Source organism: Curtobacterium sp. 314Chir4.1, assembly GCF_900215175.1.
Taxonomy (GTDB): domain Bacteria; phylum Actinomycetota; class Actinomycetes; order Actinomycetales; family Microbacteriaceae; genus Curtobacterium; species Curtobacterium pusillum_A.
Window position 1 is genome coordinate 1 of the sequence record NZ_OCMI01000006.1, and the last position, 57,671, is coordinate 57,671.

The window sequence follows — 57,671 nt, forward strand, 5'->3', positions numbered from 1 at the left end:
AGGGCTGGGAGGACACCGACGCGTTCCTCACGGAGCTGATCCCCACGCTGCGCTGACGCGCGGGGCGCGCTGGGCTGCGCCGGCGCGCTGGGCTGGCTGGGCTGGCTGGGCTGGCTGGGCTGGCTGGGCTGGCTGGGCTGGCTGGGCTGGCTGGGCTGGCTGGGCTGGCTGGGCGGCGAGACGCCGCCGCAGCCACGAGACACCGCGCGCGCCACGAGACGCCGCCGGATCCGGCGGCGTCTCGCAACGTCCGATGCGTCTCGCTGCCGGCACGGCGTCTCACCCGCTCGAGACGCACGCCTGTCGGCCTGGAGGCACGGCCCGACCCCGCCACGCGCCTCCAGTCCGCCCTGCGCGCACCCGACGACCGCGTCTCGTCTCACCGAGACGAGACACCGCACACGCGGCGAGACGCCGCCGGGCGCGCGAGACGCCGCCGATTCCGGCGGTGTCTCGCGCCAGATGCGGTGCCCCGCGGGGCTGGCCACGTCTCGTCTCACCGAGACGAGACGCCGCACGCGCGGCGAGACGCCGCACGCGCGGCGAGGCGCCGCGTGCCGCGCCGTCAGGGGATGCTGCGGACCGCCTCGACGAACGCCCGGATCTTCGCGGGGTCCTTGACGCCGCGCTCGGACTCCACCCCGCTCGAGACGTCCACGCCGTCCGGGTCGAGCGACTCGATCGCCGCCACGACGTTCGCGGGCGTGAGACCACCGGCGAGGATCCACGCCTCGTCCACCTTGCCGTCGATCGACGCGGGGTCGATGAGCCGCCCGCTGCCCGGCACCGCTGCGTCGAGGAGCAGGAGGTCGTGGTCGTACGAGGCGCGCTGCTCGGTGGACTCGCGGAGGTAGTCCTCGGCCGCGACGGCCCGGATCGTGAAGAAGCCGGCGTCACGCGCACGGGCGAAGTCGGTCGCGGACTCGCCGCCGTGCAGCTGGAGCGTGGTCAGTCCGACCTCGGACGCGATGCCCACGATCTCGTCGATCTCCTGGTCGCGGAACACCCCGACGGCGTCGATGCCGTCCGGCACCCGCTCGACGAGCCGCTTCGCGAGGTCAGCCGTCACGGTCCGGGGGCTCCCGGCGGCGAAGACGAACCCGACCGCGTCCGCACCCGCGTCGATGGCGGCGTCCACGGTCTCGGGCGTCGACAGTCCGCAGATCTTGATCCAGCGCTGGTCGGTCATGCTGACCATCCTGCCAGGGACTGCCGACCCGGGGACCGTCAGTGCTGGTCGGGGAACGTCAGTGCAGCATGCCCGCCACGTAGGACGCACCACAGGCGAGCAGCACGCCGACCGCCGCGAAGGACCCGACGAGCACGTTCCGTCGCCGCCAGCGCCGCACCACGACGAACGTGCCGCGCTTGGCGTGCCGGTGGGCGGCACGGTGCAGGCGGTGGTCCCGCTTGTGCTTCACCCGCTGCGGGCCGAGCGGCACCGGGCCGGTGATCTGCGTCGAACCCCCGCGCAGGGCGTTCGCGATCGCCACCGCGGTCGGCCGCCGGTCGGGGTCGCGCGCGGTCATCTTGGCGAGCAGGTCCCGCCACTCGGGGGCGATGCCCTCGGGGATCTCCGGGTCGTGCCGGAGTCGTGCGAGCGCTGCCTCGATGAGCGTGCCGGAATACTCCTGCTTGCCGGTGAGGGCTTCGAGCAGGACGAGCCCGAGCGAGTACACGTCGGTGGCGAAGCCGATCGGCTCCCCGGCGACCTGTTCGGGGCTGAGGTAGGCGGCGGTGCCGATGATCGTGCCGTCGTTCGTCAGGCGGGAGCCGTCGACGAAGTGCGCGACGCCGAAGTCGGTCAGCTTGACGGTGCGGGCGAACCCGGACGAGCCCTCGTCGCTGATGAGGATGTTCGCCGGCTTGACGTCGCGGTGCACGATGCCGCGCGAGTGCACGTACGCCAGGGCGTCGGCGAGCTGGGCACCGAGGTCGGCCACCTCGTAGTTGTGCAGGGCACCCTCGGCCAACCGCCGCAGGAGCGTCGTGTCGGCGATGAGCTCCATCACGATGAAGCGGTGCGGGCCGTCCTCGAAGTCGTGGGTGCCGGCGTCGTACAGCGGGATGAGCCCGGGGTGCGACAGCATGCTGAGGAGTCGGATCTCACGTTCCTGGCGGACCCGGTCGGCCGTGGTCATCGCCTCCGGTGTCGCGAAGAGCTTCACGGCGACGGCGCGGTAGGTGTGCTCGTCCCGTGCTTCGTAGACGGACCCCATGCCACCGGTGCCGATCAGCTTCACGAGGCGGTAGCGGCCCGCAAGGACCGTTTCCGCACGGGTGCCGTTCAGCAGCGTCATGGTTGATGTCGTTCCGTCCGAGAGCCCGGTGATCCGTGGCAGTTGCCAACGAGGTGACTCACCCAGTACGGTACGCGGCCGCACCAGATTCCGCGTGGACGTTATGACATCGTGATGGGCCTGCTTCCCTGTGTTCATGCGGATGCATCGGGGTACAGTCCGACCTCCACGAAGGTGAGCGATCACGCAAGGAGGACACCATGGCGCTGTCGAACGGCGACACCGTGCACTGGAACACGTCGCAGGGGAAGACCACCGGCACGCTCGTGCGGAAGCGGGTGTCCGAGTTCGAGTTCGACGGGCAGACGTTCAAGCCGACCGACGACGACCCGTACTGGATCGTGGAGTCGGAGAAGACGGGCAAGCGTGCCGCCCACAAGGAGTCGGCGCTGACGAAGGCGTGACGCTCAGTCCTCGGCGGGTTCGGCGCGACGACGACCGCGGCCGGGGGCGCCCGCACGGTCGGCTCGCTCGGCACGCGCCCGACGGACCCGGCGCACCACGAACGTGACGACCACCGCGGCGATCGCGACGTAGAGCACCCGGTCGATCCACTCGGTGTACTGCTCGACCTTGCCGTACTGCGTCCCGAAGGCCGCGCCGAGGAACACGAGTGCGCTGTTCCAGATCCCGCTCGCGATGATCGTGAACACCGAGAAGGTGCCGAGGTGCATCCGGTCCGCACCGGCGGGCAGCGAGATGAGACTGCGGACGATCGGCACGAACCGCCCGAAGAACACCGCGCTCTTGCCGTGGCGGTGGAACCAGTCCGCGGCCTTGCGGAAGTCGTCCTCGTCGACGAGGGGCAGCCTGCCGAGCCACCGGGTGGTCCGTTCGAAGCCGATCACGGCACCGAGCCAGTACAGCACCAGGGCACCGAGGTAGGAGCCGAGGGTCGCGAGGACCAGGACGAGCACGAGGTTCATCCGGCCCGCTCCGGCGAGGAACCCGGCCAACGGCAGGATCACCTCGGAGGGGATCGGCGGGAACACCGTCTCGACGAAGAGCATGAGCGCGACGCCCCACTCCCCCATGGTGTCGATGAGCTGGAGCACGAGCCCCGAGAGTCCACCCATGTCGGTGGAGGGGTCGCCGGCGGCTGTCACGGTCGTGGCCGGCGCGGCCAGGGCAGTCGTCATGCGCCCATGGTCCCTGAACGCCCTGTCAGGACCCGGCGCGGTGGCTGAACGTCAGCCGAGTCCCATGTGCGAGGTCCGGACGTGGGTCAGCGACCGGGCGAGGGCACCGCGGGCGACGGCGTCGCGACCGACCGTCGACGGGACGATCTCGACCGGGTGCCGGAGCTGCGGCGCCACGACCTCGGTGAGGGCGTCGCAGAACACCGCCGCCGCGGGCAGGACCTCGCCACCGACCACGACGACCTCGGGGTCGATCGTCGCGATGAGCTGCACGACACCGGGGGCGACGTCCTCGGCGAGCGCGCGCACGACGGCCACCGCGTCCGCGTCCCCGCGCCCGGCCGACGCCATGACGGACTCGAGGTCACTGCCGGGGGCGATCCGTGCCTCCAGTCGGGCCGGGGCGCCGGGCCAACCGGTCACGGCCAGGCCGCCGGTCTCACCGGCCGCCCCGCGCGCACCGCGCGCCAGGGCCCCGTCGACCAGGAAGGCCGCACCGATCTGGCGACCCATCACGAGGTACAGGCCGTCCTGCACGCCGCGGAACCGACCCCACATCGCCTCGGCGGTGGCGGCGAGCTTCGCGTCGTTGTCGAAGAACGTGGCGGAGTCGGGGAACAGGTCACCGATCCGGCCGGGCACCCGGCGTTCGACCCACTGCGGGACGGCGACCGTGTAGTCGATCTCGCCCGAGCGGTCGACGACGGCCGGCACGCCGAACGTGGCGGCGAGCAGCCTGGACGGGTCCGTGCCCTCGACGAGTCGGCGGACGACGTCCTGCACGCTGTCCCAGGCCTGCTCGGCCGAGGCGAGGTCGGTGTAGACCTCCTCGACCCGGGCGAGCTGCTGGCCACGCAGGTCGGACCGGAGCCCGACGATGCCGTGCAGGCCCAGGTCGACGCCGAGCACCGACCCCGCTGCCGCGTCGGCACGGAAGCGCTTCGCCCGGCGTCCGGCCTTGTTCGGCGTCGCGATCGCCTCGGCCTCGGTGACCCAGCCCTCCTCGACGAGGTCGGCGAGGGCGGCCTCGACGGTGGGGCGGGAGAGGCCGACGGTCCGGCTGAGCTCCGTGACGGTGTGCGAGCCGTCGTCACGGAAGAGCTCGGCGAGGATGGCTCGCGAGTTGATGAGCCTGAGCATCCCCGGAGTGCTGCCGACGACACCGTTCGGAAGCGTTGACACGGTCTCGTCCACGGCCATAGCCTCCATATTACGAAAGATCATTGAGGAATGGTGGACTCCGACATGCTCATCCCACGACCGCGCCGCACCGAGCCCGGTACCGGCGCCTTCGCGATCACCCCGTCGACCCGCATCGCCGCGGACGCAGCGACCGAGTCGGTCCGACTGTACCTGCAGCAGACGCTCCGGGGCTCGACCGGCCTGCCGGTGCGCGACGCAGCGGACGGCACCGGGGCGGCGGCCGACGTCATCGCGCTGCGCGTGGCCGAGGACGACACCCTCCCAGTCGGTCCGGCCGGCGACCGTTCGGAGTCCTTCCGACTCGTGGTCACCGCCGACGGTGTCGAGATCACCGGCGGCAGTCCGGCCGGCGTCTTCTACGGTGTCCAGGCGCTCCTTCAGTCCCTGCCCGCCGACGTCTACCGGAAGGGCCGTGTCGGCACCGGCCCCTGGACGATCCCCGCGGTCACGGTGGAGGACGCCCCCGCCTTCGCCTGGCGCGGCGTCATGCTCGACGTCGCCCGGCACTTCCGCACCAAGCACGAGGTCATGCGGGTCATCGACCAGCTGGCCGCCCACCGCCTCAACCGCCTGCACTTCCACCTCACCGAGGACCAGGGCTGGCGCATCGAGATCCGGAAGTACCCGCGCCTGACCGAGGTCGGATCGTGGCGGACGGAGTCGCAGGTCGGTGCGCACGTGCCAGGTCCCGACGGTTCGCTGGCGGTGGCGGGCAAGGACGGCCGGCCGCACGGCGGCTACTACACGCAGGACGACATCCGCGAGATCGTCGCCTACGCCGCCGACCGGTTCGTCACCGTCGTACCCGAGATCGAGACGCCCGGACACGTCCGTGCCGCCCTCGCCGCGTACCCGGAGCTCGGCGTGTCCGGGCAGCCGATCGACGTCTGGACCGAGTGGGGCATCGCGGAGGACGTCCTCAACGCCGAGGACAGCACCGTCGACTTCTTCAAGGACGTCCTCGACGAGGTCATCGCGCTCTTCCCCTCCGAGTACATCGGGGTCGGCGGCGACGAGTGCCCGAAGGTGCAGTGGGAGAACGACCCCCGCACGCAGGAGCGCATCCGCGAACTCGGGCTCGAGGACGAAGAGCAGCTGCAGGCCTGGATCATCGGGCAGCTCGCTGCGCACGTCGAGTCGCACGGTCGGCGGGCGTTCGGCTGGGACGAGATCCTCGAGGGCGGCACACTCGCGCCGTCCGCGACGGTGGTGTCCTGGCGCGGCCTGACCGGCGCCCGGACCGCGGCCAAGCGCGGCCACGACGTCATCTCCTCCCCGGACGACCAGGTGTACCTCGACTACCGGCAGAGCGACCTCGAGACCGAGCCGATCCCGGTGTCGATCGTGCTCACCGTCGACGACGTCTTCGCGTTCGACCCGGTGCCCGCCGACCTGACGGACGCCGAGCGCGCCCACGTGATCGGCGGCCAGGGCAACATGTGGACCGAGCACGTCGACACCGCCCGGAAGCTCGACTACCAGCTCTTCCCCCGTGTCGCCGCCCTCGCCGAGGCGCTCTGGTCGGCCGACGTCACCGGCCCGCGCGACGTCGCCGAGTTCCGCGGGCGGCTCGCCGAGCACGTCGCGCGGCTCGAGGCGATGGGGATCGAGTACCGGCACGAGGCCGGGCCGTTCCCGTGGGAGCAGCGTCCGGGCGTGCCCGGGCGGCCGCACTCGCGCGAGGAGCGTGCGGCCTACATCGACGCGGTGACGGCGAACATCGCCGAGTAGCGGCCGCGCACGCGTGGCGGCCGCGCCTGCGTCGAGGGAGCAGGAATCGTCGCGTCGGGACAGGCGACCCGACGATTTCTGCTCACTCGACGGGGTGGTCGCGACCACAGACGGACGGGAGGCACGGTGCCAGCTGGCACCGCGCCTCCCGTCCGTCAGGTGGCGACGTCGACTACACGGCGACTGCCACGCGGTCGCTCGCGGTCTCCGACACGGCGGCGTCCGCCGCCGGAGCCTTCCGCACCCACTTCTTCAGCCCGACCAGCACGAGCGCCGAGACGACCGTGCCCGCCAGGATCGCCACGATGAACATCGCGACGTCCCCGATGGCGAAGAACACGAAGATCCCGCCGTGCGGAGCCCGCGAGGTCACGCCGGCCGCCATCGAGATCGCACCCGTGACCGCAGCGCCGACCATCGACGCCGGGATGACGCGCAGCGGGTCGGCGGCTGCGAACGGGATCGCACCCTCGGAGATGAACGACGCGCCGAGCAGCCAGGCGGCCTTGCCGTTCTCGCGCTCCGGCTTCGTGAAGCCCTTGCGGTACAGGACGGTCGAGGCGAGCGCCAGGGCGAGCGGCGGGACCATGCCGGCGGCCATGACCGCGGCCATGATCTCGAACGGGACGACGTTCGTGGCCGACCCGGCACCGAGGCCGGCGACGGCGAACGCGTACGCCACCTTGTTCACCGGACCGCCGAGGTCGAACGCCATCATCAGGCCGAGGATGATGCCGAGCAGGATCGCGGAGGCACCGGACAGCGAGTTGAGGAACTCGGTCAGCTGGGTCATCAGCCAGGCGATCGGCCCACCGAGCACGAGCAGCATGAGGCCGGAGGCGATGATCGAGGCGAACAGCGGGATGATCACGACGGGCATCAGGCCACGCAGCCAGCGCCAGGTCGGGATCCGGCCGATCCAGTACGCGGCGGCACCGGCGATGAGGCCACCGATCAGGCCACCGAGGAACCCGGCGTTCATGAAGACCGCGATGGAACCGGCGACGAAGCCGGGCGCGATGCCGGGTCGGTCGGCCATCGCGTACGCGATGTACCCGGCGAGCGCTGCGACGAGGAAGCCGAGGGAGATCCCGCCGATCTGGAACGCGGCGGCGCCGAGGTAGTAGCCGAGGCCCTCCGGCGGCAGGTTGAGCAGCGTGTAGTTCGTGAGCGTGAACACCGCGTTGTTCTGCCCGGAGTCACCGTGCTGCAGCGCGATGCCGTACCCGGCGAGGAGGAAGCCGAGCGCGATGAGGAGCCCGCCGCCGGCGACGAACGGGATCATGTAGCTGACGCCCGTGAGCAGCCAGCGCTTGAGTGCCTGCCCGAAGTGCTCGTTCTTCGTGCTCGTCTCCGTCGTGGCGGCGCCGCCCTGGACGCGTGCGGCGTTCGGGTCGTCGGCGGCACGGAGCGCCTCGGCGATCATCGTGTCGGGCTCGTCCACGCCGCGCTTCACGGGTCCTGAGACGAGGGGCTTGCCGGCGAAGCGGCCGCGGTCGCGGACGTCGACGTCGACCGCGAACACGACGGCGTCGGCGCGGGCGATCAGAGCAGGGTCGAGCGGCTCGACCTGCGAGGAGCCCTGGGTCTCGACGTGCATCTCGGCACCGGCCCGCTGGGCCGCGGCGACGAGGGCGTCGGCAGCCATGTAGGTGTGCGCGATGCCGGTCGGGCAGGCGGTGACGCCGACGATGAGCTTGCGGTGCGCGGACGCGCCCGATCCGTCGGACGCGTCCGTCGCGCCGGTCGCGGTGGTCGCGCCCGTCCCGGTCGTCGGACTGGAGGCACTGCTCGCGTTCCCGACGCCGGCCTCGGCGACCTCGCCGCTCACCTCGCGATCCACCAGGTCGACGATCTCCTGCGGGGTCGAGGCGGCGCGGAGGGCGGCGGTGAAGTCGTCGCGGATCAGTGCACGGGCGAGGGTCGACAGGACCGTGAGGTGGTCCTTGTCGGCACCCTCGGGCACCGCGATCATGAAGACGATGTCCGCGTCGCCGTCCGGGGCGCCGAACGACACCTTCCGGGCGAGGCGGCTCATCGCGAGGGTGGGCTCGGACACCGATGCGGACCGGGCGTGCGGGATGGCGATGCCACCGGGTACCCCGGTGCCGACGCTCGCCTCGCGCGTGATGGCGTCCTCGGCGAGGACGGCACCGTCCGCCGCACGACCGGTCGCGGCGACGCGGTCGGCGAGCACGCGGATGACGTCGTTCGACGTGGCGCCGAGGTCCTCGTCGAGGCCGACGAGTTGGACGCTGATGAGGCGTGGACTCGTGTTGACGGACATGGGTTGCTCCTTTGCAAGGGCGCCGTGCGGCGCAGGACGTGCAGTGTTCGGGGTGGGGGGAGTCAGGCCAGTTCGGTCGCCGCGTGCTGCTGCAGCGCCCGGACCGTGATGGCCTCGGGGTCGGTGTGGTCGAGGGCGGGCACGTCGCTGCCGGGCAGTGCCGCTGCGGCGGCTCCGGTGGCGACGGCCTGGGCGAGGCACTGCTCGGGCGACTGCCCGGCGACCTCGGCGAGCAGGTAGCCGGCGAGCGAGGAGTCCCCCGCGCCGACGGTCGAGCGGGCGACGATCCGCGGTGCGGCCGCGGCGTGGCTGCCGGACTCGGTGACGAGGACCGCGCCGGCGCTGCCGAGGGTCAGGAGCACCGTGCCGACGTTCCTGTCACGGAGTCGCTGGGCGGCCTCGGCTGCGGCGTCGACGTCGCGCTCGAACTCGTCGGGGTCCCCACCGACGACCTCGGCGAGCTCCTCGGCGTTCGGCTTCACCAGGTCGATCCGCTCGCCGGACTGCAGCAGCGCGGTGAACGGCACGCCGGACGAGTCGACCGCGATCCGGACGTCGTCGCCGTGGCGCGCCCGGACGGCACGCACCAGGACCGCGAGCGCGTCGTCGGGCAGCCCCGGCGGCAGGGATCCGGCGAACACGACCCACCGGGCGGCCGGGCCGGTGGCGGTCGCCCCGGTGGTGTCCGCGACGAGGGCGGCGAGGTCGTCGAGGCGGCCGGCGAGCGACGGGCCGGGCTCGTTGAGCTTCGTCGTCGTGCCGGTCGGCTCGGTGACGGTCACGTTCGAGCGGAGCGGGGCACCGATCGGCAGTGCCGCCGTCGGGATGCCGCGGGTCGCGAGGCCGAGCAGCACCGGGTCGAGCTCGTCGCCGGGCAGGACGGCCACGGTGTCGCCACCGCTCGCGACGACGACGCGGGAGACGTTGACGCCCTTGCCGCCGGGCTCGGCCGTGCTCCGGGTCGCGCGCTGGACGGCGCCGCGCTGGAGTTCCCCGGCGAGCTCGATGGTGCGGTCGAGGCTGGGGTTCGGGGTGACCGTGACGATGCGGGTGCTCGTCACGGTGCCGGGGTTCGCGCGTTGCTCGCTCATGCGACGACCACCTCGACGTCGGCGTCGGTCAGGGCCCCGGCGAGGTCGGCGGGCGGCTCCTGGTCGGTGACGACGGTGTCGATCTCGTCGAGCCGGGCGAACCGCATCAGTGCTTCGACACCGTGTTTGGCGGCGTCCGCGAGCACGACCGCACGACGGGCGGCCAGGACGTACGCGCCCTTGACGGCAGCCTCGTACTCGTCGGGGGTGCTCAGACCGAAACCGGCGGACAGGCCGTTCGTGCCGACGAAGGCGATGTCGGGCCGCAGGGCACCGATCTGCTCGACGGTGGCGGTGCCGACCGCGGCGCTCGTGACCCCGCGGACGCGGCCGCCGAGCAGGTGCAGCTCGACGTGCTCACTGTGCTGCAGGGTCGCGGCGATCGGGACGGAGTTCGTGATGACCGTGACGGTCGCACCGGCGGCGGCCGGCTCCCAGCGGGCGAGCTCGGCGGCGACGGCAGCGCAGGTGGTGCCGGCGTCGATGGCGATCGAGCCGGTGAAGGTCGACGGCACCAGACGCATCGCGGCCCGGGCGATCGCGGACTTCGCGGAGTTGTGCTGCCCCTCGCGCTCGGCGACGGTGAGTTCGACGACGCTGGAGCGGCCGATCGGCACGGCTCCGCCGTGGACCCGGCGAAGGACCCCGGCTGACTCGAGGGCGTCGAGGTCACGCCGGACCGTCTCCGTCGTGACGTCGAAGTGCTCGGCCAGATCGGCGACGGAGACCCGGCCGGCGTCCTGCAGCGCTGCTGCGATCGCGTCGTGCCGCTCGGTTGCGTACATGCCCGAACTCCTTCGTTCCCGTGGATTTCGAGAACTGTACGTCCGAAGTCCACACGAACGCAACCGTTTCGCGCCGAAACCAACACGAACACAGGCGCACCCACCCCCGCGAGCCCACCCCCGCGAGGTCGCACGATGTGTCGCCCCGTCGGCCTCCATGCGGCAGGTCGTGCGACCTCCGCGACCGACGCGCGGCGTGTTGTGCGACCCCGAACACGCCGTGACCGCCCCGCACACCCCGCCGGACACGACGACGCCCCGACCCGCCGGAGCGGATCGGGGCGTTCGGTGTCGGAGGGTCAGCCTTTGACGGCCCCCGCGGTCATGCCGCTGACCAGTCGCCGCTGCACGATCAGGAAGAACACCACGACCGGGATCGAGAACAGCACCGACGCCGCCATCAGTCCGCCGAAGTCGGTCCCCTTGTTCGTGGAGAACCCGGCGAGCCACACGGGCAGCGTGTACATCCCCTGGTCCTTGAGCATCACGTACGCGGTCAGGTAGTCGTTCCACGCCGCGATGAACGCGAACACACTCGTCGCGATGACACCAGGCATCACCAGCGGGAACAGCACGCTCCACAGGATCCGGAACGTACCGGCACCGTCGACCTTCGCCGCTTCCTCGATCTCGACCGGGACGGCGACGAAGAACCCCCGCATGACCCAGATCGAGAAGGGCAGCACGCTCGCGACGTACGCCAGGATCAGCCCGATGTAGCTGTTGAGCAGCCCGAGGGTCTGGAACGACAGGAACAGCGGGATGAGCAGGGCCCCGGACGGGATCATCTGGACGAAGAGGATCGCCACCAGGATCGCCCGCCGCCCCCGGAACCGGAACCGCGAGAGCGCCGCGGACGCCAGGAACCCGACGACGATCGACAGCAGCACGGCGGCCACCACGACGATCGCGGAGTTCCGCAGGTAGACCAGGAACCCGTCCTGCGTGAGCGCCCGCGTGAAGTTCTCGAGCGTCGGCCGGAGCGGCAGCCAGATCGGGGTGAGCGTCGTGACCTCGTCGGCTGGCTTGAACGCGGTGTTCACCATCCAGTAGATCGGGAACACCCAGATGAGGCAGAACACGACGGCGAGCACGTTGACGAGCACGCGCGCCTTGCGCTTCCGACGGCGTGCGGCCGGGGCGGGAGCCGGCACGGACGCGGACGTCGTCGGGGTGACGGTCGGTGCGGTCACAGGTCTTCCTCCCCGCTCCGGACGAGCCGGCGGATGTAGTAGCTCGTCAGCGCCCCGAGGATCAGCGTCGAGATCACGGCGATCGCGGCGCCCTGCCCGTACGCGTTCGAGACGAACGACTTCACGAACGTCCAGATGCCGAGGGTGAGCGTGGTGTCCTCGGGACCACCCTTGGTGAGCAGCCAGATCTGGTTGAAGACGTTGAAGTCCCAGATCACCGACAGGATCGTCACGAGCAGCAGCGTCGGGACGAGTGCCGGCAGCGTGATCGCCCGGTACATCGACCACGCCGAAGCGCCGTCGAGTGCTCCGGCTTCGTAGTACTCCGGCGCGATCTGCGACTGCGCGGCGTAGAGCGTCAGCGCGACGAACGGCACCGCCTGCCAGATGACGAGGGTCAGCACGATGGTGAGGGCCTGGCCGGGGCTCGACGCCCAGTTGTCCTGCGTGTGGTCGCCGAACACCCCGAGCTGCGTGATCAGCCAGTTGAGCACGCCGTAGAACGGCTGGAAGAGCCACTGCCACACCAGGCTCGACGCGACGTTCGGCATCGCCCACGCCAGCACGAGCACCACGCTGACCACGGTGCGCATCACGACGCCGAGTCGCGTGAGCATCTGCGAGACCGCCATGCCGATGCCGATCGTCCCGACGACCATGGCGCCGGTGACGAGCACGGTCCGGAGGATGACCGGCCAGAAGCTCGCGTCGGTGAGGACGTTCGTGTAGTTCGAGAAGCCGGCGAACCCGGCCTGCCCGGTGAAGATCGCCCGGAGGCCGTAGTCCTGGAACGAGATCACCAGGAGGCGGACCAACGGGTAGACGACGAGCGCGAGGAGCAGCAGCGCGGCCGGGGCGAGCAGCACGAGCGGCGCGCGCGACGACGTCACCGACCGACGGCCAGGGCCCCGCCCGGAGCCCCGCCCGCCCCGCGGCACCGATCGCCGCCCGCCACCGACACCCCGTCCGGCGGGACCGTGCCGGGTCCCCGGCTCGGCCTGCGCCGAACCGGGGACCCGCTCTGCAGTGGAGGTCATCGACTACTGCTGCGCGTTGAGCGCGGTCGTGAGGTGCTCCGTGAAGCCCTTCGCGGCGTCCTCCGGCGACTTCCGACCCGTGGCGACGTCCGCGAACATCGTCTGGAACGTCGAGTCACCCTCGATCGTCGCCCACCCCGGTGCCGCCGGCGTCGGACGGCTCGTGGACGCCGCCGCGAAGTACGGCTTGTGGAGTTCGTCCACGTCACCGGCCACGGCGTCGAGCAGCTGCGTCGAGTTCGGCTCCCACCCGTCGACCCCGAAGACCTGGTCCTGCTGGAACTTCTTCGAGGTGAGGATCTTCATGTAGTACAGCGCCAGGTCCTGGTTCGCCGACTTCGACGGGATGCCGAGGTCGGACCCGCCGAGGAAGACGGGCTGGGTCTTGCCCTCGGTCTGGGACGGCATCGCGAACGTGCCGATCTGGTCCTTCAGCTCGGGCTTCGCCGTGGTGATCGAGCCGATCTCCCACGCCGAACCGAGGATCGCCGAGGTGTTGCCCTGGGCGAAGACGTCCGACTCGGCCGGCTTGTCCGTGTTGATGTCCTGCGTGGACTTCGCCGAGTAGGTGTTCTGGAAGTCCTTCCAGGCGGTCAGGCCCTTGACGGCGTCGGCCGAGTCGATCGCACCCTTCCACTTGCCGTCCTGCTCGGTCGCGATCTGCCCACCGGCGTCCCACACCCACTGCAGACCGCCGTACCAGTACTGCCCGGGCATGTAGAACGCCGAGAAGTCCGCCTGCGGGTTCTTCGCCTTGACCTTGTCGAGGTCGGCGGTGAGCTCGTCGTACGACTTCGGGACGTCGGTGACGCCGGCGTCGGCCCAGGTCTTCTTGTTGTAGATCACCGCGCGGTTGCCGGCGAAGAGCGGGGCGCCGTAGAGCTTGCCGTCGACGGTGGCCGGGCCCTCGAGCCCGGAGAGCCACGTCTGCCCGTCGGCCAGTTCCTTCTTGTACGGCGAGAGGTCCATCAGACCACCCGTCGCGGCGTAGACGGGCACCTGCGTGTTGCCGAGGTCCACGACGTCGGGCGCGTCCTTCTGAGCGAGCGCCGTGGTGAGCTTCGTCGTGATGCCGTCCCACTGCTGGAGCTGCAGCTTCACCTTGGCCCCGGTGGCCTTCGTGAACTGCTTCTCGGCGACGTCGAGGATCTTCGGGCTGAGGTCGCCGTTCATGATCCAGACGGTGATGGTCTTGCCCTTGCCATCGGGTGTGCCGATGGACTTCGTGCCGCCGTCGGAAGCACCGTTGCTTCCGGCGGAGCACCCGGTGAGGGCGAGCGCGCCTGCGAGGGCGAGCGCACCGAGTGCGGCGAAACGCGTGCGTGTCACGTTGACTCCCTTTGTCCGACCTTTATGAAAGGACGTTGCGTAATGGACAGTGAAGCCCCATCGCGCAGGGTTGTCAACCATGAAGTGCGAGCCGGTGGACACTCGTGATCCGCGTGTTTCCGGGGGATCACGGATGGTGAACGGATCGGTTGCGACCCTTGACATGACTGGTCATGACCAGGCATGATTCCGCCCTCGAAATCGGGTCACGACGCAACCGCCTGGAGGCGCGGTGCCGGTCCGCGAGACCGGCACCGCGCCTCTCCCCACCGGCACGGCCGCCGTGCCGCTGGCGCGTCACGCCGGAACCGGCGGCGGGGCCCCGGCGGTCACCCCCACTGCGCCTGCGCACCGCAACGACGACTGCGCACGCTCCACCGCGCGCAGTCGTCGCCACGGCGCGCACCTACACGGCGGCCAGCGCCGACGTCGGCGGGATGCGCGCTGCGCGCGCCGCCGGGTACAGCCCGGACACGCCACCGATCACGACGGTCGCGCCGAGGCCTCCGGCCACGGCCCAGACGGGGATCGCGACCGGCCACCCCTGCCCGAGTGCGAACACGATCGTCACACCGAGTCCGATCACCACCCCGGCCACCCCACCGAGGAACGACAACAGCAGCGACTCGACCAGGAACTGATCACGGATGTTCCGCCGCCGGGCACCGAGCGCGCGACGCACCCCGACCTCCGCCCGCCGTTCGAGCACCGTGATCACCATCGTGTTCGCGACGCCGATGCCACCGACGAGCAGTGCCACCCCGCCGATGCCGACGAGCAGCCCCGTGAAGGACTCGTCCGTGGCGTCCTTCGCGGCGAGTGCGTCCGACGGTCGGGTGACACCGACGTCCTGCGGCGAACCCGGCCGGATCGCGCCGGCCAGGACGTCCCGCGACTCCTCGACCCGCGACGGGTCCACACGCGTGTAGACCGCGGTCGGTGCTCCGTCGAAGCCGAGGTCGGCCGCGAGTCCGCGGGGCACGAACACCTGGTTGTCGAGGTCGTCGGCGAGCTGGATCCTGCCGAGGATCCCGACGACCTGCACCCACTGGCCACCCATCCACACGCGGGAGTCCGGGCGGACCCGGTCGATGCCCAGGGCCTCGGCGGCGTCCGCGCCGAGGACGACCTGGGGCGGCGCATCCGCGGACGAGTCCAGCCACCGACCGGACGTGAGCTTGCCGCCGAGCACCTTCGGGACGTCGCCCCACGCGGCCATCACGCCGATGCCCTTCGTCTCCGGCGTCGGCACGAACTCGTTCCGGTACACCGCGGCGTCCGACACGGTCCCGACCGCGGCAGCACGCTGCACGGCGTCCTGCCGGAGCACCGACTCGAGCGCCGTCGAGGGCAAGGGCTCCGGATCCATGATCGCCTGCGGCTGCGTTGCCGTGAGCACGTTCGTGCCGAGGGCGTCGAGCACCTGGTCGACCTTCGCCTTGCTCGACGACGAGATGCCGACGACAGCGATCATCGCGGCGATGCCGATCGCGATCCCGAGCGCGGACAGGACGACGCGGCCCGGACGGGTCCGGAGCCCGAAGACGCCGAGCCGGAGCAGGTCGGCGGGACCGACTCGCCCCCGGCCGGTCACCGTGCACCCCGGATCGCGAGCGCGAGCGAAGCGGCGTCGACGTCGCCGTCGCTGCCGGACGTGGTCGAGTCGTCCTCCACGACACCGTCCCGCATCCGGACCCGACGCGGCAGCGACGCGGCGAGCGCGAGGTCGTGCGTGATGACCAGGACGGTCGTCCCGCTCTGGTTCAGTTCGCGGAGCAGGTCGAGGATCGCAGCGCCCGAAGCGGAGTCCAGTGCCCCGGTCGGCTCGTCGGCGAGCAGGATCGTCGGGTCGCCGACGATCGCCCGCGCGATCGCCACACGCTGCTTCTCGCCACCGGACAGTTGGTTCGGCCGGTGGTCGACGCGCCCGCCGAGGCCGACCCGCTCGAGCGCTGCGACGGCACGCCGGTGCCGTTCACGACGCCCGGTCCCCGCGTAGAGCAGGCCGTCCGCGACGTTCTCCGCCGCGGTGGCACCGGCCTGCAGGTGGAAGTGCTGGAACACGAAGCCGACGTGGTCCGCGCGCAGCTGCGACAGGTCGTTGTCGGACATCGCGTCGACGTCGTTGCCGGCGATCGTGACGGTGCCCGAGGTCGGGCGGTCGAGCGTGCCGATGATGTTGAGCATCGTCGACTTGCCCGACCCGGACGGCCCGACCACCGCCAGCAGCTCCCCGGGCGCGACGTCGAGCGTCACCCCGCGCAGCGCACCGACGTCGCCGTACGTCTTCGTGACGTCCCGGAGCTGCAGGACGGAGGTCGACACCGACCCGGCATCAGCCAGCCCGGTCATCCCGGCACCACGACCTTGTCACCCTCGGAGACGCCACCCGTGATCGCGATCCGACCGTCCGCGATGAACCCGGGCGTCACCCGGACACGCTTCGTCGTCCCGTCCCGCTGCACCACGTCGACGCTGTACTTCCCACCGTCACCAGCGACCAACGCCGCGATCGGCACGGACAGCACACCCTTCTCGGTGGTGCCCTCGGCGTCGATCTGGGCCGACGCCGCTGCGGGCAGCTGCCGGTTCCCCGCGTCGAAGGACACCGAGACGTCGACCTTCGAACTGCCGTCCTGACTCGCGCTCGGCTGCAGGTCGGTGACCTCGCCGGGCATCGCGTCGCCGGTGCCGTTGATGCGGACCCGCACCTTCGTGCCCACCGCCAGTCGCTCGGCATCGCGCTGGGACACCGTCGCGGTCACGATCCGCTTCGTGCTCGTCACCGTGAGGACGTCACCGCCCGCCGGCTGCCCGAGCTTGCCGGTGACCGACGCCACCCGGACGTCGCCGTCGACGAACGCGATGTCCGCGCTCGTGATGACGCCGGTGACCTTGTGCCCGCGGTCCTTCTGCCACCGCTTGACGGCGCGCTGGGTCCGCGGCCCGAACGTGTCGTCGACCGAGACGTCGTACCCGAGGGCAGCGAGGTTCTGGTTGAGCTGGCGCACGTCGGTGCCCTTCAGCCCGCGCTCGAGCGACCGCCAGAGTGGCACGGACCCGTGCATCGCCCGGACCCCGCGCTCGTCGACGGCGTAGAGGAACTCGTCGCTCCGGATGACCTGCCCGGGCTTCGGCAGCCACGTCAGGGTGCCCTGTGCTGCTCCGGGGACGCCGCTCGCGGTGCCGTAGCCGAGCGTGCCGGCGAAAACCTTCGAGTCGGTCAGGTCGCCCTTGTCGACGGTCGCGGTCGGGCCCGTGTAGCGGCCGCGAGCCCCGCCGGCACCATTTCCGTCAGACGAGGACGACGAGGACGACGCCGACGCCTGCATCGCCGGATCGACGATCGCCCAGGTACCCGCTCCCGCTGCGAGCGCCACCACCAGGCAGACCCCCGCGACCGTCGCCCGCTTCCGGGTCCAGGTGGTCACTTCTCCACGACCGTTCCGCCGTTGCCCCAGGCCTTCTCGCTGCACCGCTGCGCGACGTCCTCGAACGCGTCCTGGTCGTCGGCTCGGTACTTCGACTGCGCGGTCTGGTCGTCCGGGTAGTCCGAGAAGCCACCGTCGCGGATGCACTTGGAGACCTCGCCGGCCTTCTCCTCCATCCCCTGCATCGGCTTCGCCGGCTTCACGTCGCCGGCACCCGCGCTGTCGCCCATGCACTTGTCGAAGTCCGCACGCCACTGGTCCAGGTCCACGCCGTCGGGCGCAGCGAGCTGTTGCGTCTGGTTCGGCTTCGGGTCGGGCATCTCGTACCCCTTCCCACGCATGCACGCCGACAGCGAGGCCCCTGCTCCGGACTTCGGACCGGACGTGTCCTCGGCCTTCGGCGTGCCGCTCGAGCACGCGGCGAGCAGCCCGGGCAGCAGCGCGACGGCCGCTGCGACGGCCACGAGCGAGCGGGTGCGGCGGGTGGTCTCGGTGGTGGTCTTCTTCATCGTGATTCCTCCTGGTGGTGAGCGGCTCAGCCGACGTTCTGGGTCGTGGTGCCGGGTGCGAATGCGGCGTTGCACTCCTGGAGCAGCTTCTGGAAGGCCGCCTCCTGAGCGCGCGGGTAGCCGGCGACGTCGAGCACACCGGGTCGCTGAACTGGGAGGTCCTCGTACCCGTTCTCGCGGATGCACGAGGCGACGTTCGCGCTCTCCCGCTCCCACTCCTGCTGGTCGGCCGTGCTCGACCCCTGCACCCCGGCGTCCTTCGCGCACCGCGCACCGGCACGCTCGAACTCCTCCTGTGCGGCGCCGGGCGGGGATTGCATGACGCCGGACTCGACCATCGCGTCGTCCGGGTCCTCGACCTCGAACCCCGCATCCCGCATGCAGGCGCCCCACTTCGCACCGACGCCGGCGGTGGCGTCCTTCGCCGAGGACGCCTCCGATGCCGACGAGCACGCCGACAGGGCGAGGGGCAGCGCGCAGAGGAGCGCGGCGGCGGCCAGGACGGTGCGCCGACTTCGTGTGGTGTGCTTCATGGGACCAGCACACCGGACCGCCTGTTTCGGCCCGTGTACCCGCCGGGTTACACCGACGAAACGTCGATGCGCAGGCCGCCGTCGGCCCGTGCGGACACGTCCAGCCGCCACCCGTGCGCCTGCACGATCGACGCCACGATCGACAGCCCGAGGCCGCTGTGCCGGCCACCGGACGACGACGGGCAGCGTCGGAACGGCTCGACGAGCAGCGGGGCGACCTCCGCCGGCACGACGGGTCCGGAGTTCTCCACGACGAAGCCGTCACCGCGCGTGGTCACGCGCACGAACCCGTCGGGTTCGTTGTACTCGATGGCGTTGCCGACGAGGTTCACGAGCAGCTGGCGCACGAGCGTCGGCTCACCGGTGACGTGCTGACGGCCTGGAGGCGCGGTGCAGCGCGCGTGGACGAGCGTCACGCCCGCCTCGTGGGCACTCCCGGCAGCTCCCGCGACGACCTCGTCGGCGAGCTCCGCGACGTCGATCTCCTGCTCGTCGCCGGCAAGACCCCGATCCGCCTCGGCCAACACGAGGAGCGACTCGACGAGGTGTTCGGTGCGCCGGTTCTGCTCGAGGAGTTCGTCGCGGATCGCACGGACGTCCTCGGTGTCGGCGCCGTCGTGCAATCCGATCTGCATCGCGGCACGCTGGACGGCGAGCGGTGTCCGGAGCTCGTGGGAGGCCTGCGCGACGAACCGGCGCTGACTCTCGAAGGCGGTCTCCAGCCGGTCGAGCAGGTCGTCGACCGTCCCGGACAGTCGCCGGAGTTCGTCGTCGGGCCCGTCGAGGGCGATGCGTTCGTGCAGGTTCGACGCCGTGATCCGGTTCGCCGTCGCCGTGATCCGGTCGATCGGCCGGAGCATGCGTCGGCTGACGAACCAGCCCAGGCCCCCGGCGAGGATGCCGGCGCCGGCGATCCCGACCGCGGACCACTGCCACTGCTGCACGGCCACGAGCCGCACGACCGACATCGTGGACGGGATGGCCGTGCCCGCTGCGTCCGGCTCGGTCACGGTCGGGACCGGGGACGCGGTCGCGACGGGCCACCGATCGGTGTCGTCACCCTCGGCGAGCGCCGTCGTCGCGTACGCCGTGCTCACCCCGGCCTGCGACATGAGGTTCGAGAACACGACCACCCCGGCGGCGAGCGCCATCGCCGCGAGCGCGAACACCAGGGCGGTCCGGGTGCGGATGCTCCAGGTCCGCCCCACCCGCCTCACAGCGCGTAGCCCTTGCCCGGCACCGTCCGGATCGGGTCGGGTTCGCCGAGCTTCTTGCGGAGCTTCGACATCGTGACCCGCACCGCAGCGGTGAACGGGTCGATGTTCATGTCCCACACCTTCTCGAGCAGTTCTTCGGCGGACACGATGCGCCCGTCGGCCCGGAGGAGGGTCTCGAGGACGCCGAGCTCCTTCGACGTGAGGTCGAGCGGTCGGCCGTCACGCGTGGCCATGCGTCGGTTGGTGTCCACGAGCAGCCCGGCACGCTCGAGGACGGGGGCGACCGGGGCGACACTGCGCCGGCCGAGTGCACGGACGCGTGCGACGAGTTCCGGGTACTCGAACGGCTTCGCCAGGTAGTCGTCGGCCCCGAGCTCGAGGCCGTTCACCCGGTCGGTCAGGCTGGTCGCGGCCGTGAGCATGATGATCCGGGTCAGGCTGCCACGGGCGGCGAGCCGCCGGGCGACCTCGTCCCCGTGCACCCCCGGGATGTCCCGGTCGAGCACGACGACGTCGTAGTCGTTCACCGTGAGCAGCTCGTCGGCGTGGTCGCCGCGGTAGGCGACGTCCACCGCCATGTCCTGTCGGGTGAGGCCCTTCGCGACGAGGTCGGCGAGGGCGATCTCATCGTCCACCACGAGAACTCGCATACATGTACTACATACGACGCTTCTATGAGACGGCTGGGTCGACATGGACCACCCCCGCCTGCTCGTCGATGCGGATGACGAATTCGGCGCCTCCGGGGCCGGGGACGACGGTCAGGGGGACGGTGTCGGTGCTGAGGTGGTCCATGCCCCCGAGTCTTCGCGCCCGGGTGTTTCGTCACCGTAACCGAGCGCACCGCCACCGCGGCGACTCAGGCGTCGAACGGGACCTCGCCGTCACGGCTCACACCGGCACGCTGCCGGTAGGCCAGGTGCCCGCCGAGGTACCCACCGACGCCGACGACCGCGAGTCCGGCGAACCCGAGGAGCTTGCCGGCTCCGTGGTTCCCGTGCTTCCGCTGCATCCAGGACAGCCCGTACAGCGAGATGCCCGCCCAGTTCACGGCCTGGTGCACCCACCCCGTCCGCAGCTGTTCGCGGTCCAGCTCGGACCAGTCGACGTACCCGGCCACGCTCGCGCTGCCGGAGGACACGAGCCCGACGCCGACGAGGGTCTTCGCGGCCTTCGCGTTCCCCTTCCCGCCGATCAGGTCGAGGACCGCGGCGGAGATCCACGCGCCGAGCGGGACCTGCACCATGAGCGGGTGCAACGGGTGTCCGAACGGGACCCCGTGCAGCAGCTGGCGGAGCGCCTTCGGCTTCGCGAGGGCGCGGACGACGGAGCGGTCGATGTCGACGGCCTTGTCGAGCACGCTCGCGTGTTCGACGGCGTCGGTGAGGCGACGGATCGCGCGGATCTCAGGCATGCAGTGGACGCTATGCCTGGAGGCCCGGTGCCGGTCCCAGGGACCGGCACCGGGCCTCCAGGCTGGTGCGTTCAGTGCGTCCGCTTACTCCTCGACGATCTCCGCCAGTTCGAAGGGCTCGACCGTCAGCTCGTCGCCGCCTGCGGCGACGTCGACACGGACCGTGTCGCCGTCGCGGACGTCACCCGACAGGATCGCCCGCGCGAGGCGGTCGTCGATCTGTCGCTGCATGAGCCGGCGGAGCGGCCGCGCGCCGTACACCGGGTCGTACCCGCGCTCGGCGAGCCAGGCCCGGGCGTCCGGGGTGACCGCGAGCTCGAGCCGGCGGTCCGTCAGCCGGCGCGCGAGCCGGTCGACGTACAGCGAGACGATCTGGCCGAGGTCGTCCTCGGTGAGCGCCTGGAACACGACGATGTCGTCGAGCCGGTTGATGAACTCGGGGCGGAAGGCCTGCTGCACGAGCTCCCGGACCGCCTCGTCGCGCTGCACGTCGGTGAGCGACTGGTCCGTCATGAACTGCGAACCGAGGTTCGACGTCAGGATGAGGATCGTGTTCCGGAAGTCCACCGTCCGGCCCTGCCCGTCGGTCAGACGACCGTCGTCGAGGACCTGCAGCAGCACGTCGAACACCTCGGGGTGCGCCTTCTCGATCTCGTCGAGGAGCACCACGGAGTACGGGCGCCGCCGGACGGTCTCGGTGAGCTGCCCGCCGGCCTCGTACCCGACGTACCCGGGCGGGGCGCCGATGAGCCGCGCGACGGAGTGCTTCTCGCCGTACTCGCTCATGTCGATGCGGACGAGGGCCTTCTCGTCGTCGAACAGGAACTCGGCGAGCGCCTTGGCCAGCTCGGTCTTGCCGACTCCGGTGGGGCCGAGGAACAGGAAGGAGCCCGTCGGACGGTCCGGGTCGGAGATGCCCGCGCGGGTGCGGCGGACGGCCTCGGACACGGTGCTCACGGCGGAGCGCTGCCCGATGATCCGGCGGCCCAGCTCGTTCTCGAGGTGCAGGAGCTTCTCGGTCTCACCCTGCAGCAGGCGCCCGAGCGGGATGCCCGTCCACTGCGCGATCACGGCGGCGATGTCCTCGTCGGTGACGCTGTCGTTGACCATCCGGTCGGCGGACTCGGCCTGCTCGGCAGCGGCGAGCTCCGCCTCGATGCGCGGCTTCTCGGCGTACTCGAGCCGCGACACGGTGGCGTAGTCGGCTTCGCGCTGGGCCCGCTGGCTGCGCATGTTGAGGTCGTCGAGCTGCTGCTTGAGCTCACCGATCCGGTTGAGGCTCGCGCGCTCGGCCTGCCAGCGCTGCTCGAGGGCGGCGAGGCGTTCCTCACGCGTGTGCAGCTCGTTCCGCAGGGTCTCGAGGCGGGCCTTCGAGGCGTCGTCCTTCTCCTGCTTCAGCGCGAACTCCTCGACGCGCAGCCGGTCGACGTTCCGCTTCAGTTCGTCGATCTCGACCGGGCTGGAGTCGATCTCCATGCGGAGCCGGCTCGCTGCCTCGTCGATGAGGTCGATCGCCTTGTCCGGAAGCTGCCGTCCGGAGATGTACCGGTTCGACAGGCTCGCCGCAGCCACGAGGGCGGAGTCGTTGATCGACACCTTGTGGTGCGCCTCGTACCGCTCCTTGAGCCCGCGGAGGATCGCCACGGCATCCTCGACGCTGGGCTCCCCGACGTAGACCTGTTGGAAGCGGCGCTCGAGCGCGGCGTCCTTCTCGATGTACTCGCGGTACTCGTCGAGGGTCGTCGCGCCGATGAGCCGCAGTTCGCCGCGGGCCAGCATCGGCTTGAGCATGTTGGACGCAGCGACGGAACCCTCGCCGCCGCCGGCGCCCATGAGGGTGTGCAGCTCGTCGATGAACGTGATGACCTGCCCGTCGGAGTCGTTGATCTCCTTGAGCACGGCCTTGAGCCGCTCCTCGAACTCGCCGCGGTACTTCGCGCCGGCGATGAGGGCGGAGATGTCGAGCGACACGAGTCGCTTGTCCTTGAGGGAGTCGGCGACGTCGCCCGCGACGATGCGCTGCGCGAGGCCTTCGACGACGGCGGTCTTGCCGACGCCGGGTTCCCCGATGAGCACGGGGTTGTTCTTGGTGCGGCGGGTCAGCACCTGGCTGACGCGCCGGATCTCGGCGTCGCGGCCGATCACCGGGTCGAGCTTGCCGCTCCGGGCGATCGCCGTGAGGTCGACGCCGTACTGCTCGAGGGCGGTCTTCTGTCGCTCTTGCGAGTCAGGAGCACCCTGGAGGTTCGCCATGCGTTCCGTCCTTTCGTCACGGTGTTCGTGTAGTTGAGTCTACTCCACTCAACTTCAGTTGGCAGCGCGGTATTCCGACCGCGGGTTCCGGATGCCGACGGCGCTCACGATCGCACCCGCCACGAGGAGCACCGCGATCGCGACCATCGCCCGATGGAGTCCCTCGACACTCACGGCCCCGCCCAGCACGATGCCCGCCAGGGCCACCATCACGAGTCCTGCGATCCTGGCGATCGCGTTGTTCACCGCCGACCCGACGCCCGCCTCGGACTGCGGCACCGACCCCAGGACGGCACTCGTCAGGGGCGTCACCATGAGGGCGATCCCGGCACCGATCAACACGAGGCCGGGGAGCACCGACCACCAGTACGCGTGCGGGTCGTCGCCGGCGAGCAGGAGCACGAGCGCGCCCAGCGCCGCGATCGCCGGACCGGCCGCCATGAACCACCGCGGACCCCACCGGCCGGCGAAGGCCCCGACGGTCGTCGAGAGGAGCAGGAGCATCACGGTCGGGGGCAGCGTCGCGAGTCCGGCGAGCCAGGCCGGGAAGCGCCAGACCTCCTGCAGGAAGAGCGTCACCACGAAGAAGACCATGCCGAGCGCGCCGTAGATCGACAGCGTCGCGAGGTTGCCGACCGCGAAGTTCCGCGCGCGGAAGAGCTCGAGCGGCACGAGCGGCGCACCCGACGTCCGGGTCACCCGGAGCTCCCACGGCACGAACGCCGCGAGCGCCGCGCCACCGACGACCAGTGCGGCCACGACGATCGGCGCACCCCACCCGAGCCGCTCCTGCTCGATCAACCCGAGGACCACGCCGCCGACCCCGAGGACGGCCAGCACCGCACCGACGACGTCGACCCGAGCCCGGTGCCCGGCCCGCACGTCGGCCGAGATCCGCCGCACCAACGGGATCGTCACCGCGATCGGCACCGCGGTCAGGACGAAGATCCAGCGCCACCCGATGCCGTCCACGACGAACCCGCCGACCACCGGCCCGAGGATCGTCGCGGCGCTCGACCACGCGGTCCACGTACCGATCGCCTTCGCCTGCGCCGCACCGCGGAACGCGGCCACGATGAGCGCGAGGGCGCTCGGGGTCACCAGCGCTCCGCCCACTCCCTGGAACGCCCGCGCGACGACGAGCACCTCACCGGACGGGGCGATCGCGCAGGCGACAGAGGCGATGCCGAAGACCACGAGCCCCCACGTGATGATCCGCACCCGGCCGAACAGGTCCGAGAGGCTCCCGGCGACCAGGATCAGCGACCCCAGCGTGATCAGGTACGCGTCGACCGTCCACTGCTGGACCACGAGTCCCCCGCCCAGTTCGTCACGGATCGCCGGGAGCGCCACGTTCACGACGCTCGAGTCGAGCCCGACCACGAACGACGACAGGATCGCCACGACCAGGACGACGCGTCGGTCGTCACGGAGCGGCGCGGTGGCGTGGGCAGTGGACACGTGCTCATCCTCCACCCGCTCGCGCGCCCTCGCACCACCTCGCACCGCCTCGCACCGCCTCGCACCGTGCGAGGTCTCGTCGACCGTGCGAGGCTCGCGACCTCCCACACTCGTCGGCACCTCGCACACTGGGCACGCCTGCGCTCCGCGCACGACGAAGCCCCCGCGACCGAGAGGGTCGCGGGGGCTGCCGACAGGACGGGGCTGGGTCCTAGTTGCGGTGGTCCGTGTTCGGCTGGACCGACGGGCCGGGGTTGACGACCGGCTGCGCGACGGGCGCCGCGGGCTCAGCAACAGTGCTGTTCTGCACACCGTTGTCGGTGCCCTTGGCCTTCTTGTCGTCGTCGCCCATCTCCTTCTTGAAGATGTTGATCGACTGGCCGAGGCCCTTGGCGAGTGCCGGGAGCTTGGTCGCACCGAACAGCAGGATGACGATCCCGAGGATGATCAGCAGGTGTACGCCGCCGAGGTTTCCGAGCATCATGACTCCTTGATCTGGAACTGGTCGCCGTCCTCGTGTCGTCGTCGACACGTGCGGCGGAAGTCCGTGGTCTCCCCATCGTAACTCGCACGGCCCCGGAATCCCAGGCCGGTCCCACGAACGGACACCGTTCGCACAGACAGCGCGCTGATCTGGCCCGGATCAGTACGCACCGCGGGAGCGCAGCACGGACGGGATCGTCCGGGCCAGGATCACCACGTCGTGCACGAAGGACCAGTTCTCGACGTAGTGCAGGTCGAGCCGCACGCCATCGGCCCAGTCGAGGTCGGAGCGACCGCTGACCTGCCACAGTCCCGTGATGCCCGGGGTCACCAGGAGACGTCGGTCGGCGAAGTCCTCGTACAGGGCGACCTCTCGGGGCAGTGCCGGGCGCGGCCCGACGAGGCTCATCGACCCGGTCAGCACGTTCCACAGCTGCGGGAGTTCGTCGAGCGAGGTCCGGCGCAGGAAGCTGCCCACCCGGGTCACCCGCGGGTCGTCCTTCATCTTGAAGAGCGGCCCCGCGCCCTCGTTCGACTGCGCGAGCGCTGCCATCCGGGCTTCGGCGTCGACGCACATCGTCCGGAACTTGAGGATCGAGAACTCCCGGCCACCGCGACCGACCCTGGTCTGTCGGAAGAACACCGGCCCGCGGTCGTCCGCGCGGATGACGAGCGCCAGGAGGGCGAACACCGGTGCGAGGAGCAGCAGACCGATGCCGGCGCCGATGACGTCGAGCGCCCGCTTGCCCAGTCGGCGGCTGTAGTCCGGCGTCTCGACGTGCATGAGTGGCAGGCCGTCGACGGGTCGCTCGTGCACGCGTCCGGCGGCGATGTCGGCGAGTGGCGAGGACACCACCAGCTCGACGCCCTGCGCCTCGAGTTGCCAGCCGAGCCGCCGGAGTCGTTCGTGCCCACCCGCGACAGCCCCGGCGACGACGACCGCCGAGACGCCCTCCGATCGAGCGCGGTCGAGCACGGCATCGACACCGTCGAGCACGGGCGCACTCACGACCCCGAGGTCGACGACCGACCCGCGCGCCGCACAGTCCGTGATGACGGCACGCACGCGGTACCCGGCCGACGGCGTCGCCGCGATCCGACGACCGACGTAGCGGACGTCGTCCAGGTCCCCGACGAGCAGGACGTCCTGCAACCGCTCACCCCGGGCTCGGCGGCGTGCGAGGGACCCGCGGACACCCTTCCGGCCGAGCGCGAGCAGCAGCAGCCCGACCGGGAACGCGATGGCGACGTAGCCCCGCGCGAGGTCGACCTGGAGCGCGTAGGCGACGGCAGCGGTCGAGGCCACGGCCACGAGGCTCGCCGTGACGACGCGGCGGTACTCGTCACCCCCGACGCCGACGATGCGCGGATCACGCGTCCGGAAGGCCGCCAGCAGCGCCATCCACGACGCGATCAGCACGGGGGCGACCACGAACTCGATCCACCCGGCGCCGATCGTCCCGGCGGGCAGCTCGCCCGGGAACCGGACGAGGTGCGCGACCGCGAACGCGACGAGCAGCAGCCCGAGGTCGAGCCCGGCCAGCCCCACCGCGTCGGACCGACGACGGACCACTCGTCCGGTGCCGGGAACACCGACCGCGGGTGTGCGCAGCGTGAGTGACATCGGGAACCCTCCGGGTCGACCTCCGGACGGGACACCGACCGGGTGCCGCCGTCGTTCGGGTCACGACGTGGAGCGGCACTGCAGTCAATATATCACTCTGGTGTTCTGGACATCAATGCCCGAGAATGCGGTCCAGGGTGAGGAGTGTCGGCGCCTCGACCAGCGCGGGGACGTCGGCCGCGGTCACGCCGTGCAGCCGGAACGAGACCCGCTCCCCCGGCAGCAGGGTCATGAACCCGCGGTCGACGGTGCCCTCCGGCGAGACGCGGTCCGGCTGGAGGAGCAGGTCCCGGACGAGCGAGTCGGCCTCGACGACGAGTTCGACCCCGTCGTCGCCCACCGGCTCGAACGACGTCCGGTACCGCGCCGGCTGCCAGTGCATGTCCTTGTCCGGTGCCGGCGTCCACACCGCACGGCGCCAGTCCATGTCCGCCACGACGAGCTCGTTGGTCGGGTCGTCCACCACGCCGACGGACTCGGGCAGGGACACCACGGCGACCCCGGCGGCCGAGAGGTGGACGGGGAGCGTGACCTCGGCGAGCACGCTGCCGGACAGGGAGATCCGCCGCACGCGCACCACGCTGTCCAGGCCGGGACGGGTGGAGCGGACCGCGACCTCGATCGGCGCGTTCCCGAACGCACCGGGCGACACCCCGAGGGGCTCGGCCCCCGGCACCTCGAGGGACAGCGTGTCCGACAGATCACCGGACCCGACCGTCTCGTTCTCGGAGGCCGACGACGCGGGGCGATCCGTTCCTCCAGTCCGGGAAACCGACGCCGAGAACGACGTGACCGGCCGGATCGTCAGCAGCACGTCGTCGTAGAGCCGGCGCAGCTCGTGCGCCAGCGGCTTCAGCCGCCCCGCGGAGTCGATCGCCGACCACGAGGACACGGGCCACAGGTCGTTGAGCTGCCAGACCACGACCCCGGTGTTGCGGGGCCAGTGCGTCCGCCAGTGCTCGACGCCCGTCGCGATCGCGCGTGCCTGCTGCAGCTGGGTCAGGTAGTGCCACGCGTCGAACGAGGTCGGATCCACGGAGCCGAACCGCGGCGCGATGCCCCGCGCGAGCTTCCCCATGCCGTCCGCCGCCTTCTGGTGGTGGACGACACCGGGCGAGTCCACGGCGAGGGGTGCGTCACGCACGGCGTCGCGCAGCGTGCGCCAGGCGGGCGGCGCCTGCCACCCGAACTCGGACACGAACCGCGGGACGGAGTCACGGTAGTGGTCGTCGGACAGGCGGTTCCAGACGTCCCACGAGTGGTGCGTCTCGTGGTCGACGTCGTTCGCGAACAGCGACTCGTCTCCGGACCACGGCGACGCGACCGTGTAGAAGCGGGACGGGTCCACGGCGTCGACGATCGTCGGCAGGAGGTCGAGGTAGTAGTCGAGCCCCCAGCCGCGGTCCCCGAGCTCGTCGCCCCAGTTGTCGACGCCGTGCAGCCAGATGTTCTCGTTGTTGCCGTTCCAGACCACGAGCGACGGGTGGCGGGACAGGCGTGCGACGTTGTCCCGAGCCTCGGCGATGACCTCGCTGCGGATCGGCTCGCCCTCGGGGTAGGCGGCGCAGGCGAACGGGAAGTCCTGCCAGACGAGCAGCCCGAGTTCGTCGCAGACCTCGTAGAAGTCGTTCGACTCGTAGACGCCGCCGCCCCAGACCCGCACGAGGTTGACGTTGAGGTCGACGGCTGCCCGCAGCCGTCCCGCGACCCGCGCGCGGTCGACGCGGGACACGATGACGTCGTCCGGGATCCAGTTCACGCCACGCACGTCGATGAGCGTCCCGTTGACGTGCACGTTGAACGGCTTGCCGATCTCGTCCGAGGCCGTGTCGATGCGGGTCGACCGGAAGCCGGTGCGGAACGTCGACCGGTCGAGGACCTCGCCGTCGACGGTCTGCAGCTCGACGACCACGTCGTACAGCGCCTGCTGACCGTACCCGCGCGGCCACCACCGCTGCACGTCGGGCACGCGGACGGTGACCACGGTCTCGTCGTCCTTCGGCGTCAACTGTGCACGGGAACGCTGTCGCGTCGCCGTCCCCTCGGCGGTCTCGCCGCTCACCGTCACGACGAGCACGAGGTCGTCGTCCTCGCCGTCCTGGTCGAGGTCGTTCAACCCCGAGCGCTCGACGGTGAGGTGCGCGTCGAGCACGCCCTCGCCCGCCTCGACGTCCACCAGCGGCCGGACCTCCCGCAGCCGCGCCGTCGACCAGCGCTCGATCGCGATCGGTCGCCACGGTCCGCTCGTCACCGCGGTCAGGCCCCAGTCCCAGCCGAAGTTCGACGCCATCTTCCGGATGTACGGGAACGGCTCGTCGTACGGTCCGGGCATGCTGCCGGCCTTCGCCGCCACCCGACCGGCTTCGCGGTAGGGCGACTCGAACAGGACCTCGAGCGTCTTGCTGCCGCGGCCGACCCCGCCGGTCTGGTCGCGTGCGTCGAAGCGGTAGCGCCGGTGCATGTTGCGGGTGGTGCCCACGACGACACCGTCGAGACTGAGCTCCGCCACGGTGTCGAGTCCGTCGCACACCAGGTCGACGCGTTCGAAGCCCTTCGGGTCGACGTCGACCGTCCGCCGGTACGACCAGTCCGCGCGGCCGACCCACTTGCCGGCGTCCTCGTTGCGGTCGAACGTCGGGTCGGCCAGCAGTCCCTCGCGTTCCAGGTCGGTGTGCACCTGTCCCGGCACGGTCGCCGGGATCGTGCGCCCGGCGACACCGTCCGGAGCGCCGGTTCCTCCGACCATGGTCACGGTCCAGTCGTCGCGGAGTTCCTCGCGTTCGAGGGTCATGCGGGTCCTTCTCTGGGCGGACGGGGTGTCGTCCGCCTCGGTCGGGACGCCGGCCGGTGGCCCGCCCCGTGGCCGGTTCTTCGGCCTGGAGGCGCGGCACCGGTTGGCCGGGCGTCGTCGCGTTCGCGCGCGCGAACGCGGGTGCGGTCGCGCGTGGGGGTGCTTGGCGATGCTAGTACGGCGAGCTTGCAGGGTTCCGAGTGGCAGGCTGGAACGCGTGATCACAGTTGCTCTCGCCGCGGCCCTGCGTGACGCCGGTCTCCGCTGGCACCCGACGACCGGTGACCGGTTCGTCATCGACAAGCCCGGCGTCGACGACGACGTCTACACGGTGTCGGAGATGACCGTCGAACGCCACGACTACCCGTCCGGCACCGTGCTCGGGTTCAACGGCACGACGGAGTGGGCGCTCGACTCGGTCGACGCCGCCGAGTCGTTGTGGCTCCCCCGCGAGGACCAGCTCCGCGAGCTCCTCGGCCCGGCGTTCGTGTCCCTGACCGCGGGGTACACGGTGACCGCGACGATCGCCGGCGAGACCCGGGCGTTCACCGAGTCGCTGGCCGCCGACGCGTACGGGCAGGCGCTGCTCGCGTACATCTCCGCCGCCCTGGCGTGACGCGCCCGGCTGAACGTTCCCGGAATGGCTCCTGGGGACCGTTTGGTTGCATGACACCATGACCGTTCCGAACATCACCCTGAACGACGGCAAGACCATCCCGCAGCTCGGCTTCGGCGTCTTCCAGATCGACCCCTCCGAGACGAAGGCCGCCACCCTGGCCGCGCTCGAGGTCGGCTACCGCCACATCGACACCGCCGAGATGTACGGCAACGAGAAGGAGGTGGGCGAGGCCATCGCCGAGTCCGGCATCGACCGCTCGGAGATCTTCGTCACCTCGAAGCTCAACAACGGCTTCCACGAGCCGTCGACGGCCCTCGAGAACGGCAAGAAGTCGGCCGACCTGCTCGGCGGCTACACCGACCTGTTCCTCATCCACTGGCCGCTGCCCACCGTGTCGGACTTCGTCCCCACGTGGAAGGCCCTCGAGGAGCTCTACCACGCCGGCACCTCCCGCAGCATCGGCGTCTCGAACTTCCAGGCGCACCACCTGCACCGCCTCCGCGACGAGACCACGATCACCCCGGCGGTGAACCAGATCGAGGTGCACCCGTACCTCACGCAGGAGTCGCTGCGCCAGGCGAACGCCGACCTCGGCATCGCGACCGAGGCCTGGTCCCCCATCGCCCAGGGCCTCGTGCTCGACGACGAGACCATCACGCGCATCGCGTCGGCGCACGGGAAGTCCCCGGCGCAGGTCGTGCTCCGCTGGCACATCCAGCGCGGCGACATCGTCTTCCCGAAGTCGGTCACGCGTGCCCGTGTCGAGGAGAACTTCGCGATCTTCGACTTCGAGCTCTCCGGCGAGGACATGACGGACATCTCCGGCCTCGACAAGGGCCACCGGACGGGTCCGGACCCGGACACGTTCGACTACGTCCCGGCCTGATCCTGGTCGTCTGACGCCGGGCGGGTGAACCGCTCACCCGACGACGAATGCGCACGGTCCGCCGTGCGCATTCGTCGTTTCTGCGCGCACTCCGCGCGCACCCTGTGGACAGGCCTGGACGCCGCCCGCGCTACGCCCGCCGCGACGCCGTCACGGTGAACTTCGGCGTCCGCGTCACCTCGCGCGTCGACCCGACGAGCCGCTCCAGCACGGGGCGGTACCGCAGGTGCGAGTTCCAGACGCACCACAGTTCACCGCCGGACTGGAGGATCGTGGCCGCGTTCCGGAACATCGCCTCGGCCGCGTCGGTGGTCACCGTGGTGTCCGCGTGGAAGGGCGGGTTGCAGAGCACGAGCTGCGCGGAACCCTCGGCGAGCTCGTCACCAGCGTCGGTGCGGAGGACCTCGACCCGGTCCGCCACGCCGTTCGCCTCGGCCGTCGCACGGGTCGAGGCCACCGCGATCGCGGAGACGTCCGTCGCGATCACCTTGAGCGACGGACGACGCCGGGCGATGGCCGCGGCGATGACCCCGTTGCCGCACCCGAGGTCGACTGCGACCCGGGCGGTCGGCACCGCGGCGTCCATCGCCTCGAGCAGCACCCGCGTGCCCTGGTCGAGCGAGGTCCCGGCGAACACGCCGCCGTGCGCGACGAGGGTCATCCCGAGGTCGTCGACGTGCACCGACCGAGGCCAGGGGTTCGTGGCGTCCGCCCGGGTGGCCGAGGCGCGGAGCGGGTCCTGCGCGATGAGGAGCCGCGACTTGCCACGACCCCGGGACGCGGTGACGTCGCCGAAGTACCGGCGCAGGACGTCGTTCTGGGACAGGTTCATGTGCTTCGACACCCCGCCGCAGAGCAGCACGACGTCGGGCGAGGCGAACCGTGCGACGGCGCGGGCGATCTCGTCGAGCCGGTCGTTCGACTTCGAGAGCCGCAGGAGCACGAGTCGCACGTCGCGGAACGCCTGCTCGAGCGAATCCGGGTGGTGGAAGCCGCGGCGGCCGAACGTGCCGGCGTTCGCCTCGAGCGCGCGCACGCCGACGAGGGAGTCCTGCACGACCCGGACGTCCGAGGCCCCGTGGACCGTGATGGCGCCGAGCGTCAGCACCCCGTAGCGATCGTCGACGACCGCGACCTCGCCCGGCTGCCGGAGGGCGTCGCCGTGCACGTGCGGGGCCTCGTCGAGGATGAAGCGGTCCGTGCCGTCGATCGCGATGAGGTCCGCGGCGTCGTCGTCACGGCGGCGGAAGAAGTCGGCGAAGTCCGGTGGCACGGCGCAAGCGTACCGATCAGCGGGCGGGTCGCTGTCAGCGCGGCCCGCGGTACAGCACGATCTGCGTGTTCCGCTGTGGGCGCATCCCCGCGCGCAGGGGGACAGCACCGCCAGTGGCCGAGGCGGCGAACACGCGCGCTCCCGGCCGGTTGATGAGCTGGTCGGCGAGGGCCGTCTCCAGCTCGCTCACGCGCGCTCGCAGCGCGCGGTTCTCGTTCTCGAGTTCGAGCACGCGGCGGATGCCCTCGAGCGAGACGCCCTCGGACCCGAGCCGCGCGATCTCGCGCAGCTGGGCGACGTCCCGCATCGAGTACCGGCGCGAGCCGCCGCGCGTGCGGCCCGGCACGACCAGGCCGAGCCGGTCGTACTGCCGCAGCGTCTGCGGGTGCATCTCGGCGAGCTCGGCCGCCATCGCGATCGCGAAGACGGGCGAGTTCTCGTCCATGTCGGTCATGGCGCGTTCCTTCCGTCGTCCGCGTGGTGGTGAAAACCAGCCTGGAGGCACGGCGCGCGTTCCTGACGGAGCCGCGCCGTGCCTCCAGGCCGGGTCTACTGCTGGTGGTGCGCAGCGCTAGCTGCGCGCCTTGGCGAGGAGGTCCTCGCGGGGGTTCTCGTCGGGCAGGGTCTCGGCGAGGGCCTCGACGGCCTCCCGCTGCTTGTCCGACAGGTGCGACGGCACCGCGACCTGGACGGTGGCGAGCAGGTCGCCGGTCCCGTTCTTGGTCGTGACACCACGGCCCTTGACGCGGAGGACGCGGCCCGACGGCATGCCGGGTGCGACCTTCAGCTTGACGGTGGAACCGCCGAGCGTCGGGACCTCGATCGTCGCGCCGAGCGCTGCCTCGACGAACGTCACGGGAACGTCCAGCCGGAGGTTCTGCCCGTCGCGCTCGAACACCGGGTGCTTGCGGACGGTGACGGTGACCACGAGGTCACCGGCCTCACCGCCGTCGGGCGACGGTTCGCCACGGCCACGCAGACGGATCTTCTGACCGTCGGCGACACCAGCGGGGATGCGGACGTTCACCGGGCGGCCGTTGCCCTGCGAGAGCTTGACGGTGTCGCCGGCGATCGCGGTGGTGAAGTCGAGCGTGGTCGTCGCGGAGACGTCCCGGCCCTTCGTCGGTCCACCGAAGCCGCGGTACCCGCCGGAGGACTGGCCGAAGCCACCCCCGCCGCCGAACATCCCGCCGAGGATGTCCTCGAAGCCGCCGCCGCCTGCCCCGCCCTGGCCGAAACGGACGCGCTGTCCGCCCCCGCCCTGGTTGAACATGCCGCCGAAGACGTCCTCGAAGCCGCCGCCCTGGCCCGGGCCACCCGCGGTGAAGCGGGCACCAGAGCCCATGGCGCGGACCTGGTCGTACTCCTGGCGCTGCTCCTTGTCGGAGAGCACCGAGTACGCCTCGCTGATCTCCTTGAAGCGGTTCTCCGCGGCGGCGTCCCCCGGGTTGGAGTCCGGGTGGAACTGCCGCGCGAGCTTCCGGTAGGTCTTCTTCAGCTCAGCGTCGCTCGCCGTCTTGTCGACGCCGAGGACCTTGTAGAAGTCCTTGTCGAACCAGTCCTGACTGGCCATGAATCCCTACCTCCTCCCCGCGCTCAGGCCGGGACCGCCACCGCGACCTTGGCCGCACGGAGGACGCGCTCACCGAGCTTGTAGCCCGGCTCGACGACGTCCGCCACGGTCTGGCCGGTGGCGCCCGGTGTCGGGAGCTGCACGATCGCCTCGTGGACGTTCGGGTCGAAGGACTCGCCCTTCTCGCCGATCTGCACGAGCTTGAACTTCTCGAAGCCGCCGCGGATCTTCTGACCGATGACCTGCATGGGGCCCTCGGTGAGGTCGCCGTGCGCCTCGGCGCGGGTCAGGTCGTCGAGCGCCGGGAGGAGTGCACGCACGACCTCCGCGATCGCGACCTCGCGGTTCGCCTCTCGGTCACGCTCGACGCGCTTCCGGAAGTTCACCAGCTCGGCCTGCGCACGGAGCATGTCCGCACGCATCTCGGCGACCAGGTCGCGGTCCTCGGTGCTGAGCTTGTCCTCGGCGATGCCGCGGGCGGCGTCGGCCAGGAGTGCCTCGTCCTCCGGGGAGAGGTCGGTGGCACCCCCCGCCGGCGCGTCTGTCGGGACCTCGACGTCGGGGCCTTCGGCCTCGATGAGGTCCTCCGGCTGCTCCGCGTTGGTGGCGTCCCCTTCGACCTGGGGCTCGTCCTCGTTGGGGACGTTGTCCTTGGGGTCCGTCATCTACTTCTTGTCCTTGTCGTCCTCGTCGTCCACGACCTCGGCGTCGACGATGTCCTCGTCGTCCGCCTGTGCCTGGCCGTCGGCGGTGGGCTGCTCGCCACCGGCCGCAGCACCAGCGTCCTGCTGGGCGTAGATGGCCTGGCCGAGCTTGCCCTGCGACTCGTTGAGCTTGTCGAAGGCCGTCTTCACGGCGTCCTCGTCCTCACCCGCGAGTGCCGACTTGAGCGCGTCGACGTCGGCCTGCACCTCGGACTTGACGTCCGCGGGGAGCTTCTCGTCGTTCTCCTTGATGAGCTTTTCGATCGAGTAGACGAGCTGCTCGGCCTGGTTGCGACGCTCGTTCGCCTCACGACGGGCCTTGTCCTCGGCCGCGTGCTCCTCGGCCTCGCGGACCATGCGCTCGATGTCCTCCTTCGGCAGCGACGAGCCACCGGAGATGACCATCGACTGCTCCTTGCCGGTGCCCTTGTCCTTCGCGGACACGTGCACGATGCCGTTGGCGTCGATGTCGAACGTGACCTCGACCTGCGGGACGCCACGGGGAGCCGGCGCGATGCCGGTGAGCTCGAAGGTGCCGAGCGGCTTGTTGTCGCGGGTGAACTCGCGCTCGCCCTGGAAGACCTGGATCGCGACCGACGGCTGGTTGTCGTCAGCGGTCGTGAAGGTCTCGCTCCGCTTGGTCGGGATCGCGGTGTTGCGGTCGATGAGCTTCGTCATCAGGCCGCCCTTGGTCTCGATGCCGAGCGACAGCGGCGTGACGTCGATGAGCAGGACGTCCTTGCGCTCGCCCTTCAGGACACCGGCCTGCAGCGCCGCGCCGACGGCGACGACCTCGTCCGGGTTGACGCCCTGGTTCGGGGACTTGCCACCGGTCAGCGACTTGACGACCTCGGCCACGGCAGGCATGCGGGTCGAGCCACCGACGAGCACCACGTGGGCGATGTCGTTGACCGAGACACCGGCTTCCTTGATGACGTCGTTGAACGGCTTCTTCGTGCGGTCGAGCAGGTCGGAGGTCATCTGCTCGAACTGGGCGCGCGAGATGGTCTCGTCGAGGTTGAGCGGACCGTCGGCCGTGAGCGTCAGGTACGGGAGCTGGATGCTCGCGCTGAGCTGGCTCGACAGCTCCTTCTTGGCCTGCTCGGCAGCTTCCTTGAGGCGCTGCTTCGCGATCTTGTCGGTCGAGAGGTCGACGCCGTGCTCGTCCTTGAACTTCTTGATCAGGTAGTCGACGATGCGCTGGTCCCAGTCGTCACCACCGAGGCGGTTGTCACCGGAGGTCGCGCGGACCTGGATGGTCGAGAAGTCGTCGTCCTTGCCCACCTCGAGCAGGGAGACGTCGAACGTGCCGCCACCGAGGTCGAAGACCAGGATGAGCTCGTCTTCCTTGCCCTTGTCGAGGCCGTACGCCAGCGCAGCGGCGGTCGGCTCGTTGATGATGCGGAGGACGTTGAGGCCGGCGATCTCACCGGCGTCCTTCGTGGCCTGGCGCTCGGCGTCGTTGAAGTACGCCGGCACGGTGATGACCGCGTCGGTGACGTCCTCACCGAGGTACTGCTCGGCGTCGCGCTTGAGCTTGCCGAGGATGCGCGCCGAGATCTCCTGCGGCGTGTACTTCTTCCCGTCGATGTCCGTCGTCCAGTCGGTGCCGATGTGGCGCTTGACCGAGGCGATGGTGCGGTCGACGTTCGTGACGGCCTGGCGCTTGGCGGTCTCGCCGACGAGCACCTCGCCGTCCTTGGTGAAGGCGACGATCGACGGCGTGGTGCGGAGGCCCTCGGCGTTCGCGATGACGGTGGGCTCACCGCCCTCGAGCACGCTGACGACCGAGTTGGTGGTTCCGAGGTCGATGCCTACTGCACGTCCCATGTGTGGGTGCTCCTTCTGTTGGTGCGGGTCTTGCTGAAGTCTGCGGACTTGCGTCCGATGGACTCAACTCTACTCCGGACTGGAGGCACGTCAACTCTGGGAGCTGAAAGTTGCGTCTGAACGACGCAGGTTCTCGATCGCGGCACCCTAACGCAGTTGCCCCTTTCGTTTGCAATATTTTGCATGTTAGTATTGACGTATCGGCCTGCAGCGCTCTGCCGCGTGGTCGAGACCTCCCCTCTCGATCGCACCGTCCTCCCGACACGTCTGACGACGGTGCCCTCACAGGAAGTACAACCATGCGCAAAACACTCAAGAGCGTCGGAGCGGCTGCACTCGCAGCGGCGACGGTCGTCTCGGGGCTGAGCTTCGGCTCGGCTGCGGCCGTGGCGGCCCCCGAGTCCAAGGCGAAGTCGGCCACGCAAGCGCTCGCGCCGATGCCGCTCATCTTCAAGGACGGAGGCAAGTTCTTCAGTGTGAAGGAGCGCGAGGGCGTCATCACGAACCAGTACTGGTACGCGACTCATTCGAGCGAGAGCGCAGCCATCGCTGCAGCCGCTCGGTTTACGCCGCGCGAAACGAGCGACGGCTGGTTCCAGTTCGGTGATCGTGACGAAAGATGCGTTGGACTGCACACCTCCTACGGTCCTCCACTCGTCATGCCCTACTACAACTGCGGGCTGAACGGTTCAAAGTTCAGGCTCAAGAACGGAAAGCTGCAAACGTACTCAGGATCGTTTGTCGGCGGCACAACACCATTCTCAAGCGGCAACACGACCTACTACGGCCTGACGGCGGACGCCAAGGGATGGACGATGGTCGGCGACCTGTCACCGATTAGCCCGGCGCCGAACGGCGGATTCGCCTCGGCGGGCGTCGGGTTCCCGGCGACCATCCCGGCCACCGAGCGTCGGACGGTGCACTTCGGCGCCGCGGCGAACAGCACGGTGACGTCCATGACGAACACCACGATCACGGTCGATGCGCCCAGCGGCAGCAAGTTCGCCGCTGACCAGACCAGCCTGACCGGTGAGTACAAGCCCTCCGGCGGCTCCTGGGCCAGCAGCACCTCGCTCACGATGACCGGCACGGTGAACGCGGCAGGCACGCAGTTCACGGGCCGGATGGCGACGCCGGGCTCGAGCTTCGCGCTGCACGACGGGCACCAGATCCGCTGGGGCATCGACGTCGTCGCCGGCTCCACCGCAGGCACGCAGAACATGGCGTTCTCCGGGGCGGGCACGACCAACTTCGGTGCGTTCTCGTTCTCCGGCAACACCGCCGTCACCGTCACCGCTGCGCCGGCGGAGTTCACCGCCGAGGTCAACTCCGTCGACAACGCGAAGCGTGAAGCGACCCTCGCGGGCCTCGGAACGCCGGGCTCGCAGGTCAAGGTCAACGGCACGACGATCGCCACCGTCGGCCAGGTCGGTGCATGGACAGGTGTGGTCTCCGGACTGAACGTCGGTGCGAACACCATCACCGTCGAGCAGTGGGACGGAAACACCAAGACCGACCAGGCAAACGTCGTCGTGACCATCGTCGACGTCCTCGCAGATGGGCACGGCCCCGACACCGTCCTGAACCGCGGTACGGGCACGGACGTCTTCGGGCACGTCAACGTCACCGAGGACTTCCACTCCGTGAACGGCGGCAAGGTCACGTTCACCGCACCCGAGGGCACCATCTTCACCGCGGACCAGGACGAGATCATCGGCTCGTACAAGTCGGCAACCGGGAGCTGGGTCGAGACGCAGCGGCTCAAGCTGTCCGGCGGCACGCTCTCGTCCGACGGCACGAAGTACACCTACGACTGGAGCTCGGACTCGGGCATCACGTTCCCGAAGAACGGCGAGATCCGCTGGGGCATCTCGGTGAACACGCCGACGACCGGCGACGCCATCTCGGACACCCTCCGCTACACGGTCACGGGTGACTCGAACAAGGGCACCTTCGCTGCCGGTGGCTCCACGAAGACCGCCGCACCGGCCCCGGCCGAGAACGGCGGCTTCCTCGCCGACGGCATCGGGCACCCCACCACCATCGCCCAGGGCTCCGAGGAGGACGTCGCGTTCGGCATGCAGGCCGACACGGCGACCACGCTCGAGGGCACCACGCGGGTCGTCCTCACCGCTCCTGCCGGCACGACCTTCGCCTCCGACATGACGAAGTTCACCGGCGCGTACAAGACGGCGAACGGCAGCTGGGTCACGACGCCTGGCCTCGACGTCACCGGCACGGTGTCAGATGACGGCCGGACCTTCACCGGGTCGATCGCGGCTGGTACCGCGTTCGCGGCCGACTCCGAGGCTCGCTGGACGGGCAAGCTCGACGCGGCGAAGGACGCCGCGGTCGGTACCCGCAACCTCGGCTTCACCGTCGACGGGGCGACGAACCTCGGGTCGTTCAGCGTCGTCGGCAACTCGGCGATCACCGTGGCGAAGAGCGCCGACCCGGCCGTCCCGGTCGCGGTCACCGCTCCGAAGCAGGGTGCGGTCGTCGACTCGGCTCGCCCGGTCTTCGAGGGCACCGGTGACAACGGCGCCACGATCGAGATCCGTGGCAGCTCGCGGGTCGTCGCGACCACCACCGTCACGGACGGCAAGTGGTCCGTCCCGGCGAACGTCGATCTGGCGGACGGCAAGTACAACCTCCGTGTGACGCAGACCGCCGCCAACGGTGACGTCTCGACCGCCACCGCGTCGTTCTCGATCAGCACGACGGTCAACGTCGTCCCGGTCAAGGTCGTCTCCCCGGATGCAGGCTCGATCACGGAGAACAACTACCCGACATTCACCGGAACCGGGCACGAAGGCGCGACGGTCATCGTCCGCGGCTCCGTCACTGAACTCGGCCGCGCGGTCGTGAAGGACGGCAAGTGGGAGCTGACGTCGGGCATCCGTCTGGCGAACGGTGACTACAACTTCTACGTCGACCAGATCCCAACCAAGGGCGACTCGTCCACGATCCGGCACGCAATCACCGTGAACAACCCGATTACCGCGCCGATCACGGTGACGACTCCGGAGCAGGGCGGGAGCAGCCTGACCGTCGTCGACACGCTCCGACCGGTGTTCCAGGGTACGGCGACCCCGTTCGCGGAGATCACCGTCGGCTCGGCCCGCACCACCATCGCGACGGCGACGGCTGACGCGAAGGGAAACTGGACAGCCACGACCGACCGCGACCTCGAGGCGGGCGGCACGTACAACCTCACTGCGACTCAGGCGAAGGGCGGCAAGACGAACACCACCGCGGCAGCGTTCGTCGTGTCGAGCAAGGCGTCCGCGATCAAGCCGCTCGTGCTGACCGCTCCTGAGCAGAACAGCACGGTGGATACCCTCCGCCCGGTCTTCGAGGGCACGGCGACCCCGTTCGCGAAGATCACCGTGGGTTCGTCCCGCGTGACCATCGCTGAGGGTGAAGCCGACAAGGACGGCAAGTGGACCGCGACGACGAACCGCGATCTCGAACGGGGCGGCACGTACTCCGGCCTGACGGTCCGTCAGACCACCACCGACGACCGCACGAGCACCACGACGTCCAGCTTCACGGTCGCCCGTGACGCCGGTGCCGAGCAGCTCGACCCGATCACGGTCTCGAAGCCGACGGACGGCGAGGTCGTCCAGACCGTCCGGCCGACCTTCGTCGGCAAGGCCACCCCCGGTGCCACGATCACGGTCGGCTCGTCCAAGACGACCGTCGCGACCGGCACCGCCAACCAGGACGGCGACTTCTCCCTCGAGGCCCTGATCGACCTCGCGAGGGGCGGCACCTACACCGGCCTCACGGTCAAGCAGGAGAAGAACGGCGCGACGTCGAGCACCACGGTCACCTTCTCGGTGGCTCGTGACGCCGAGGGCAGCGACAGCCTGCGACCGATCACGGTCTCGAAGCCGACGGACGGCGAGGTCGTCACGACCGTCCGGCCGACCTTCGTCGGCAAGGCCACCCCCGGTGCCACGATCACGGTCGGCTCGTCCAAGACGACCGTCGCGACCGGCACCGCCAACCAGGACGGCGACTTCTCCCTCGAGGCCCTGATCGACCTCGCGAGGGGCGGCACCTACACCGGCCTCACGGTGAAGCAGGAGAAGGACGGTCAGAAGAGCGAGATCAAGATCAACTTCTCGATCGATCGCAACGCCTCGTAACGAGTTCCTCCCGCACCACCTGAACGGCCGGTATCGCACCTCGCGATGCCGGCCGTTCGGCATCTCACGGGCATCGCATGATTGATATTTGACATGTACAATGACATCACACACGAAAGGTCATCTCATGAACTCGAAGCCCCTCATCGCCCTCATCACCGGCGCCGCCGCACTGCTCACTCTCGCCGGGTGCTCCGGCGCCCCGGACACAGAGACCACGCCGGATGGGAAGACGACGCCGACAGCGCCGATGTCCGCGAAGGACGTCCGCACACCGGAGGCCAAGGCCGACGTCGCCTGCAAGGACGGCAAGGCGACCATCGGGCAGTCGAACCACGAGGTCACCCTCGCGGGTGCGTGCGCGACCGTCGTGGTCAGCGCCAACAACGCGATCGTGCACCTCGGGGACGTCAAGGAGCTCACCGTGACCGGCGGCCTGACCAGGGTCGTCGTGGAGACCGCCGACACGGTGATCGTCTCGGGGAGCGGGAACGACGTCCTCTGGCAGGTTGAGAAGCCGGCGAACATCGACGACCGCGGCGGGCAGAACTTCGTCCAGAAGGTCGCCAAGGACTGACGTCCGCGGACAGCAACAGGGGCGTGCACCAACACGGTGCACGCCCTTTCTGTTCGCTCGGTCGTCAGCGCGCGCTGTCGACAGCTCCCCCGAACTCCCACCACAGCTCCCGGGCCCATGCGGTCGTCAGGTGCGAATGGTCGCGGAACTCCAGGACGTCACCCTGGACGGCACCGCAGCGCTCCGCATCGCAGAACCAGTCGGTGAGGTCGACGTACCCGTGACCGCGGCGCTCGGTGACGGCCCGTTCGGCAGCGATCCAGTCGGTGTCGACAGCGACATCGCGCGCAGCAGCGCACGCCGCGGTGTCGTCCAGATTCGCCGAGAGACAGCGGGGAACGCTCTCCTCGAACTGCGGCGTGTTCGCGATGACAGCGACGCGAGACGATGGAGGAAGGTCGTCGAAGAGTCGCTCCATGCCATTGCTCCACGCCGCAACCCGGGGGCCCGGCTCAGCGAACGGTAGCCGGCTCGAGTTCGAGACGAGGACGACGTCCGGACGCTCGGCTCGTAGCCGCTCGAGGGCAGCCTCCCGCCACGTCTCGCACGCCGCAAAAGGCACGCCCGCGTTCCGGATCAAGACGTCCGTCACGGGACAGCCCGCCTTCGAGTACCCAAGCAGACGGACGCCACCGCGGTGCTCTGCCCACCGTTCGAGCGCCGGGAACCAGTGTGCCGCGTGCGAGTCGCCGACGAGCGCGACGGTGAGCGCCCCGTCCGGATCGCCCATCACGCAGGCGTGGATCGTCGTGTCGTCGCGGTCGGCGACGTGGCAGCCGTTCACGTGCATCGTCGACGCCGTGCTCGCGGCGTCGCGCAGCGACGGTGCCAGGTTCTCGGGCACGTACCCGGTGAAGACGGGCGAACTTGAGGGAGTGACCGCGGAGGCGACCCGCGTGGTCGAGGTGGGGCGCGCCTCCAGGACTGGGAGCGCAGCGAGGGCGACGCCGACGACCGTCACCGATGCGAGGGCGCCGAGTGCCATGCTGCGACGACGGCCGCGGAGCACCGTCCAGCGCGCGCGGCGGAACGGCTCCTCGACGAAGCGGTGCGTCAGGACGGCGAGTCCGAGGGCGGCAGCGACCTCGAGCACGGCGACCCACGCCGGGAGCGGGTCGCGGAGGCCGACGGCCGCCTGTGGGATGACGAGGAGCGGCCAGTGCCAGAGGTACAGGGAGTAGGAGATCGTGCCGAGGAACTGCAGGGGGCGCCTGCGGAACAGGGCGACCGGCCCCCATGAGCTGCCGCCTGCTCCGCCAAGGACGAGAGCCGCTGCACCGAGGACGGGCAGGAGGGTCGCCACGCCCGGGTAGGGGGTCGACGCGTCGTACGCGAAGCCCGCGACCAGGATGCCGGCGAGTCCGACCCACGCCATGAGCGCACCGCCGGATCGAGGAACGGCGACACCGCGACGCAGGAGGACGGCCACGAGCCCGCCCACCGCGAGCTCCCACGCCCGCGTCGGGAGCGAGAAGAACGCCCACGGCTGGGACACCCCGGCGACCGCGACGCACAGTACGAACGACACGACCACGACACCGAGGACCACCCAGCCGACCCGCCGGACGGACCGGAGCACCAGCCAGCCGACGAGCAGCAACACGGGCCAGAGGACGTAGAACTGCTCCTCCACGCCCAGCGACCAGTAGTGCTGGAACGGGGACGGGGAGGTCTCGGCGAGGTAGTCGGTACCGTCGGCCGCGAGCTGAAGGTTCGGCACGTACGCGGCGACGGCGATCACCATCCGGACCAGACCGGACCCGAGGAGCGGCGGCATCAGCAGCACCGATGCGACGAAGGTGACGAGCGCGACGCCGAGCGCCGCCGGCAGGATCCGACGCATGCGTCGGCCCCAGAACGCGACGAGGTCGATGCGCCCCCGCTGCTCCAGCTCGGCGAGGACGTGCCCGGTGATGAGGAACCCGGAGATGACGAAGAAGACGTCGACGCCGACGTAGCCCCCGGTGGCCAGGAAGTGGACGTGGTCGAGGACGACGAGCGACACCGCCACGCCACGGAGGCCGTGGACGTCGTGGCGGAAGGTCGAGCGCTCGGCACTGGACGGCATCGGGTGCTCCGTTCGGTCAGGTCTCGTCCATTGTACTACAATGTGATATGTTGAGCGTCGTACACCGCAACGGTTCAGACCCGAACCCAACGACTCGAACTGATCAGGAGCGTGCAGACATGGAGCCCTCTGACCTCGTCAAGACCCTGCGCAAGGGATGGCTCGTCATCGTCACCGGCCTGCTGCTCGGTGCCGCGGCCGGCTTCGGCGCCACGGTGGCGACCGCACCCGAGTACACCTCGGCGACGAAACTCTTCGTCGCGGTCCGCACCGGCGACGCCGCATCGGCGACCGACGTCTCACAGGGCAACTCCGCCGCGCAACAGAAGGTCCGCTCGTACGCCGACATCGTCGGGACGGGCAGCGTTCTGCAGCCCGTCATCGACGAGCTCGGACTCGACACGACCGTCGCGCGACTCGCCCGCTCGGTCAGCACGACGATCTCGACGAACACCGTCGTCGTCACCATCGCGGTGAGCGGGCCGTCCGCAGCCGAGACGGCCCGCGTCGCCGACGCCGTCGGTGCGAGCTTCACGAAGGTCGTCGAGCGACTCGAGACGCCGGCCCCGGGTGCGGCGAGTCTCGTGAGCGTCTCGCCCGTGCAGCAGGCGGTCGTCCCGACTGCTCCGTCCGGACCGAACCGGAACCTCAACATGGCCGTCGGCGCCATCGTCGGGCTCATCGTCGGCTTCGGGCTCGCCGTGCTCCGGTCCGTCCTGGACACGCGAGTGCACGGTCCGCGCGAGATCGGCACGGCGACCGACGCGCCGATGCTCGGCACGATCGGCGCCGACCCGAACGTCCGGAAGGAGCCGCTCATCGTCCGAGCGGATCCCCGGAACCCGCTGGCCGAGGCCTACCGGACGCTGCGGACCAACTTGCAGTTCGTCGACCTCGCGTCGGGTGGTGGCACGTTCGTCGTCACGTCGGCGATGCCATCGGAGGGGAAGACCACCACGACCGCCAACCTGGCCGTCGCGTTGGCCGAGACCGGGGCGAAGGTGGCCCTCGTCGACGCGGACCTCCGCCGTCCACGCACCGCCGAGGTGATGGGTGTCGAGAGCGCAGTCGGCCTCACCGACCTCCTCATCGGCCGTGCGGAGCTCGACGACGTCCTGCAGCCCTGGGGTCGCACCGCACTGTCCGTCCTGCCCGCCGGGCGGATTCCCCCGAACCCGAGCGAACTGCTCGGATCACCCGCCATGCGTGCGCTGCTGGAGCTGCTGTCCGCACAGTTCGACTACGTCCTGCTCGACGCACCTCCGCTCCTCCCGGTGACGGACGCGGCCGTCCTCGCCCAGCTGACCTCCGGCGCCGTCGTCGTCGCCGCCGCCCGGCAGAGCCGCACCACCCAGCTGCGGTCGGCGCTCGACCGGCTCGAGCGGGTCGACGCGCGCGTACTCGGCATTGTCATGAGCAAAGCTCCGCTGCGGACGCGCCAGGGGTACGCGGGCGCCTACGGCCGCTACTACGGACGGGACGCAGAGGTCGTGACCGACCAGCGATCCGAACGGCGCGGACGACGGCAGCGTGACCTGGACGCGTCCGAGCCGACCGGGATCGCGGAGGCAGTCCGATGAGCTCGCCGCTCCGCGCCTTCTGGTGGTCGCCGCGCCGTGATCCCCGCACCATGCTGTCCGAACTGCGCCACAACGGCGCAGCATGGAGCCGTCTGGCACTCCCGATCGCCCGTGCCGGCACGAACCACGGGGACGAGCTCTCCGCGCTCGTCCTCGAGGAAGCGACCGGGCGCCGAGTCCAGTGGGCACCACTCGGCCGCGAGGACGTGGTCGCCGTCGGCAGCATCCTCGTGCCGTACCTCCGACACGGGGGCACCGGCCGCATCTGGGGCACAGGCGTGCACACGTCGGAGATCTCCGGACCGGACGCCGCGCGCATCGCCGGCCGGGTGCTCGCCATCCGTGGGCCGCACGCCCGAGCTGCGCTGGGGCTGCCCGACAACACGCCGCTCGGCGATCCCGGCCTGATCGTCCGCGCCGTGCCGCGGCGGCGACGCGCGCGTGCCGGCACCGTGCTCGTCACCCACTTCCTGTCCTACCGGAGCGCGAGCGAGCGCTCCCGCATCAGGGACGCTCGTGCGGCAGGCATCCGAGTGCTGCCGCCGACGCTCGCTCCACGCAACATGATCGACGAGATCGCGAGCGCCGACCACGTGCTGAGCGCGGGCATGCACGGTGTGATCCTCGCGCACGCGCTCAGGACGCCGGCGACCCTCGTCTCCCTGCGCACACCACATCCGGCGCACGTCGCCTTCAAGTACCGCGACTACCTCCACTCCGTCGGGCTGCCGGCCCGTGCCGCCTCGTGGTCGAGCGCTCTCGACCCCGCCGAGCGTCGTGCGCTCTTGGAGCGGGCCGCCACGGAGGTCGAGTGCATCGATGCCCGCGTCGACGCCCTCGTCAGCGGGCTGCTCGCGGCCGCAGCGCCACTCCGATCAGGGCACTGAGGCGGTCGCGGAGCCACGTGCCCCGCGACCGCCCTGCGTCGATCGTGCTGTGTTGATCAGGCGAGGAAGAAGCGCGAGTCGGACTCGAGTCCCGTCCGCCGCATCCACGTCGAGCTCTCCATCACCGTCTCGGCAGCGCCGAACTGCAACTTGGTCGCCCGATCGAGGCGGATCGAGTTCTCGCGGCTGACGAGTCCGCTGGGCAGGCCAGGGTTCGCGTACAGGTAGTTGTTCGTCGCACGGTCGAACGTGTTCCCCTGGATCGTGATCTGGGTGTGCACGTCGTCACGGTAGAACAGCAGGTGCGTTCCCTTGCCGAGTCGATCGGGACGCAGGTTCGCGCTCCAACTCGCGCCGGCGTCGTGGCAGTCGTTGCCCCGCACCGTGCAGGTCGACGCGTCGTTCTCCGCAGTACGCGTCCCGGTGGACCAGTACTCGAAGGACTGCATGTTCCGGTGCAGGGTGTTGCTCTCGAACACGATGTCGCGGAACGCGGAGACCTGAGCGGGGACGGGGCCCTGGATCGTGAGCCCGACGTCCCAGCAGTCCGTGATCGTGTTCCCGACGACATCGACGTCCCGGGCACCACTCCACACCTGGACCCCGTTCCCGAACCGGGACGCGCCGTCGGAGCCGTACCCGCCGCCGACCTCGGAGATCGTGCAGCCGTTGAGGGCGAACCCCTGGACGGGGACCGAGGTGGCGGTCTGCACCGCGTTGCGGCCGGTGCCGGCGAACGCGAGGTCGCGGACCGTGACCCCTGACCGTCCCTCGAGGATGGGCTCGGCCGTGGCCATCCACACCGTTCGACCGCCGGCGCTGGGGTTCTCGGGGCACTGCACGACCAGCGTGCTGCCGCTCGAGACGAACTGCCAGGGTGCCGTCAGCGCGGACGCCGTCCGCTTCCGGTCGCCGTGGATGACGCCGTCGACACGCAGGAACCCGATCTCGGTGCTCCAGGAGCTGACGTACCCGTTCCGCAGTTCGGCAGCACGGCGGAGCTGGAGGTCGAGCGACCAGCGGCCGTCACCGAGCGCATGCCAGGAAGCCGGTTGATCGACGAAGGTGTACGTGGTGACGAGGGGTGCCGTGGGGTCGTCGCCCCAGGACTCGACGGTGAGCCCGCCGATCTGACCGGGGCGCAGGATGCCGAAGTGCGTTCGACCGCGGCGGAGGCGGACCGTGTCGCCCGACGTGATCCCGCCCGCGGCGATCGCCGCGTTCACGCGCGTGAGCGTGCGCCAGGGGCGTGCGGTCGTGAGGCCGTCGCCGGTGTCGTCACCGGCGGGGTCGACGTAGAAGGAGCGGCCGGTCGCCGCGCGAGCGATCGGGACGCCCGCGCGGGACACCCCGGCGAACCCTGCGCCGGCGAGCACCAGGCCGAACGCACCGGCGAGCACCGTTCGTCGTCGTGGACGAGCGATCCCGTCGTCGGATCGGTCCGGTGGGCATTGGTCCTGCAGCGGCATCGCGGCTCCTCGGGGGCTCAGTGGAGAGGTGGTGCCTCACGCTATGGGCCGACCGAGGAGATCGCGCAGTTCTTCACATGTTGTGTTTGATCCCGGCGCGCGGGTGCTTCCGAGTGATGAGCGCGCGCACGGGAGCGAGGTCGCTCCGTCGGAGTCCGTAGAAGTCGACCGGCCGGATGCTGTGCCGTCGCCAGACCTGGACGATGTTGAGCGAGCTCGAGAGTCCGTTCCCGACCACGGTGCCGATCGCCGCACCGACAGCGCCGAGGGACGGCACGAGCAGCACCACGAGCACGAGGTTCACCACACAGGCGACGGCGAGGGAGAGGCTCCGGCGGCCCGGCGCCCCGCGTGCGCTCAGCGTGACGCCCGCGAGCGTCCCCTGTGCGCCGACCGCCGTCGCGAGGAGCAGGACGAGACAGGCGGGGAGCGCGGCCCGGAACTCCGCACCGAAGACGAGCGGCAGCCACCACGGCGCGCTCGCTGCGAGAGCGGCCGAGACGAGGACCGTCGTCACGGTCGACAACCGGGAGGCGCGGAGCATCCGTGCGTCGTCACCGTCGGCGGCGTCAGCGGAGAAGGAGACGTCGCGCACGGCGTTGCTGACGACGAGCGGGATGTCCGCGACGTTCACGGCGACCACGTACAGGCCCAGTTCCACCGCACCGGACAGCGGTGTCAGCAGCGCCTGGTCGAGCCGGGTGAGCAGGATGCCGGCGATCGACCCCACCCACACCCGCGAGCCGTAGGACACCAGCGTCCGGGTCCTCGCGCGGTCTGCCTCGGTGTCCTGCGGAGCGGCACCGGATCGCAGCGGCAGGTAGGCGAGTGCGCCGAACAGCGGCGCGACGGCCAACACGACGACCGCACTCCGGACGTCGAGACCGCCCAGAGCGGCGAGGGCCCCGAGTGCGCCGAGCCGCACCCCGGCGGTGGTCCCTCGCTCGGCGGTGACCAGGCGCCACCGGTGCGCTCCGGCCGCGACGGCTTGCAGGAGCGCCACGAGCAAGGTCGGCACGAGGGCGGCCGCAGCGAGGACCACGAGGGCACCGATGGTCGGGTCTCCCCCGGCGAAGAACCCGCGGAGGACCACGATCGCCGCCGCGACGACTGCCCCGGTCCCCGTGAGCACGAGCGCGCCACGTCGAGCGACCCGACGGGCTGCCCCGGGGAAACGCGCGACCGTGTAGGTGACGGCCGCCGGGACACCGAACGTCGCGAGCGCCGTGGCGAGCAGCAGGGGTGCTGTCGCCGCGGCGACCTCACCACGACCCGTCACCCCGAGCGCGTGGGCGAGGATCGGCGCCGTCGCGATCGATGCGAGCGGGGCGAACGCGTTGCCGACGAGGGCGATCAGAACGTTGCCGCCGCGGGAGCTCACGCCGGTTCACCGACGGGTTGCGGGGCGTGTTCGATCTGCTCCCAGTCGTCCGCGATCAGCGCACGGAGCTCATCGGCGGCGTAGACGGTCCGGATCGCCCGGTCGTTCCCGCCGCCGTGGACGTTCTGGGTCGCGAGGGCCCGACCGCTGCGTGCGAAGCGGACCGGTCGCACGGCGTCGACCGCCAGGCCGAGGACGGGCAGGACGCTGACGCGGTTGCGGAGCGCGACGTGGTGCAGCCAGACGTCGTCGGCGAACATCGCATCGGCGCAGAACCCGTCTCCGGCGTCGACGAGGTGCCGCTGCATCTGCTCCGGGTAGAGCACGCCCTTCACCCCGGTCGCGAAGTTCCGCGGTGTCGGGACGAGGTCCGCGGCACGCGCCCAACGGTCGTACGGGCAGATCTCGCCGTCGGAGACCGTGATCCGGTTCACACGGTGTGCGAGCACGGCGTGCGGGCGTTCGGAGTGCGCGAGGAGCAGCATCTCGAGCCACTCCGCCGGGTACAGCACGTCGTCGTCGCAGGTCACGAGCGGCCCGTCGACGCCGGCGCGGATCGCCGGCTGGTACTTCTTGTGCGGACCGAGGTCGTCGGTCAGACGGATCTCGAGTCCGCGCCGGGCCAGGCGACGGAGCGTCGCGGGCGGGTGCTCGAGCAGCGCTGCGTCGTCGAGCCAGAGCACGACGCGTCGGGCTCGGACGCTCCCAGCTCCCACGGACTCGATCGTGAGGTGCACCCAGCGGGCGCGTCGACCGAAGCTCGTGAGACTCACGGTCACGTCGCCGTCGCCCGTGATCGGCCGTCGGGAGAACCGGTTGCGCAGCGCCCAGGCGGTCTGGTCGACGACGGCGCGGACGAGGGTTCGGACGATGCTCATGCGAAGCGCTCCGCTCGGAGGGGGTGGAGGTGGTGGACGGCGGCGACCCGATCGGTCGGTCGCGGGACGGGCACGGCGAGGACGGGGGCGGCCAGGGCGAGGACCACGAACAACAGCGGACCGACGGCCGCGTTGGTGCTCAGCGAGTTGAAGCCCAGCACCGCGACGAGCACGCCGACCGCCGCCAGGCGCCCACCGGGCAGGCGCGTCGCGCCCGGCGCCCCGAGGGCGATGACGACGAGGGCACCGAAGAAGAGCAGCGTCGCGATCCCGCCGAAGTCGACGATGTACATGAGCACGGGGTTCTCGAACGTCGCCCCGATCAGCGCGTTGCGCGTGACCTCTTCGCTCGCGCCGAAGCCGCGCCCCACGACGACCGTCTGCTGCCAGACGGTCCCGAAGAGCTCGAGGACCTCGGCCCGCACGGAGCCGGACCCCCCGTCGTCGGCGAACCGCTCGGAGACCGTCGCACCCGCCGAGCCGAGCAGGAGCGCCGCGCCGCCGGCGAACACGCTCGCGACGGACACGACCTTGACGAACAGGTGCGCATCGGACCGGAACAGCACGACCACGGCGGACACGGCGGCGATGACGAGGCTCAGCCGCGAGCCGGTGAGCGCCACCGCCCCGACCAGGACGAGCACGACCGTGCACTGCAGCCAGGCGCGCCGGATGCTGGCGACGAACGGGACCGCGGCGGTCATCCACAGCGCTGCCACGAGGGGGTGCTCGAGCGTCCCGACCATCCGGGTGGGGTCGACGGCCCACCACCGGCTCGACTCGACGAACGTGCGCCACGGCTGCGGGACGAGGCCGGTGAACACGCCGATGACGACGAGCGCCTGGGCGACACCGACCGCGACGAGGACCCGGGCGAGCCGGTGACCGGCCCGGTGGTCCCGTGTGACGGCTGCACGGATCACCACCAGGAGGGCGAGGGGTGCGAGGACCTGCAGGACGAGCGTTCCGATGCTGCCGGTCCGGCCCGTGAGGTACGAGGTGACGAACGCGATCGCGAGGAACCCCCCGAGCGCCGACAGCACGCCCGTCATGCGCGCTGCGGTGGCCGCGACGAGGCCGGGTCGGGCGATCACCTGGACGACCACGACGGCGAGCGTGAGCAGGGTCGCCGGGTGCCAGGACGATCCGAACACCGATTGGGCCACACCGTAGGGCAGAGCGGTGGTCAGGACGAGCACCGCAGCGACCGCGGCGACCGGGCGCCGAGCGGTCAGGACGGCGATCACGGCGACCGAAGCGACGGCCAACAGCAGCAACATGGAGTCCTCAGAGAGTCAGGGCGATGCCCCCATGTTACATTTCACATAGCAGTTCGACAAGCGGTCGCGATCGATTCCCAGTCGTCCTCGACGATCGCCCGGACCTGATCCGGTGCGAGCAGCGCGGCCCGCACCCGGTCGTTCCGCCCGGCGTCGACGTTCTGCTCGAAGAGAGCTGGGGCTCGAGCGACACCACGGATGGGCGTGAACCCGCGACCGTGCAGCGCCAGCGTGGGGAGCGTGACCACTCCCGCGGCGAGTGACCGGTGGTGGAGCCAGGTGTCCGACGATCCCGGAGCGACGCCGACGAACCCGTCACCCGCGTCACGGAGGGCGTCGAGCAGCCGCGGCGGGTAGAGGACCCCCTTGATGCCGACGGCGTAGTTCCGGGGCGTGACCCGACGATCGAGCGCGCGCTCCCATGCGACGTACGGCTCGACCCGGCCCGCACGCACCGTGATCCGGTTGACCCGGTGGGCGAACACGGCATCAGGGCGGATGAGGTGATCGGCGAGCAGGGTCTCGAGCCACCGACGCGGGTAGAGCACGTCGTCGTCCGCCGTCACCATCGGCACGGTGTGGTGCGCGACCGACGACACGTACGGGAAGTACTTCTTGTGGGGTCCGTGGTCCACACAGTGCCGCAACTCGAGCCCGCGGCGCCGGAGTCGCGCCAGGGTCGGGACGGGCATCGCGACGTGGTCGAGCTCGTCCAGCCAGAGGATGATCCGTGCGGGCCGCACCCTTCCACAACCGATCGACGCGATGGTCAGGTGCGCGGACCGCAGTCGTGGATCGAAGCTCGTCAACGAGACGACGGGGCCACCCGGCGCCACGAGCGACGCACGTCCGAACCGTGCGTCGAGGCCGGCGGCGAGCATACGAACCCTCGACCAGAGGAAGGCGAGCGGGTCACGCGGGAGTCGACGCATGCATCGACCCTAGACACAAGTTGTTGCCGCACTTCAACATTTCACATGTACATCGACCTGCGAGTCCCCTCCGGATCACTCGACCCGCTACGCTCACCCTGTGCGATGGAGTCGAGTGGGTTGGCCCGCCGTCGGGTACGTCTCCCTCGAGGACGTCGACGGATACCCCGAGCACCTCGCGCGCCTGGTGACCGACGCCCCGCCCTCCGTGGCCGCGCTCGCGTCCGTCACGTGGAACGAGGCCCGCGTCCAGAGCTGGCGCATCGAGGAGGCCGGCCGTCACGGCGACGCCGGGGTCGACGCGACGCCGACCCACACCGTGCACGCCGCGTTCATCATCCGCAACGACGAGGTCCTCGACACCCCCGACGGGCTCTGGCGCCGTTGGAACCACGCACGGGTCTCGCTGCGCTTCGACCGTGCCGTCCTCGATCCGTCCGACACCGAGGCCCTCGACCTGCTCGCGGGCGACGTGCACGTCTCCCGCGGCGAGCTCGCGCACGTCGACGCCGACGTCTGGGAGCTCCGCCTGCTGGTCTCCCCCACCGGCGAGCTCGCGATCCACTTCCGCGACGTCGTGATCGAGGTGCGTCCGGTCGACGAAGAGGACTGGTCGTCCCTGGAGGCACGCCCCGCGCACGGCTGGTACGGCCTGGTCCCGGACGGCTGGGTCGAGTGGGCCACCCCCGCGGTCCGCGCGGCGGCGCACGGTGACGTCGGCGGGCTCTCGCTGGCGCTCGACGGCATCGGCACGGACCCGGCGGGCATCGACGAGGTCGACCCCCGATGGGGCTTCGCCCCGCTGCACGCCGCCGTCTGGTTCGACAACCGGGGCACGACCGAGGCCCTGCTCGAGCGCGGCGCGGACGTCCGGGTCGAGGACGCCGAGGGGCGGACCGCGATGGACATCGCCCACGAGCGCGGCGCACGCCGCGCGGAGGAGATCCTCCTGGCCTGGTTCGACCGGCCGGCCAACGACACGACGCACCAGGGCGACTGACTGGAGGCGCGGCCCGCGTGATTACGCGGGTCGCGCCTCCAGGCAGTCGCCTTCTAGACCGTGAGCGCGTTGGCGGCGGCGACCCGCCCGTACCAGCGCGCCGAGTCCTTCGGCGTCCGGGCGAACGTCACCGGATCCCACGACACGAGGCCGAAGGTCGGGCGGAAGCCCGACGCCCACTCGTAGTTGTCGAGCAGCGACCAGTGCTGGTACCCGAGGACCTCGATGCCGTCCGCGATGCAGGCGTGGATCCCCTCGAGGGCGCCCTGCGTGTAGGCGATGCGGCGGGAGTCGTCCGCGGTGGCGATGCCGTTCTCGGTGATCATCAGCGGCACGTGCCCGGAGAGCTCCCACGCGCTGCGGAGCCCGTCGGCCGAGGCGTCGGGGTAGAACTCCCAGCCCGTCAGGGTCGTCTCGACGTCGTCCGCGACGGGCAGCGGGCCGTTCGGCCCGATGAAGGTGCGGGTGTACGCCTGCACGCCGAGGAAGTCGTCGCCCGCGGCGTTCTCGAGGTACCAGTCGTCGCGCGGGTACCCGTACTCGCGGAGCATCTCGTCGGCGCCGGGCTCGCCGTTGGACCTGAAGGCCTGCGTCGCGATGGTCCAGCCGCTCTGGATGCCGTCGACCTGCGAGAGGACCTCACGAGAGCGCTTGTGCGAGGCGAGCAGCGCGTCGGCCACGCCGAGGTCCGGGTTCGGCAGCCCGTAGGCGACCAGGTTCGACGCGTCCTCACCACCGGCGAGCATCGCGGCGATGTTCGGCTCGTTGATCGTGCAGACGTAGCGGACGCCGTCCTGGACGACCGGGAGCGCGGCCTCGGTGTAGCGCGCGAACAGGTCAGCGGCGTCGGGGGCGCGCCAGAAGCCGTCGCGCTCGAACCAGCGCGGCACGGTGAAGTGCATGAGCGTGACGATCGGCTCGACACCGAACTCGTGGCACGTCTCCACCATGCGGCGGTAGTGGTCGACCTCCGCGCGGCTGACGAACCCGCGCTCGGGCTCGATGCGAGCCCACTCGATGCTGAACCGGTAGGAGTTCAGCCCGAGGTCTGCGGCGATGCGGATGTCCTCGCGGTACCGGTGGTAGCTGTCGGCGGCGTCACCGGAGGGCTCGACGATGGTCGTGTCTGGTTCGTGCTCGTGCACCCACCAGTTCGAGTTGACGTTGTTGCCCTCGATCTGGTGCGCGGCGGTGGCGGCACCCCAGAGGAAGCCCTTCGGGAAGTCGAGCGTGGTGATGACGGGGTCCTTTCAGTGGGCGTTCATGAACGTGTCGAAGACGGCGAGGGTGCCGAGCGGGTTCTCGACCTGCGGGCCGTGGTAGCTCTCCGGGATGACGGCGTACTCGGCGCCGAGCCGGGTCGCCATGTCGTGCTGCCACGGGATCGGCCAGGCGCCGTCCCAGATGCCGTGCGCGACGAGCGTCGGGAGCCCGGTGCTCGCGAGTGCGGCGGTGTCGTCGGCGGTGTCCTCGAGGATCGCGGCACCGCCGAGCACGCTGAGCACGCTCGTGTGGTCGAAGCGTTCCCGGACGAAGCGCGGGTCGTCGGGCAGTTCCTCGTCGGGGCGGCCGGCCCAGAGCGGGTTCTGCGCATCGAAGAGGGCTCGGTTGCTGCAGGTCTCGGCGACGATGCCCTTCTCGGCGAACTTGCGGTTCGCCCAGCCGTGCGGGCCGGAGCAGAACAGGGTGACGTCCCGGAAGGACGACGGCGAGGCGATCGCGGCGGCGCGGACGATCACGCCGCCGAGCGAGTGCCCGACGAGGTGCACGGGCGCGCCGTCGTCGAGCAGGGCGGCGACACGGACGACGTCGGCGGCCTCCTGCTCGAGCGTGTACGCCGCGCGGTCGTCCGGCGCTGCCGAGTCGGCCTGGCCTCGGCGGCTGATCGCCACCGCGGTCCAGCCGGCGTCGCGCAGGAGCGGCATGAAGGTGCGCCAGTCCTCCTTCGAGCCCGTGTACCCGGGGACGATGAGCACCGTCCCCTTCGACGGGCCGAACGGGACCACCCGGTAGGCGGTCAGCCGACCGACGGGCAGGTCGATGCCGACCACGTCGACCCCGTCGGGCGTCGGCTGGTGCCCGAACGCCGCGACCGACGGGAACGCGTGCAGGCTCACAGACGACCCTCCGCGAGGGCACGGCGCGGGTTCGGCACGGCGTCGAGCAGGTCGATCGTGTACGGGTCCTGCGGGTTCTGCAGCACCTCGGCCGTGCGACCGCGCTCGACCACGGCGCCGTCGTGCAGCACCATGATGTCGTCCGTGATGAGTCGGGCGCTCAGCAGGTCGTGCGTGATGTAGAGGAGCGAGACGCCCCACTGTTCGCGCAGGTCCTCGAGGAGCGCGAGCACCCCGGCACGGAGCGTCACGTCGAGCATCGACACCGGCTCGTCGGCGATGATCACCTGCGGGTCGGAGGCCAGCGCCCGTGCGATGACGACGCGCTGCCGCTGCCCGCCGGACAGCTGGTGCGGGAGCTTCTGCGCGAACTGCTCCACCGGGGTGAGTCCCACGGTGTCGAGCAGCTCGAGCACGCGCTTGCGGGCGTCGTGCCCGCGGAGCCCGGTGTAGTTCGCGATCGGGCGGGACAGCGTGTACTCCACCGTGTGCAGCGGGTTGAGCGCCGCGTACGGGTCCTGGAACACCATCTGCACCTCGGAGCGGAGGTCCTTCAACCCACGCCGCCCGAGCTTCGCCACGTCGGTGTCACCGAACCGGACGGTCCCGGTCGTCGGCTTCTCGACGCCGGTCAGCAGCTTCGCGATGGTGGACTTGCCCGAACCGGACTGGCCGACGAGGGCGAGCGACTGCCCGGGCTCGAGGGTGAACGACACGTCGCGCACCGCCTGCACGGGCTGCTCGCCGCGACGAGGTGCCGGGTAGGTCTTGACGATGTGGTCGACGACGATCGGGTTGCGGGCGGCGCTGCGCTCACGGGACCCGACCGTGCTGAAGGACGACGTGGTCTCCTGGCGGGTGGCCGCCGGGTCACGGAGCGACCGGTCGGGGAATCCGGGGAGCGAGACCACCTCGGCGCGCGGGTCGGCGTAGTGCGACAGCAGCATCTTCGTGTACTCGTCCTGCGGGTCGCGGAGGATGTCCTTCGAGCCGCCGTCCTCGACGATGCGCCCCTCGTGCATGACGAGGACGCGCTCGGTGGCCTCGAGGACGATGCCGAGGTCGTGGCTGATCAGGACGGCCGTGAAGCCCTCGGACTGCTGCAGCTCGATGATGGTGTCCATCACCGCGTGCTGCACGAGGACGTCGAGCGCCGTGGTCGGCTCGTCGAACACCATGAGCTGCGGCTCGAGCGAGAGCGCCAGGGCGATCGACACGCGCTGCCGCATGCCGCCGGAGAGCTCCCCCGGGTAGCGGGCGAGCATCGCCGTCGGGAGCTTCACCTTCTCGATGAGCTCCTTCATCCGGGCGTCCCAGCGCTCGCGCGGCACGTGGCCGTGCGCCCTGAAGACGTCCACGAAGTGGTTCCGGATGGTCCGCACCGGGTTGAGCGCGTTCATGCCGGACTGCAGGACCATGGCGAAGCCGCCCTGGCGCTGCTGCCGGAGCTCCTCGTCGCCGAGGTCGCGGATGTCGTGCCCGCCGAAGAAGATGTTCCCGCCGTTCGTGCGCGCCGGCGGCTTCTGCAACCGGGTCAGCGCGTACCCGAGGGTCGACTTGCCCGAGCCGGACTCGCCGACCAGGCCGACGAACTCGCCCTTCCGCAGCTGGAAGGACACGTGGTCGACCGCCTGGACGGCCTCCTGGCCGGCCGACTCGTACACGACCGACAGGTCGCGGACGTCGAGCAGGACGTCCTGCGTGGCGCTCGTGGCGTCGGACGGGAGGCGCGTGGCGGCGCCGTCCCGCGCCTCCAGGCCGTCTGCTGGTTGCGGTGCTCGCGACCCGCTCATGCGGTCTTCTCCTTACGGGGCCGCGCGCCCTCGCGCAGCCGCGGGTTGGACACGGCGTCGACGCCGAAGTTGATCAGGGTGAGGCTCATCGCGAGGAGTGCGATGCAGAGACCCGGGGCGAACAGCAGGATCCACTGCCCCGTGAGCAGCGCGTTGGAGTTCTGCGCCCAGTAGAGGATCGTGCCCCAGCTGACGATCGACGAGTCGCCGAGCCCCAGGAACTCGAGGCCTGCCTCGGCGAGGATCGCGCTCGTGGCCGCACCGAAGAACGAGCCGACGATGAGGCTCGTCATGTTCGGCAGGATCTCGCGGAACACGATGCGCGTCGCGCCGTCGCCGGAGAACTGTGCCGCGGTCACGAAGTCACGGCCGCGCAGGGACTGCGTCTGGCTGCGCAGGACGCGCGCGCCCCAGGCCCAGCCGGTGACCACGATCACCGCGATGATGACCGCGATGCCGCCGTTCTGCAGGTATGCGGCGATGACGATCATGAGCGGCAGGCCGGGGATGACGAGGAACAGGTTCACGATGAACCCGATGACCTCGGCGATCCAACCGCGGACGTAGCCCCAGCTCAGGCCGATCGCGACGGCGACGAGCGTGGACAACAGGCCCGCGACGGCACCGACGAGCACGGAGATCCGGGCGCCGTAGATGATCTGGGACAGGACGTCCTCGCCGGCGGCGGTCGTGCCCATCCAGTGCGCCCACGTGGCGTCGGCGCTGCGGGCGAACCCGTTCTGGCTGGCGCCGTAGGGGGCGAGGAGCGGGGCTGCGATCGCGACCACGACGAAGACCGCGAGGATGATGATGCCGATCCGGGCCTTGGTGTTGCTCCAGACGACGCCGAACTGGCGGG

The 57,671-nt window shown here is 70.7% G+C and carries 48 protein-coding genes (1 of these 48 running past the window's edge); 9 read left to right on the forward strand and 39 right to left on the reverse strand.

Annotated features, from left to right (window positions below; translation table 11 throughout):
- Positions 1-565: 565 nt before the first annotated feature.
- Positions 566-1,189, reverse strand: a complete 624-nt coding sequence (locus CRP27_RS16930) for a phosphoribosylanthranilate isomerase (protein WP_097181931.1) — start codon at positions 1,187-1,189, stop codon at positions 566-568.
- Positions 1,190-1,247: 58 nt separating this feature from the next.
- A complete protein-coding gene (locus CRP27_RS16935; protein ID WP_176505660.1) occupies positions 1,248-2,300 on the reverse strand; it encodes a serine/threonine-protein kinase in 1,053 nt (350 codons plus the stop codon).
- Positions 2,301-2,500: 200 nt separating this feature from the next.
- Here CRP27_RS16935 and CRP27_RS16940 point away from each other — a divergent pair, with 200 nt between their 5' ends.
- On the forward strand, positions 2,501-2,704 hold the full coding sequence (locus CRP27_RS16940; protein WP_097181794.1) for a DUF2945 domain-containing protein: 204 nt from the start codon (positions 2,501-2,503) through the stop codon (positions 2,702-2,704).
- A 3-nt stretch (positions 2,705-2,707) separates the two neighbouring features.
- On the opposite strand, the gene CRP27_RS16945 is transcribed toward CRP27_RS16940, so the two are convergent.
- The gene (locus CRP27_RS16945) at positions 2,708-3,439 is read right to left on the reverse strand and encodes a DedA family protein (RefSeq protein ID WP_176505661.1); all 732 of its coding nucleotides are present in this window, start codon (positions 3,437-3,439) and stop codon (positions 2,708-2,710) included.
- 51 nt (positions 3,440-3,490) lie between these two features.
- On the reverse strand, positions 3,491-4,633 hold the full coding sequence (locus CRP27_RS16950) for an ROK family transcriptional regulator (RefSeq protein ID WP_176505662.1): 1,143 nt from the start codon (positions 4,631-4,633) through the stop codon (positions 3,491-3,493).
- Between the two features lie 36 nt (positions 4,634-4,669).
- On the opposite strand from CRP27_RS16950, the gene CRP27_RS16955 reads away from it, so the two are divergent.
- Positions 4,670-6,373: a beta-N-acetylhexosaminidase gene (locus CRP27_RS16955; RefSeq protein WP_097181796.1), complete on the forward strand. Its 1,704-nt coding sequence runs from the start codon at positions 4,670-4,672 to the stop codon at positions 6,371-6,373.
- A gap of 172 nt (positions 6,374-6,545) precedes the next feature.
- On the opposite strand, the gene CRP27_RS16960 is transcribed toward CRP27_RS16955, so the two are convergent.
- The 20 genes from CRP27_RS16960 to CRP27_RS17040 form a co-directional block, all read right to left on the reverse strand.
- Positions 6,546-8,660 carry a fructose-specific PTS transporter subunit EIIC gene (locus CRP27_RS16960; protein ID WP_097181797.1) on the reverse strand — a complete coding sequence of 705 codons (2,115 nt, stop codon included), beginning with the start codon at positions 8,658-8,660 and terminating at the stop codon, positions 6,546-6,548.
- A 62-nt stretch (positions 8,661-8,722) separates the two neighbouring features.
- Positions 8,723-9,751, reverse strand: coding sequence for a 1-phosphofructokinase family hexose kinase (locus CRP27_RS16965; protein ID WP_097181798.1), 1,029 nt, complete (start codon positions 9,749-9,751; stop codon positions 8,723-8,725).
- On the reverse strand, positions 9,748-10,536 hold the full coding sequence (locus CRP27_RS16970) for a DeoR/GlpR family DNA-binding transcription regulator (RefSeq protein WP_097181799.1): 789 nt from the start codon (positions 10,534-10,536) through the stop codon (positions 9,748-9,750). The genes CRP27_RS16965 and CRP27_RS16970 overlap by 4 nt, the downstream gene beginning before the upstream one ends.
- A gap of 299 nt (positions 10,537-10,835) precedes the next feature.
- Positions 10,836-11,729: a carbohydrate ABC transporter permease gene (locus CRP27_RS16975; RefSeq protein WP_217990759.1), complete on the reverse strand. Its 894-nt coding sequence runs from the start codon at positions 11,727-11,729 to the stop codon at positions 10,836-10,838.
- Complete coding sequence (locus CRP27_RS16980) at positions 11,726-12,766, reverse strand: carbohydrate ABC transporter permease (protein WP_097181800.1); 1,041 nt, start codon at positions 12,764-12,766, stop codon at positions 11,726-11,728. Before CRP27_RS16980 ends, CRP27_RS16975 begins: the two co-directional genes overlap by 4 nt.
- Before the next feature lie 3 nt (positions 12,767-12,769).
- On the reverse strand, positions 12,770-14,095 hold the full coding sequence (locus tag CRP27_RS16985) for a sugar ABC transporter substrate-binding protein (protein WP_217990760.1): 1,326 nt from the start codon (positions 14,093-14,095) through the stop codon (positions 12,770-12,772).
- A gap of 406 nt (positions 14,096-14,501) precedes the next feature.
- Positions 14,502-15,689 (reverse strand): ABC transporter permease, encoded by a 1,188-nt coding sequence (locus tag CRP27_RS16990; protein WP_097181801.1) that lies wholly within the window; start codon positions 15,687-15,689, stop codon positions 14,502-14,504.
- Positions 15,686-16,447, reverse strand: coding sequence for an ABC transporter ATP-binding protein (locus CRP27_RS16995; RefSeq protein ID WP_097181802.1), 762 nt, complete (start codon positions 16,445-16,447; stop codon positions 15,686-15,688). Before CRP27_RS16995 ends, CRP27_RS16990 begins: the two co-directional genes overlap by 4 nt.
- Positions 16,444-17,526 carry a peptidoglycan-binding protein gene (locus CRP27_RS18050; RefSeq protein WP_141399804.1) on the reverse strand — a complete coding sequence of 361 codons (1,083 nt, stop codon included), beginning with the start codon at positions 17,524-17,526 and terminating at the stop codon, positions 16,444-16,446. Before CRP27_RS18050 ends, CRP27_RS16995 begins: the two co-directional genes overlap by 4 nt.
- Positions 17,523-18,035: a hypothetical protein gene (locus tag CRP27_RS18055; protein ID WP_141399805.1), complete on the reverse strand. Its 513-nt coding sequence runs from the start codon at positions 18,033-18,035 to the stop codon at positions 17,523-17,525. Before CRP27_RS18055 ends, CRP27_RS18050 begins: the two co-directional genes overlap by 4 nt.
- A 26-nt stretch (positions 18,036-18,061) precedes the next feature.
- Positions 18,062-18,568, reverse strand: a complete 507-nt coding sequence (locus CRP27_RS18060) for a hypothetical protein (RefSeq protein ID WP_141399806.1) — start codon at positions 18,566-18,568, stop codon at positions 18,062-18,064.
- 47 nt (positions 18,569-18,615) lie between these two features.
- Positions 18,616-19,776 carry a HAMP domain-containing sensor histidine kinase gene (locus CRP27_RS17005; RefSeq protein WP_097181803.1) on the reverse strand — a complete coding sequence of 387 codons (1,161 nt, stop codon included), beginning with the start codon at positions 19,774-19,776 and terminating at the stop codon, positions 18,616-18,618.
- Positions 19,777-19,781: 5 nt separating this feature from the next.
- Complete coding sequence (locus CRP27_RS17010) at positions 19,782-20,435, reverse strand: response regulator transcription factor (RefSeq protein ID WP_097181804.1); 654 nt, start codon at positions 20,433-20,435, stop codon at positions 19,782-19,784.
- Between the two features lie 22 nt (positions 20,436-20,457).
- On the reverse strand, positions 20,458-20,580 hold the full coding sequence (locus CRP27_RS18570; protein ID WP_255257643.1) for a hypothetical protein: 123 nt from the start codon (positions 20,578-20,580) through the stop codon (positions 20,458-20,460).
- A 64-nt stretch (positions 20,581-20,644) separates the two neighbouring features.
- Positions 20,645-21,199, reverse strand: coding sequence for a DUF2231 domain-containing protein (locus CRP27_RS17015; RefSeq protein WP_079238048.1), 555 nt, complete (start codon positions 21,197-21,199; stop codon positions 20,645-20,647).
- An 84-nt stretch (positions 21,200-21,283) separates the two neighbouring features.
- Complete coding sequence (locus tag CRP27_RS17020; protein ID WP_097181805.1) at positions 21,284-23,452, reverse strand: ATP-dependent Clp protease ATP-binding subunit; 2,169 nt, start codon at positions 23,450-23,452, stop codon at positions 21,284-21,286.
- Positions 23,453-23,506: 54 nt separating this feature from the next.
- Positions 23,507-24,913 carry an MFS transporter gene (locus CRP27_RS17025; RefSeq protein WP_097181806.1) on the reverse strand — a complete coding sequence of 469 codons (1,407 nt, stop codon included), beginning with the start codon at positions 24,911-24,913 and terminating at the stop codon, positions 23,507-23,509.
- A gap of 211 nt (positions 24,914-25,124) precedes the next feature.
- Positions 25,125-25,394 (reverse strand): twin-arginine translocase TatA/TatE family subunit, encoded by a 270-nt coding sequence (tatA, locus tag CRP27_RS17030; RefSeq protein WP_097181935.1) that lies wholly within the window; start codon positions 25,392-25,394, stop codon positions 25,125-25,127.
- Between the two features lie 162 nt (positions 25,395-25,556).
- Positions 25,557-27,020, reverse strand: coding sequence for a sugar transferase (locus CRP27_RS17035; protein ID WP_097181807.1), 1,464 nt, complete (start codon positions 27,018-27,020; stop codon positions 25,557-25,559).
- Positions 27,021-27,132: 112 nt separating this feature from the next.
- Positions 27,133-29,811 (reverse strand): glycoside hydrolase family 2 protein, encoded by a 2,679-nt coding sequence (locus tag CRP27_RS17040; RefSeq protein WP_141399808.1) that lies wholly within the window; start codon positions 29,809-29,811, stop codon positions 27,133-27,135.
- A 217-nt stretch (positions 29,812-30,028) separates the two neighbouring features.
- Here CRP27_RS17040 and CRP27_RS17045 point away from each other — a divergent pair, with 217 nt between their 5' ends.
- Positions 30,029-30,427: a pilus assembly protein CpaE gene (locus tag CRP27_RS17045; protein WP_097181936.1), complete on the forward strand. Its 399-nt coding sequence runs from the start codon at positions 30,029-30,031 to the stop codon at positions 30,425-30,427.
- A 58-nt stretch (positions 30,428-30,485) separates the two neighbouring features.
- A complete protein-coding gene (locus CRP27_RS17050) occupies positions 30,486-31,316 on the forward strand; it encodes an aldo/keto reductase (protein ID WP_097181809.1) in 831 nt (276 codons plus the stop codon).
- A 130-nt stretch (positions 31,317-31,446) separates the two neighbouring features.
- On the opposite strand, the gene CRP27_RS17055 is transcribed toward CRP27_RS17050, so the two are convergent.
- The 5 genes from CRP27_RS17055 to dnaK form a co-directional block, all read right to left on the reverse strand.
- Positions 31,447-32,589 carry a class I SAM-dependent methyltransferase gene (locus tag CRP27_RS17055; RefSeq protein ID WP_097181810.1) on the reverse strand — a complete coding sequence of 381 codons (1,143 nt, stop codon included), beginning with the start codon at positions 32,587-32,589 and terminating at the stop codon, positions 31,447-31,449.
- 34 nt (positions 32,590-32,623) lie between these two features.
- Positions 32,624-33,034, reverse strand: coding sequence for a heat shock protein transcriptional repressor HspR (locus tag CRP27_RS17060; protein ID WP_097181937.1), 411 nt, complete (start codon positions 33,032-33,034; stop codon positions 32,624-32,626).
- Positions 33,035-33,160: 126 nt separating this feature from the next.
- Complete coding sequence (locus tag CRP27_RS17065) at positions 33,161-34,162, reverse strand: DnaJ C-terminal domain-containing protein (RefSeq protein WP_097181811.1); 1,002 nt, start codon at positions 34,160-34,162, stop codon at positions 33,161-33,163.
- A 23-nt stretch (positions 34,163-34,185) separates the two neighbouring features.
- Entirely contained in the window at positions 34,186-34,827 is a 642-nt protein-coding gene (locus CRP27_RS17070) for a nucleotide exchange factor GrpE (RefSeq protein WP_097181812.1), read from the reverse strand.
- Positions 34,828-36,696, reverse strand: a complete 1,869-nt coding sequence (gene dnaK / locus CRP27_RS17075) for a molecular chaperone DnaK (RefSeq protein WP_097181813.1) — start codon at positions 36,694-36,696, stop codon at positions 34,828-34,830.
- A gap of 299 nt (positions 36,697-36,995) precedes the next feature.
- On the opposite strand from dnaK, the gene CRP27_RS17080 reads away from it, so the two are divergent.
- Both CRP27_RS17080 and CRP27_RS17085 read left to right on the forward strand, forming a co-directional pair.
- Positions 36,996-40,850 carry an Ig-like domain-containing protein gene (locus CRP27_RS17080; protein ID WP_141399809.1) on the forward strand — a complete coding sequence of 1,285 codons (3,855 nt, stop codon included), beginning with the start codon at positions 36,996-36,998 and terminating at the stop codon, positions 40,848-40,850.
- Positions 40,851-40,977: 127 nt separating this feature from the next.
- On the forward strand, positions 40,978-41,427 hold the full coding sequence (locus CRP27_RS17085) for a DUF3060 domain-containing protein (RefSeq protein ID WP_176505663.1): 450 nt from the start codon (positions 40,978-40,980) through the stop codon (positions 41,425-41,427).
- 64 nt (positions 41,428-41,491) lie between these two features.
- On the opposite strand, the gene CRP27_RS17090 is transcribed toward CRP27_RS17085, so the two are convergent.
- On the reverse strand, positions 41,492-43,495 hold the full coding sequence (locus CRP27_RS17090; RefSeq protein ID WP_097181816.1) for an acyltransferase family protein: 2,004 nt from the start codon (positions 43,493-43,495) through the stop codon (positions 41,492-41,494).
- Between the two features lie 119 nt (positions 43,496-43,614).
- Here CRP27_RS17090 and CRP27_RS17095 point away from each other — a divergent pair, with 119 nt between their 5' ends.
- Together CRP27_RS17095 and CRP27_RS17100 are read left to right on the forward strand one after the other, a co-directional pair.
- Positions 43,615-45,075 carry a polysaccharide biosynthesis tyrosine autokinase gene (locus tag CRP27_RS17095; RefSeq protein WP_176505664.1) on the forward strand — a complete coding sequence of 487 codons (1,461 nt, stop codon included), beginning with the start codon at positions 43,615-43,617 and terminating at the stop codon, positions 45,073-45,075.
- Positions 45,072-45,962, forward strand: a complete 891-nt coding sequence (locus CRP27_RS17100; RefSeq protein WP_097181818.1) for a hypothetical protein — start codon at positions 45,072-45,074, stop codon at positions 45,960-45,962. Before CRP27_RS17095 ends, CRP27_RS17100 begins: the two co-directional genes overlap by 4 nt.
- Before the next feature lie 56 nt (positions 45,963-46,018).
- Here the strand turns inward: CRP27_RS17100 and CRP27_RS17105 are convergent, their stop codons facing one another.
- The 5 genes from CRP27_RS17105 to CRP27_RS17125 form a co-directional block, all read right to left on the reverse strand.
- On the reverse strand, positions 46,019-47,431 hold the full coding sequence (locus CRP27_RS17105; protein ID WP_141399810.1) for a right-handed parallel beta-helix repeat-containing protein: 1,413 nt from the start codon (positions 47,429-47,431) through the stop codon (positions 46,019-46,021).
- A gap of 73 nt (positions 47,432-47,504) precedes the next feature.
- Positions 47,505-48,812, reverse strand: a complete 1,308-nt coding sequence (locus CRP27_RS17110) for a lipopolysaccharide biosynthesis protein (protein WP_097181820.1) — start codon at positions 48,810-48,812, stop codon at positions 47,505-47,507.
- Complete coding sequence (locus CRP27_RS17115; protein WP_097181821.1) at positions 48,809-49,690, reverse strand: glycosyltransferase; 882 nt, start codon at positions 49,688-49,690, stop codon at positions 48,809-48,811. Before CRP27_RS17115 ends, CRP27_RS17110 begins: the two co-directional genes overlap by 4 nt.
- The gene (locus tag CRP27_RS17120) at positions 49,687-50,970 is read right to left on the reverse strand and encodes a hypothetical protein (RefSeq protein ID WP_097181822.1); all 1,284 of its coding nucleotides are present in this window, start codon (positions 50,968-50,970) and stop codon (positions 49,687-49,689) included. The genes CRP27_RS17115 and CRP27_RS17120 overlap by 4 nt, the downstream gene beginning before the upstream one ends.
- A 41-nt stretch (positions 50,971-51,011) precedes the next feature.
- Complete coding sequence (locus tag CRP27_RS17125) at positions 51,012-51,902, reverse strand: hypothetical protein (protein WP_141399811.1); 891 nt, start codon at positions 51,900-51,902, stop codon at positions 51,012-51,014.
- Positions 51,903-52,002: 100 nt separating this feature from the next.
- Here CRP27_RS17125 and CRP27_RS17130 point away from each other — a divergent pair, with 100 nt between their 5' ends.
- Complete coding sequence (locus CRP27_RS17130; RefSeq protein WP_141399812.1) at positions 52,003-52,902, forward strand: hypothetical protein; 900 nt, start codon at positions 52,003-52,005, stop codon at positions 52,900-52,902.
- Between the two features lie 53 nt (positions 52,903-52,955).
- Here CRP27_RS17130 and CRP27_RS17135 read toward each other — a convergent pair whose 3' ends face one another.
- The 4 genes in view from CRP27_RS17135 to CRP27_RS17150 are tightly spaced (at most 12 nt apart) and all read right to left on the reverse strand, a layout consistent with a single transcriptional unit that may run on beyond the window.
- Positions 52,956-54,140, reverse strand: coding sequence for a glycoside hydrolase family 1 protein (locus CRP27_RS17135; RefSeq protein ID WP_097181825.1), 1,185 nt, complete (start codon positions 54,138-54,140; stop codon positions 52,956-52,958).
- 12 nt (positions 54,141-54,152) lie between these two features.
- Complete coding sequence (locus CRP27_RS17140) at positions 54,153-55,019, reverse strand: alpha/beta fold hydrolase (RefSeq protein ID WP_097181826.1); 867 nt, start codon at positions 55,017-55,019, stop codon at positions 54,153-54,155.
- Positions 55,016-56,812 carry an ABC transporter ATP-binding protein gene (locus CRP27_RS17145; RefSeq protein WP_255257644.1) on the reverse strand — a complete coding sequence of 599 codons (1,797 nt, stop codon included), beginning with the start codon at positions 56,810-56,812 and terminating at the stop codon, positions 55,016-55,018. Before CRP27_RS17145 ends, CRP27_RS17140 begins: the two co-directional genes overlap by 4 nt.
- Positions 56,809-57,671, reverse strand: the 3' portion of a protein-coding gene (locus CRP27_RS17150; RefSeq protein WP_097181827.1) for an ABC transporter permease. The gene runs 73 nt beyond the window's last position; the window shows 863 of its 936 coding nt (coding positions 74-936); its start codon lies off the right edge, out of view; the stop codon is at positions 56,809-56,811. The genes CRP27_RS17145 and CRP27_RS17150 overlap by 4 nt, the downstream gene beginning before the upstream one ends.

What these genes read in the sequence shown, in the direction of transcription:
- CRP27_RS16930 (WP_097181931.1), bottom strand. Translation starts at nt 1,189, where the DNA reads ATGACCGACCAGCGCTGGATCAAGATCTGCGGACTGTCGACGCCCGAG.
- CRP27_RS16935 (WP_176505660.1), bottom strand. Translation starts at nt 2,300, where the DNA reads ATGACGCTGCTGAACGGCACCCGTGCGGAAACGGTCCTTGCGGGCCGC.
- CRP27_RS16940 (WP_097181794.1), top strand. Translation starts at nt 2,501, where the DNA reads ATGGCGCTGTCGAACGGCGACACCGTGCACTGGAACACGTCGCAGGGG.
- CRP27_RS16945 (WP_176505661.1), bottom strand. Translation starts at nt 3,439, where the DNA reads ATGACGACTGCCCTGGCCGCGCCGGCCACGACCGTGACAGCCGCCGGC.
- CRP27_RS16955 (WP_097181796.1), top strand. Translation starts at nt 4,670, where the DNA reads ATGGTGGACTCCGACATGCTCATCCCACGACCGCGCCGCACCGAGCCC.
- CRP27_RS16960 (WP_097181797.1), bottom strand. Translation starts at nt 8,660, where the DNA reads ATGTCCGTCAACACGAGTCCACGCCTCATCAGCGTCCAACTCGTCGGC.
- CRP27_RS16965 (WP_097181798.1), bottom strand. Translation starts at nt 9,751, where the DNA reads ATGAGCGAGCAACGCGCGAACCCCGGCACCGTGACGAGCACCCGCATC.
- CRP27_RS16970 (WP_097181799.1), bottom strand. Translation starts at nt 10,536, where the DNA reads ATGTACGCAACCGAGCGGCACGACGCGATCGCAGCAGCGCTGCAGGAC.
- CRP27_RS16980 (WP_097181800.1), bottom strand. Translation starts at nt 12,766, where the DNA reads ATGACCTCCACTGCAGAGCGGGTCCCCGGTTCGGCGCAGGCCGAGCCG.
- CRP27_RS16995 (WP_097181802.1), bottom strand. Translation starts at nt 16,447, where the DNA reads ATGACCGGGCTGGCTGATGCCGGGTCGGTGTCGACCTCCGTCCTGCAG.
- CRP27_RS18055 (WP_141399805.1), bottom strand. Translation starts at nt 18,035, where the DNA reads ATGAAGAAGACCACCACCGAGACCACCCGCCGCACCCGCTCGCTCGTG.
- CRP27_RS18060 (WP_141399806.1), bottom strand. Translation starts at nt 18,568, where the DNA reads ATGAAGCACACCACACGAAGTCGGCGCACCGTCCTGGCCGCCGCCGCG.
- CRP27_RS17010 (WP_097181804.1), bottom strand. Translation starts at nt 20,435, where the DNA reads ATGCGAGTTCTCGTGGTGGACGATGAGATCGCCCTCGCCGACCTCGTC.
- CRP27_RS18570 (WP_255257643.1), bottom strand. Translation starts at nt 20,580, where the DNA reads ATGGACCACCTCAGCACCGACACCGTCCCCCTGACCGTCGTCCCCGGC.
- CRP27_RS17015 (WP_079238048.1), bottom strand. Translation starts at nt 21,199, where the DNA reads ATGCCTGAGATCCGCGCGATCCGTCGCCTCACCGACGCCGTCGAACAC.
- CRP27_RS17020 (WP_097181805.1), bottom strand. Translation starts at nt 23,452, where the DNA reads ATGGCGAACCTCCAGGGTGCTCCTGACTCGCAAGAGCGACAGAAGACC.
- tatA (WP_097181935.1), bottom strand. Translation starts at nt 25,394, where the DNA reads ATGCTCGGAAACCTCGGCGGCGTACACCTGCTGATCATCCTCGGGATC.
- CRP27_RS17035 (WP_097181807.1), bottom strand. Translation starts at nt 27,020, where the DNA reads ATGTCACTCACGCTGCGCACACCCGCGGTCGGTGTTCCCGGCACCGGA.
- CRP27_RS17040 (WP_141399808.1), bottom strand. Translation starts at nt 29,811, where the DNA reads ATGACCCTCGAACGCGAGGAACTCCGCGACGACTGGACCGTGACCATG.
- CRP27_RS17050 (WP_097181809.1), top strand. Translation starts at nt 30,486, where the DNA reads ATGACCGTTCCGAACATCACCCTGAACGACGGCAAGACCATCCCGCAG.
- CRP27_RS17060 (WP_097181937.1), bottom strand. Translation starts at nt 33,034, where the DNA reads ATGGACGAGAACTCGCCCGTCTTCGCGATCGCGATGGCGGCCGAGCTC.
- CRP27_RS17065 (WP_097181811.1), bottom strand. Translation starts at nt 34,162, where the DNA reads ATGGCCAGTCAGGACTGGTTCGACAAGGACTTCTACAAGGTCCTCGGC.
- CRP27_RS17070 (WP_097181812.1), bottom strand. Translation starts at nt 34,827, where the DNA reads ATGACGGACCCCAAGGACAACGTCCCCAACGAGGACGAGCCCCAGGTC.
- dnaK (WP_097181813.1), bottom strand. Translation starts at nt 36,696, where the DNA reads ATGGGACGTGCAGTAGGCATCGACCTCGGAACCACCAACTCGGTCGTC.
- CRP27_RS17080 (WP_141399809.1), top strand. Translation starts at nt 36,996, where the DNA reads ATGCGCAAAACACTCAAGAGCGTCGGAGCGGCTGCACTCGCAGCGGCG.
- CRP27_RS17085 (WP_176505663.1), top strand. Translation starts at nt 40,978, where the DNA reads ATGAACTCGAAGCCCCTCATCGCCCTCATCACCGGCGCCGCCGCACTG.
- CRP27_RS17090 (WP_097181816.1), bottom strand. Translation starts at nt 43,495, where the DNA reads ATGCCGTCCAGTGCCGAGCGCTCGACCTTCCGCCACGACGTCCACGGC.
- CRP27_RS17095 (WP_176505664.1), top strand. Translation starts at nt 43,615, where the DNA reads ATGGAGCCCTCTGACCTCGTCAAGACCCTGCGCAAGGGATGGCTCGTC.
- CRP27_RS17100 (WP_097181818.1), top strand. Translation starts at nt 45,072, where the DNA reads ATGAGCTCGCCGCTCCGCGCCTTCTGGTGGTCGCCGCGCCGTGATCCC.
- CRP27_RS17105 (WP_141399810.1), bottom strand. Translation starts at nt 47,431, where the DNA reads ATGCCGCTGCAGGACCAATGCCCACCGGACCGATCCGACGACGGGATC.
- CRP27_RS17115 (WP_097181821.1), bottom strand. Translation starts at nt 49,690, where the DNA reads ATGAGCATCGTCCGAACCCTCGTCCGCGCCGTCGTCGACCAGACCGCC.
- CRP27_RS17120 (WP_097181822.1), bottom strand. Translation starts at nt 50,970, where the DNA reads ATGTTGCTGCTGTTGGCCGTCGCTTCGGTCGCCGTGATCGCCGTCCTG.
- CRP27_RS17125 (WP_141399811.1), bottom strand. Translation starts at nt 51,902, where the DNA reads ATGCGTCGACTCCCGCGTGACCCGCTCGCCTTCCTCTGGTCGAGGGTT.
- CRP27_RS17145 (WP_255257644.1), bottom strand. Translation starts at nt 56,812, where the DNA reads ATGAGCGGGTCGCGAGCACCGCAACCAGCAGACGGCCTGGAGGCGCGG.